The organism is Arthrobacter sp. STN4, from assembly GCF_024539665.1.
In the GTDB taxonomy this organism is placed as follows: Bacteria; Actinomycetota; Actinomycetes; order Actinomycetales; family Micrococcaceae; genus Specibacter.
Genome location: NZ_JAKZGX010000004.1, coordinates 172,013 through 216,733 on the forward strand (window position 1 = coordinate 172,013; position 44,721 = coordinate 216,733).

The 44,721-nt window shown below is 67.8% G+C and carries 45 protein-coding genes, 3 tRNA genes and 1 pseudogene (1 of these 49 running past the window's edge); 37 read left to right on the forward strand and 12 right to left on the reverse strand.

The genetic code is table 11. The features are described from left to right. The 3 genes from MMF96_RS05225 to MMF96_RS05235 form a co-directional block, all read right to left on the reverse strand. Window positions 1-458: the 5' portion of an ABC transporter ATP-binding protein gene (locus tag MMF96_RS05225; RefSeq protein WP_256882788.1), read on the reverse strand. 331 nt of this gene lie to the left of the window's left edge; 458 of the gene's 789 nt are visible here — the first part of the coding sequence; it begins with the start codon at window positions 456-458; the stop codon falls past the left edge of the window. Window positions 459-576: 118 nt separating this feature from the next. Further along, window positions 577-957 carry a VOC family protein gene (locus MMF96_RS05230; protein WP_256882789.1) on the reverse strand — a complete coding sequence of 127 codons (381 nt, stop codon included), beginning with the start codon at window positions 955-957 and terminating at the stop codon, window positions 577-579. 62 nt (window positions 958-1,019) lie between these two features. Next, complete coding sequence (locus tag MMF96_RS05235) at window positions 1,020-1,403, reverse strand: hypothetical protein (protein ID WP_309145217.1); 384 nt, start codon at window positions 1,401-1,403, stop codon at window positions 1,020-1,022. Between the two features lie 225 nt (window positions 1,404-1,628). On the opposite strand from MMF96_RS05235, the gene dnaG reads away from it, so the two are divergent. The 3 genes from dnaG to MMF96_RS05250 all read left to right on the forward strand — a co-directional run bounded on the left by dnaG (window position 1,629) and on the right by MMF96_RS05250 (window position 3,986). Further along, window positions 1,629-3,662 carry a DNA primase gene (gene dnaG / locus MMF96_RS05240; RefSeq protein WP_256882790.1) on the forward strand — a complete coding sequence of 678 codons (2,034 nt, stop codon included), beginning with the start codon at window positions 1,629-1,631 and terminating at the stop codon, window positions 3,660-3,662. A 66-nt stretch (window positions 3,663-3,728) separates the two neighbouring features. Further along, window positions 3,729-3,804, forward strand: a tRNA-Asn gene (locus tag MMF96_RS05245). Window positions 3,805-3,913: 109 nt separating this feature from the next. Further along, window positions 3,914-3,986 (forward strand) — tRNA-Asn (locus tag MMF96_RS05250). 110 nt (window positions 3,987-4,096) lie between these two features. Here the strand turns inward: MMF96_RS05250 and MMF96_RS05255 are convergent. Beyond that, complete coding sequence (locus tag MMF96_RS05255; RefSeq protein WP_256882791.1) at window positions 4,097-5,317, reverse strand: multidrug effflux MFS transporter; 1,221 nt, start codon at window positions 5,315-5,317, stop codon at window positions 4,097-4,099. 331 nt (window positions 5,318-5,648) lie between these two features. Here MMF96_RS05255 and MMF96_RS05260 point away from each other — a divergent pair, with 331 nt between their 5' ends. From MMF96_RS05260 to MMF96_RS05280, 5 genes are all read left to right on the forward strand, one after another. Then, window positions 5,649-6,488 carry a phage holin family protein gene (locus MMF96_RS05260; protein WP_176615623.1) on the forward strand — a complete coding sequence of 280 codons (840 nt, stop codon included), beginning with the start codon at window positions 5,649-5,651 and terminating at the stop codon, window positions 6,486-6,488. Between the two features lie 65 nt (window positions 6,489-6,553). Then, the gene (locus MMF96_RS05265; RefSeq protein ID WP_306295709.1) at window positions 6,554-7,168 is read left to right on the forward strand and encodes a CDP-alcohol phosphatidyltransferase family protein; all 615 of its coding nucleotides are present in this window, start codon (window positions 6,554-6,556) and stop codon (window positions 7,166-7,168) included. Next, complete coding sequence (locus MMF96_RS05270; RefSeq protein ID WP_176615625.1) at window positions 7,165-8,052, forward strand: DMT family transporter; 888 nt, start codon at window positions 7,165-7,167, stop codon at window positions 8,050-8,052. The genes MMF96_RS05265 and MMF96_RS05270 overlap by 4 nt, the downstream gene beginning before the upstream one ends. Before the next feature lie 146 nt (window positions 8,053-8,198). Beyond that, window positions 8,199-9,404 carry a glycosyltransferase gene (locus MMF96_RS05275; RefSeq protein ID WP_256882793.1) on the forward strand — a complete coding sequence of 402 codons (1,206 nt, stop codon included), beginning with the start codon at window positions 8,199-8,201 and terminating at the stop codon, window positions 9,402-9,404. A gap of 82 nt (window positions 9,405-9,486) precedes the next feature. Beyond that, window positions 9,487-9,563 (forward strand) — tRNA-Ile (locus tag MMF96_RS05280). Between the two features lie 118 nt (window positions 9,564-9,681). Here the strand turns inward: MMF96_RS05280 and MMF96_RS05285 are convergent. Further along, window positions 9,682-10,281, reverse strand: coding sequence for a M23 family metallopeptidase (locus MMF96_RS05285; RefSeq protein WP_256882794.1), 600 nt, complete (start codon window positions 10,279-10,281; stop codon window positions 9,682-9,684). A 350-nt stretch (window positions 10,282-10,631) separates the two neighbouring features. Between MMF96_RS05285 and rpsB the strand changes: the two genes are divergently transcribed. From rpsB to MMF96_RS05315, 6 genes are all read left to right on the forward strand, one after another. Next, window positions 10,632-11,555, forward strand: coding sequence for a 30S ribosomal protein S2 (gene rpsB / locus MMF96_RS05290; protein WP_176615645.1), 924 nt, complete (start codon window positions 10,632-10,634; stop codon window positions 11,553-11,555). 108 nt (window positions 11,556-11,663) lie between these two features. Next, complete coding sequence (tsf, locus tag MMF96_RS05295) at window positions 11,664-12,491, forward strand: translation elongation factor Ts (RefSeq protein WP_176615646.1); 828 nt, start codon at window positions 11,664-11,666, stop codon at window positions 12,489-12,491. A 228-nt stretch (window positions 12,492-12,719) separates the two neighbouring features. After that, the gene (gene pyrH, locus MMF96_RS05300; protein WP_176615647.1) at window positions 12,720-13,481 is read left to right on the forward strand and encodes a UMP kinase; all 762 of its coding nucleotides are present in this window, start codon (window positions 12,720-12,722) and stop codon (window positions 13,479-13,481) included. A 137-nt stretch (window positions 13,482-13,618) separates the two neighbouring features. After that, a complete protein-coding gene (gene frr, locus MMF96_RS05305; protein ID WP_176615648.1) occupies window positions 13,619-14,176 on the forward strand; it encodes a ribosome recycling factor in 558 nt (185 codons plus the stop codon). A gap of 131 nt (window positions 14,177-14,307) precedes the next feature. After that, a complete protein-coding gene (locus MMF96_RS05310; RefSeq protein WP_256882795.1) occupies window positions 14,308-15,450 on the forward strand; it encodes a phosphatidate cytidylyltransferase in 1,143 nt (380 codons plus the stop codon). Window positions 15,451-15,517: 67 nt separating this feature from the next. Beyond that, window positions 15,518-16,117 carry a DivIVA domain-containing protein gene (locus MMF96_RS05315; protein ID WP_371130821.1) on the forward strand — a complete coding sequence of 200 codons (600 nt, stop codon included), beginning with the start codon at window positions 15,518-15,520 and terminating at the stop codon, window positions 16,115-16,117. On the opposite strand, the gene MMF96_RS05320 is transcribed toward MMF96_RS05315, so the two are convergent. The 3 genes from MMF96_RS05320 to MMF96_RS05330 are packed head-to-tail and all read right to left on the reverse strand — an operon-like array spanning window position 16,114 to window position 18,217. Continuing rightward, window positions 16,114-17,457 carry a cation acetate symporter gene (locus MMF96_RS05320; protein ID WP_256882797.1) on the reverse strand — a complete coding sequence of 448 codons (1,344 nt, stop codon included), beginning with the start codon at window positions 17,455-17,457 and terminating at the stop codon, window positions 16,114-16,116. The genes MMF96_RS05315 and MMF96_RS05320 overlap by 4 nt on opposite strands. Then, a complete protein-coding gene (locus MMF96_RS05325) occupies window positions 17,454-17,873 on the reverse strand; it encodes a hypothetical protein (protein WP_256882798.1) in 420 nt (139 codons plus the stop codon). Before MMF96_RS05325 ends, MMF96_RS05320 begins: the two co-directional genes overlap by 4 nt. After that, window positions 17,870-18,217 (reverse strand): LytTR family DNA-binding domain-containing protein, encoded by a 348-nt coding sequence (locus MMF96_RS05330; protein WP_306295710.1) that lies wholly within the window; start codon window positions 18,215-18,217, stop codon window positions 17,870-17,872. The genes MMF96_RS05325 and MMF96_RS05330 overlap by 4 nt, the downstream gene beginning before the upstream one ends. Between MMF96_RS05330 and MMF96_RS05335 the strand changes: the two are divergent. Further along, a pseudogene (locus tag MMF96_RS05335) lies at window positions 18,099-18,347 on the forward strand (cation acetate symporter); the annotation flags it as partial. The gene MMF96_RS05330 and the pseudogene MMF96_RS05335 overlap by 119 nt on opposite strands. Window positions 18,348-18,753: 406 nt before the next feature. On the opposite strand, the gene MMF96_RS05340 reads toward MMF96_RS05335, so the two are convergent. Next, on the reverse strand, window positions 18,754-19,224 hold the full coding sequence (locus tag MMF96_RS05340; protein ID WP_176615652.1) for an Lrp/AsnC family transcriptional regulator: 471 nt from the start codon (window positions 19,222-19,224) through the stop codon (window positions 18,754-18,756). Window positions 19,225-19,432: 208 nt separating this feature from the next. On the opposite strand from MMF96_RS05340, the gene pdhA reads away from it, so the two are divergent. The 4 genes from pdhA to MMF96_RS05360 all read left to right on the forward strand — a co-directional run bounded on the left by pdhA (window position 19,433) and on the right by MMF96_RS05360 (window position 23,495). Continuing rightward, the gene (pdhA, locus tag MMF96_RS05345) at window positions 19,433-20,593 is read left to right on the forward strand and encodes a pyruvate dehydrogenase (acetyl-transferring) E1 component subunit alpha (protein WP_176615653.1); all 1,161 of its coding nucleotides are present in this window, start codon (window positions 19,433-19,435) and stop codon (window positions 20,591-20,593) included. Continuing rightward, on the forward strand, window positions 20,590-21,600 hold the full coding sequence (locus MMF96_RS05350) for an alpha-ketoacid dehydrogenase subunit beta (RefSeq protein WP_176615654.1): 1,011 nt from the start codon (window positions 20,590-20,592) through the stop codon (window positions 21,598-21,600). Before pdhA ends, MMF96_RS05350 begins: the two co-directional genes overlap by 4 nt. A 2-nt stretch (window positions 21,601-21,602) precedes the next feature. Further along, complete coding sequence (locus tag MMF96_RS05355) at window positions 21,603-22,994, forward strand: dihydrolipoamide acetyltransferase family protein (RefSeq protein ID WP_176615655.1); 1,392 nt, start codon at window positions 21,603-21,605, stop codon at window positions 22,992-22,994. Between the two features lie 132 nt (window positions 22,995-23,126). Beyond that, window positions 23,127-23,495 (forward strand): SPW repeat protein, encoded by a 369-nt coding sequence (locus tag MMF96_RS05360; protein ID WP_176615656.1) that lies wholly within the window; start codon window positions 23,127-23,129, stop codon window positions 23,493-23,495. 117 nt (window positions 23,496-23,612) lie between these two features. Here MMF96_RS05360 and MMF96_RS05365 read toward each other — a convergent pair whose 3' ends face one another. Further along, entirely contained in the window at window positions 23,613-24,215 is a 603-nt protein-coding gene (locus tag MMF96_RS05365) for a TetR/AcrR family transcriptional regulator (RefSeq protein WP_176615657.1), read from the reverse strand. A gap of 136 nt (window positions 24,216-24,351) precedes the next feature. On the opposite strand from MMF96_RS05365, the gene MMF96_RS05370 reads away from it, so the two are divergent. The 7 genes from MMF96_RS05370 to MMF96_RS05400 all read left to right on the forward strand — a co-directional run bounded on the left by MMF96_RS05370 (window position 24,352) and on the right by MMF96_RS05400 (window position 32,105). Then, a complete protein-coding gene (locus MMF96_RS05370; RefSeq protein WP_176615658.1) occupies window positions 24,352-25,959 on the forward strand; it encodes a carboxyl transferase domain-containing protein in 1,608 nt (535 codons plus the stop codon). A gap of 7 nt (window positions 25,960-25,966) precedes the next feature. Further along, a complete protein-coding gene (locus tag MMF96_RS05375; RefSeq protein ID WP_256882799.1) occupies window positions 25,967-28,081 on the forward strand; it encodes a biotin carboxylase N-terminal domain-containing protein in 2,115 nt (704 codons plus the stop codon). A gap of 1 nt (window position 28,082) precedes the next feature. Next, window positions 28,083-29,246, forward strand: a complete 1,164-nt coding sequence (locus tag MMF96_RS05380) for an acyl-CoA dehydrogenase family protein (RefSeq protein ID WP_256882800.1) — start codon at window positions 28,083-28,085, stop codon at window positions 29,244-29,246. Window positions 29,247-29,319: 73 nt separating this feature from the next. After that, a complete protein-coding gene (locus tag MMF96_RS05385) occupies window positions 29,320-30,138 on the forward strand; it encodes a CoA transferase subunit A (RefSeq protein ID WP_256882801.1) in 819 nt (272 codons plus the stop codon). A gap of 2 nt (window positions 30,139-30,140) precedes the next feature. Beyond that, window positions 30,141-30,794: a CoA transferase subunit B gene (locus MMF96_RS05390; protein WP_176615662.1), complete on the forward strand. Its 654-nt coding sequence runs from the start codon at window positions 30,141-30,143 to the stop codon at window positions 30,792-30,794. Continuing rightward, window positions 30,791-31,270, forward strand: coding sequence for a MaoC family dehydratase (locus MMF96_RS05395; protein WP_176615663.1), 480 nt, complete (start codon window positions 30,791-30,793; stop codon window positions 31,268-31,270). Before MMF96_RS05390 ends, MMF96_RS05395 begins: the two co-directional genes overlap by 4 nt. 37 nt (window positions 31,271-31,307) lie before the next feature. Further along, a complete protein-coding gene (locus MMF96_RS05400) occupies window positions 31,308-32,105 on the forward strand; it encodes a CoA ester lyase (protein ID WP_256882802.1) in 798 nt (265 codons plus the stop codon). A gap of 153 nt (window positions 32,106-32,258) precedes the next feature. Here MMF96_RS05400 and MMF96_RS05405 read toward each other — a convergent pair whose 3' ends face one another. Then, window positions 32,259-32,834: an NADPH-dependent FMN reductase gene (locus MMF96_RS05405; RefSeq protein WP_256882803.1), complete on the reverse strand. Its 576-nt coding sequence runs from the start codon at window positions 32,832-32,834 to the stop codon at window positions 32,259-32,261. Window positions 32,835-32,960: 126 nt separating this feature from the next. On the opposite strand from MMF96_RS05405, the gene MMF96_RS05410 reads away from it, so the two are divergent. From MMF96_RS05410 to MMF96_RS05420, 3 genes are all read left to right on the forward strand, one after another. Then, window positions 32,961-33,449 (forward strand): MarR family winged helix-turn-helix transcriptional regulator, encoded by a 489-nt coding sequence (locus tag MMF96_RS05410; protein ID WP_256882804.1) that lies wholly within the window; start codon window positions 32,961-32,963, stop codon window positions 33,447-33,449. Between the two features lie 163 nt (window positions 33,450-33,612). Beyond that, complete coding sequence (gene dxr / locus MMF96_RS05415) at window positions 33,613-34,851, forward strand: 1-deoxy-D-xylulose-5-phosphate reductoisomerase (protein WP_256882805.1); 1,239 nt, start codon at window positions 33,613-33,615, stop codon at window positions 34,849-34,851. Between the two features lie 59 nt (window positions 34,852-34,910). After that, a complete protein-coding gene (locus MMF96_RS05420) occupies window positions 34,911-36,242 on the forward strand; it encodes a site-2 protease family protein (protein WP_256882821.1) in 1,332 nt (443 codons plus the stop codon). A gap of 45 nt (window positions 36,243-36,287) precedes the next feature. Here the strand turns inward: MMF96_RS05420 and MMF96_RS05425 are convergent, their stop codons facing one another. After that, window positions 36,288-37,595 carry an alpha-hydroxy acid oxidase gene (locus MMF96_RS05425; protein ID WP_306295727.1) on the reverse strand — a complete coding sequence of 436 codons (1,308 nt, stop codon included), beginning with the start codon at window positions 37,593-37,595 and terminating at the stop codon, window positions 36,288-36,290. A gap of 179 nt (window positions 37,596-37,774) precedes the next feature. Here MMF96_RS05425 and MMF96_RS05430 point away from each other — a divergent pair, with 179 nt between their 5' ends. The 8 genes from MMF96_RS05430 (at window position 37,775) to MMF96_RS05465 (ending at window position 44,474) form a co-directional block, all read left to right on the forward strand. Then, the gene (locus MMF96_RS05430) at window positions 37,775-38,371 is read left to right on the forward strand and encodes a helix-turn-helix domain-containing protein (RefSeq protein WP_176615669.1); all 597 of its coding nucleotides are present in this window, start codon (window positions 37,775-37,777) and stop codon (window positions 38,369-38,371) included. A 97-nt stretch (window positions 38,372-38,468) separates the two neighbouring features. Next, the gene (locus MMF96_RS05435) at window positions 38,469-38,885 is read left to right on the forward strand and encodes a hypothetical protein (RefSeq protein WP_176615670.1); all 417 of its coding nucleotides are present in this window, start codon (window positions 38,469-38,471) and stop codon (window positions 38,883-38,885) included. A gap of 10 nt (window positions 38,886-38,895) precedes the next feature. Further along, window positions 38,896-39,189, forward strand: coding sequence for a YciI family protein (locus MMF96_RS05440; protein WP_176615671.1), 294 nt, complete (start codon window positions 38,896-38,898; stop codon window positions 39,187-39,189). A 117-nt stretch (window positions 39,190-39,306) separates the two neighbouring features. Beyond that, window positions 39,307-40,470 carry a flavodoxin-dependent (E)-4-hydroxy-3-methylbut-2-enyl-diphosphate synthase gene (gene ispG / locus MMF96_RS05445; protein ID WP_176615672.1) on the forward strand — a complete coding sequence of 388 codons (1,164 nt, stop codon included), beginning with the start codon at window positions 39,307-39,309 and terminating at the stop codon, window positions 40,468-40,470. Continuing rightward, window positions 40,424-41,320, forward strand: coding sequence for a DUF4081 domain-containing GNAT family N-acetyltransferase (locus MMF96_RS05450; protein WP_256882806.1), 897 nt, complete (start codon window positions 40,424-40,426; stop codon window positions 41,318-41,320). The genes ispG and MMF96_RS05450 overlap by 47 nt, the downstream gene beginning before the upstream one ends. A gap of 46 nt (window positions 41,321-41,366) precedes the next feature. Then, window positions 41,367-41,846: a DUF998 domain-containing protein gene (locus MMF96_RS05455; protein ID WP_256882807.1), complete on the forward strand. Its 480-nt coding sequence runs from the start codon at window positions 41,367-41,369 to the stop codon at window positions 41,844-41,846. 60 nt (window positions 41,847-41,906) lie between these two features. Then, entirely contained in the window at window positions 41,907-43,934 is a 2,028-nt protein-coding gene (locus MMF96_RS05460) for an FAD-dependent oxidoreductase (RefSeq protein ID WP_256882808.1), read from the forward strand. Between the two features lie 9 nt (window positions 43,935-43,943). Continuing rightward, window positions 43,944-44,474 carry a PadR family transcriptional regulator gene (locus tag MMF96_RS05465; protein ID WP_256882809.1) on the forward strand — a complete coding sequence of 177 codons (531 nt, stop codon included), beginning with the start codon at window positions 43,944-43,946 and terminating at the stop codon, window positions 44,472-44,474. Window positions 44,475-44,721: the final 247 nt, after the last annotated feature.

Below are 44,721 nucleotides of genomic sequence, written 5' to 3' on the forward strand. Positions count from 1 at the left end.
AAGAGGGCCAGGCGTTGCTGCTGGCCGCCGGAGAGCTGCTTGAACCGCCGCCCCAGTTCCCCGCCAAGCCCGATCTGCTTGAGGGCGGTGCGCAGCTGGTCCCGGTCGAGCCGCGCACCGTAGAGACCCGCATAGAGCCTGACGATTTGTTCAATGCCCAGCTCGGCCTGAAAGCTGGAGGTTTGCAGCTGCACGCCCAGGCGGGCCTTCGCCTCGAGCGGGTGCTCCGAGACGTCGAGGCCGTCCACCAGCAGAAACCCCGAGCGTGGCCGTAGCAGGCCCTCGATGGCGCTCAGGGTGCTGGTCTTCCCCGCGCCGTTGGGGCCCAGCAGGCCGAAGATCTCGCCCGGGCGGATGTCAAAATTGATACCGGCGACGGCGGTGCGGGCACCGTAGGCGACCTCCAATTGGTCCACCTGCAGGACGGGAAGCGTGGCAGGTACATCCCCCTCGGACATGCCGCACATCCTTTCCACGCTGCGGGGCCGGGCGCCTGCGCATTAGTGCCAACGCTAAGAGCGGTTGCTGGGGATCTCCTGTGGATTCGGCGTTCGTTTTCTGTGGCCGCCGGGGCCGTCAGTCCGTCCCGATGGGGGCGGCCCAGCCGGGGCGTGGAACCAGGCAAAAGGGGTGCCCGGCGGGGTCGGCGAACACCGTGGAGCCGGGGCCGCCCAGCTGCGATGCGCCCAGGGCGAGGACGCGCGGGCGGGCGGCAGCGACGTCGTCGACCATCACGTCCAGGTGCATTTGCTGCGGGTGGGCGGGGTCCGGCCAGCGGGGCGGCACATGGCCGGGGGCGAGCTGGAACGCGAGTCCGGAGCTGTGGCTGTTCCCGGCGACGACCACAAAGCCCGGTGAACAGTACGTGACGGGCTGTCCGAGCAGCGCAGCATAAAAACCGGCCAGCGCGTAGGGGTCGGGGCAGTCGATGACAAGGTGGTGCAGGCGCCCGATCATAGGGCCGAGGCTACCACTGCCGCGGCGGCACCACCACAGGCCTGTCACCACAGGCGCTGCGATTACATGCCGGCGGAGTAGCTGCCCAGGGCTGCGGTGAAATTGGCCAGCTGTTCGGGGCTGGCGAAGGAGAACACCATGCCGACGACGGCGGCCAACACGGCTGCCAGGCCCACGGTGGCGGCGCAGACGGCGGCGATGAGCTTGGCGTCGTCGTCAAGGCGGCCGGGCATGTGCAGCTCCGGGTCGATCAGGTTGGGGGCGCTGTCAAAGGTTCCGTCGGACAGCCGTGCCACCACCCGGGCGTTGGCGCGGTCCAGGCGCATCGAGGAAATGGCGCTGCCGTGGCGGGCCAGCAGGATGTCCGAACCGACGCTGCGGCGCACGGACGCAAACATGCCTTGGTGGCTGGCGTGACGGACGTTGCTGCGCACGGACTGAAACACTGTGGAGGCTCCCTTGGAAATGGTGTGGGGTGGTTTTCCCGGCCGGCGGCCCGGAAGTCCACGCCATTGGGGGTAGTTAAATTCTATCGGCGCCAAGGGGCGTCCAGGCCTGAAACGGCGGTGATTCCAGCCACCAGGGCGTGCGTTTCCGGTCACTGGCGGGCGATCCCCACAGCGGCCGGCCACCCGGGGCCGGGGGCGGACAAACTCACGTAAACTGGCCGGGTGGCTGGGTTGATCAAGCGGGAAGACATAGATGAGGTGCGCACGCGCACCGACCTGAAGGAAGTCGTCGACGCCTACGTCACCCTGAAGTCGGCCGGCATCGGCTCCTTCAAGGGCCTGTGCCCGTTCCATGACGAGCGCAGCCCCTCCTTCCACGTGCGCCCGCAGATGGGGTACTTCCACTGCTTCGGCTGCCAGGAGAGCGGCGACGTCATCTCCTTCATCCAAAAAATGGACCACATCCCCTTTTCGGAAGCCGTGGAAAAGCTGGCCGGGCGCATCGGCTACGAACTCCATTACGAGGACGGCGGCACCGGCCCGCGTCGCGAGGAGGTGGGGCGCAGGCAGCGGCTCCTGGACGCCCACAAGATTGCCGGGGAGTTCTTCCGGGCACAGCTTCTCACGCCCGCGGCGGCCGCGGGACGGGCGTTCCTGGCCGAGCGCGGCTTTGAACGCAGCGCTGCGGACCGGTTCGGCGTCGGCTTCGCCCCGCAGGGCTGGGACTCCCTGCTGAAGCACCTTTCGGGAAAGGGATTCACCCAGGAGGAACTGAAGCTCACCGGCATGTTCTCCGAGGGCCAGCGGGGCATTTACGACCGCTTCCGCGGCCGCCTCATCTGGCCCATCCGGGACATTGCCGGGGACACGGTGGGCTTCGGCGCCCGCAAGCTGTTCGACGACGACCAGGGCCCCAAGTACCTGAACACCCCTGAAACCACCCTGTACAAGAAATCGCAGGTCCTCTACGGGATCGACCTGGCCAAGAAGAACATTGCCTCAAAGCGCCAGCTGGTGGTCGTGGAAGGCTACACGGACGTCATGGCCTGCCACCTGGCCGGGGTGGACACGGCGGTGGCCACCTGCGGCACCGCCTTCGGCGCCGACCACATCAAGGTGGCCCGCCGCCTGCTCTCCGACGACGGCACGGGCGGGGAGGTGGTGTTCACCTTCGACGGCGACGCCGCCGGGCAGAAGGCCGCCTTGAAGGCCTTCGACGAGGACCAGCGCTTCATCGCCCAGACGTACGTGGCCGTGGAACCCACCGGGGCCGACCCCTGCGAGCTGCGCCAGCGCCGCGGCGACGAGGCCGTCCACTCCCTGATCCGCTCCCGCCGCCCCTTGTTTGAATTCGCCATCCGCTCCACCCTGGCCAAGTTTGACCTCAGCACGGTGGAGGGGCGCGTCAGCGGGCTGCGGGCCTCCGCGCCGGTGGTGGCGGGAATCCGCGACGGCTCCACCCGGATCGGCTACAGCCAGGAACTGGCCGGCTGGCTGGGCATCGCCGACCCCAACGAAGTCCTGCGTGCCGTCAAGGGCGCCGAGAAGCGCGCCCATGCCGGCGCTGCCCGGCCCGGCGCACCTGGCAGCCCGCGGCCGGTTGCCGGGCAGGCGCCCGCCCCACGTGCCCCGTACGACGCCGGCCCCGCCGCCTCCCAGCGCCAGGCCGGGAACGGCGCCCCCTCCCGCGGGGCACACGCCCAGGGGCAGTATGCGCACGGCGGGCAGCCTGCCGCTGGCCGGACCGGCGTCGCACCGGCCGAGGAGCCGGCCCAACCGAGGTTCCCCCGTCCGGACCCGCGCGACCCCCAGGCCCGCATGGAGCGGGAGGCGCTGGAGGTGGTGCTCCAGCACCCGGGGCTGCTGACGGCAGGCAATTGGCAGCATTTTGCCGCCACGGAATTCCAGGTTTCCGCATACCAGGCCATCCATGCCGGGATTGCCGCTGCGGGGGAATCGCTGGCAGCCTCGTCCCAGTGGCTGGAAGCCGTGCGGGCCAACGTGCCGGGGGAGCTGGGGAACCTCGTTGCCGAGCTGGCCATGAGCCCGCTGCCCACGAAGGCTGACGAGTCCCTGGAACGGTATTGCCGCGCGATGCTGCGCCGGCTTTTCGAAGGGCAGATCACCAAGCTGAAGCAGGAGCGGCTCGGCGCCCTGCAGCGCATGGATCCGGCCGTGGATCCGGAGGGGTACCAGCTGCTCCAGCGCGAGCTCATGGAGCTGGAAATGGCGCGCCGGTCCCTGCGCGGCGATTGACCCGGCCGGCGCGGGCGCGCCGATTTCGCAACGGCGCCGGCCTTTGTTATTGTTGTTCCTGCGCGATCCTCTGTAGCTCAATTGGCAGAGCATTCGACTGTTAATCGAAGGGTTACTGGTTCAAGTCCAGTCAGAGGAGCCAATCCCATTCAGGGATTTCCGGAAGCCAAACCGGACACACGCGCAGCAGGCAAAAAACAAGGGGTGCATTTCATTTATGCAATGTGCCGATTGGGATATTCCTGCTTCATTCCTCCGTAGCTCAATTGGCAGAGCATTCGACTGTTAATCGAAGGGTTACTGGTTCAAGTCCAGTCGGAGGAGCAAGGCAAAAGATTGGCCCCACACCCCTTGAGGGTGCGGGGCCAATTTTATTTTTGCCCGGCCCAACAGTGCCTGGCCTTACAGCGGCTGGGCCTTACAGCGGCTGGGCCTTAAAGGGCCGGGACCGTGCGCGGCCGGACAATGATCCACAGGGCGGCCATGGCCAGCAGGATCGCGCTGCCCATGATGACGGCCATGGGCGTTGCGGTGCGCACGCCCACCAGGCCCACCACGGGGGTGATCAACCCCGCGAAACCGAAGGTGACCGCTCCCAGCAGGGAGGCCGCTGTTCCCGCCTGGCGGCCGTTGCGGGCCAGGCCCAGCACCTGCACGGATGGAAACATGAAGCCGGTGGCCGCAATGAAGAACCAGAGCGGCACGATCACACCCCACAGGCCAAGGTGCAGCTGGTCAAACACCACCATGGCGGCGGCTGCCACCACCTGGGCCACGGTGGCCCCGGCAATGACCCACTGCGGGCCGGCGCGGCGCATGAGCCGCGCCGCAGTCTGCACGCCGGCCACCACGCCCAGCGAGTTGGCCGCAAAGAGGAAGCCGTACTGCTGCGGGGAAAACCCGTAGCTGGCCTGGAACAGGAACGTCGACGCCGAGAGGTAGGTGAACAGGGCGGCGAAATTCAGCCCGCCCACGAACAGGGTGCCCACAAAGATCCGGTCGCTGAACACGGCCTTGTAGCGGTCGGTGACACGGACGCCGTCGGACCTGCGCAGGTCACGCGGCCGGGTCTCAACGATGAAGACGAAGGCGGCCACCACCACCAGGGCGCCGTAGCCGGCCAGGAACCAGAAGATGCCGGGCCAGTCCATGATGCCCAGCAGCTGGGAACCGATGACAGGGGCAAAAATGGGCGCCATGCCGTTGACCAGCGACATGTAGGAGAGCATCCGGACCAGGCGGTAGCCGCCGAACAGGTCGCGGATCATGGCCATGGCCACCACGCCGCCGCCTGCCGCGCCGATGCCCTGCAGGGCGCGGAAGACCCCCAGCATGGTGATGTCGGTGGACAGGGCCGCGCCGACCGAAGCGGCAACGTGCAAGGCCGTGGCCAGGATCAGCGGCATCCGTCGGCCGAACTTGTCGCTGAAGGGGCCCACGATCAGCTGGCCGGCGGCAAAGCCGATGGTGGTGGCCGTCAGTGTCAGCTGCACGGCTGCGGCACTGACGTTGAGTTCGCGGCCGATCCCGGGGAAGGCCGGCAGGTACAGGTCAATCGTGAACGGGCCCAGGGCGGTGAGCAGGCCCAGCACCAGGACGTAGATGAGTTTTTGCCGGCGGGACAGGCTGTCGCCGGGGTGGGTAATCGGGGTCAAGAACGAAGGATCCTTGCTGGCTGGAAGAAACGCGGGAAAGGAGGTGCGGGAGCCTGCCATGGCAATATCGCAAAAAAGACGACTGCCTGCCCATGCTATGCGCAAATTGTGCAGGGCCGGAATGAAGTGTGGAACAAATGTCCCCATGTCACAAAAGGCCACGACACGCTGGGGGCAACACCGTTGCTGCGGCAGCTATTCCCCGAAGGGTGGAATCTTTGCCGCCCATGGATGGTAATTTTGTGTTTACGGCAGCGCCGCATCACATGGGCGCAACAAGATTCCGCCGTCCGTGCGAACGGGCGCGGAAGTAAATATTGGAGGCGGTCTCATGGCAGTGGCACAGCAGGCAGTGCACACGGGCTCGAAAGACCTAAAGGTGGTCGCAGGTCCAAATCTCGTGGAGGCGGTCAAGACGACCGCCCGGCTCGTGCCACGCCAGGTCAACGATGAAATTGAACTGGCCAAACTTGAGCTGGGGAACAAAAAGTCCCGCCTGGGCGGCATCGCGGTGTTCGCCGTACTGGCCCTGGTGTTCCTGGCACTGCTCGTCATTGCCCTGGTGGTTGCCGCCGTTGCCGGACTCGGCACGGTCCTGCCGTTGTGGCTCTCGGCGCTGGTCATCAGTGCAGCCTTCCTCGTTTTGACGGCCATTGCGGCCCTCGTCGCCTACGGGAAATTCAAGGCCCTGCTGCCGCTGCTGCCCGAAAATGCCTGGCGCGGGATCCGCCACGACCTGGGCATTGCCAAGGAGGGCCGCACCTTTGATGCCAGCACCCTCGAGCACAAGACGTTGAGCAAGGCGGAGAAGAAGGCCAGGAAGGCGGCGAAGGAGGCGGCCAAGGAGAAGGCCGGCGCCGAGCAGGCGGCCAAGGCAGCCGAGCATGGTCCCAAGGCAAGCCAGGACGAGCTGATCAAACGCACCGAGGTGCGCCGCGAACACCTTGGGCTGCTGCGGGAGGAACTGCTGGAGCAGGCGGACGTGAAGAAGCAGGCCGCCCATTACGTGGACCTTGCCAAGGGGCGGGCCGCCGAATCTGCCCGGGCGGCCGCCACCGGCGCCCTGTCGCACGGGCTGGAAACTGCCAAAACGCGATGGAAACCACTCGCTGTCTTCGCCGTGTCGGCTGCCGCCTGCGTCGTGTTCCTGCGAAAGTTGTTCAAGAAGTGAATTCCTTGGACGTGCCGCCGGACAGCGGGGGGCGGTTCCATTAGCTGCGGGGAGGAATGACAAGCATGCCGGCCGGATCGAACACGCCTGCGGGCAATCCGGGCGCCATTGTCACCGTTCCCAACGTCATTACCGTGGTCAGGTTCCTGGGCACGCCACTGTTCGTGTGGCTGGTCCTGGGTCCGCGCGAGTACGGCTGGGGTGTCTTTGTGCTGGCGATGATGGGCTGCACCGACTGGATTGACGGCTACGTGGCGCGCAAGCTCAACCAGGTGACCAGGCTCGGCCGCATCATGGACCCGCTTGCGGACCGGGTGGCGCTCGTGGCGGTGACCATCACACTGGTCATAGCCGGGGTGCTGCCGCTGTGGCTGCTGGTCCTGCTGCTCATCCCCGACGTCATCCTGCTGGCGGCCACGCTGTATTACTTCCGCGGCGACGCCGGCCTGAAGGTGACACTGCTGGGCAAGTCCCGGACGGCGGCGCTGATGATCGGCACGCCGATGCTGCTGCTGGCCAGGGCGCTGGACTCCGAATCCACCGCCATCCTGGCCTGGGTGTTCCTGGGCTCGGCGATGGTCATGCACGTCATTGCCTTTGGCCAATATTTCCGCGCACTGCTCGCCCGGCACCGCGCAATCCACCTGCCCGCGCAGCCTCCCCGGGCCGGGCACGCATGATGTGGCTGGCGGTCGCGTGCGCCGTGGTGGCAGCGTTCTTCCTGGCGTTCGGGGCGCAGCGCCAGGGCAGCGCCGTGCAAAGCAACACCGGCGGCCTGGCACTTGGCAGCACCGGGTTCCTGCGCCTGCTCCGCAACCCGCGCTGGGTGTTTGGGCTGCTGCTGCTGGGCGCCGGAATGGCGCTGAACGTGGTGGCACTGACCCTGGGGACCCTGACCGTCATCCAGCCCATCGGCGCCATCGCGCTGGTCATCACCACCATCGTCAATTCCCGGGACCAGGGCATCAGGCTCAACCGCGCCACGGTGGTGGCCATCAGCGCCTGCGTGACCGGCAGCGCCTTGTTTGTGCTCCTGGCCGTCAATGTGGTCCGGGAAAACACCCATGTGGACAGCTCAGAGGAACTCACGGTGGTGATGCTCCTGGCCATCGTCGTTGTGATCTTCGGCGGCGCGCTGGTCATGTTCAGGCACCGGCTGAAGGCATTTTTCTACATCCTCGGTGCCGGTGTGCTGTTCGGCTTTGTCGCGGTGCTGACCCGCATCATCTCCCGGCAGGTCTTTGACCCCAACGGCCTCTTTTTGCTCAACGTCCAGTGGTATTCCATCATCGCCATTGCCGCGGCCGGCGGCCTGGGCAGCTGGTTCGTCCAAAGCGCCTACGCGAGCGGCCCGCCGGACCTCGTCATTGCCGGGCTGACAGTGGTTGACCCGATGGTCGGCATCGGCATTGGCATCACCATCCTGGGTGAACTGCGTCCCGACGTGCCGCCCGTGGTTGCCATATCCATGGCCGGGGCAGCTTTGGTTGCTATCGTTGGGGTGGTCGCCTTGTCGCGGCACCATCCCGACGTGGTGCAACGCCGGGCGGATGCCAAGAGGTAGCAGCGGCAGCGGCTTCCTCCCGGGGCCGCACCAGCGGGACCCGTCCTTTTTGTACAGCACGACGGCGTTGGGAACCCCTTGCGGTTTCCTTGCGTTGGGGCGCCGGCACGGTCCGGCGGCCAACCAATCCACCAGGAGTTTTATCCGTGACATCCACATCGGAGAACAGCGGCCAGAAGCCGCTGACGATCTTGATTGCCGCCGACACCTATCCGCCGCACATCAACGGCGCGGCCCAATTCTGCTTCCGCCTGGCCACCGGCATGACGGCACGCGGCCACGACGTCCATGTCATGACGTTCCGCCCCGATGGCGGGCCCATGTATACGGAAAAGCGGGAAGAGGCAACGGTGCACCGCCTGCGCTCGCGTCCGGTCCCCACGCACGAATACTTCCGGGTCTGCCTGCCCTGGGAAATCAAGAAGGACATCACCGCGCTGTTCGACGTCATCAACCCCGACGTGGTGCACGTCCAAAGCCACTACATGATCGGCGAGCATGTGGTGTACGAGGCGGAGCGCCGAGGCATCCGCATTGTGGCCACCAACCACTTCATGCCCGAAAACCTCAATCCGTTCCTGCCCTTCCCGCAGTGGTTCAAGAACATTGTGGGTCGTGTTTCCTGGCGCGACATGGGCAAGGTCATGAGCCGGGCCGACGTCGTCACCACGCCCACGCCGCTGGCCGCGAAGGCCATGCACGAGCACGCCTTCCTGCGGAAGGTCCTGCCGCTGTCCAACGGGATTGAGGCCGGCAACTATGAACTGGCACCGGGGGAGGTCCTGGGGCCGAAGCCGTACCCGGTCGTGGCCTTTGTAGGCCGGCTGGCCGAGGAAAAGCACATCGACGTGCTCATCGATGCCATCGCCAAAACGCCCGCGGACCTCGACCTCCACCTGGTGGTGGTGGGCGGCGGCGAGGTGAAGACGGCCTTGAAGGCCCAGGCCGAACGCTTGGGATTGTCCAGCCGCGTGAAGTTCACGGGCCTGATCAGCGACAAGGAACTGCGTGACGTCTACCTGGCGGCGGACCTGTTCGTCATGCCGGGCACGGCCGAGCTGCAGTCGCTGGTGACGCTCGAGGCGATGAGCGCGTCCACTCCGGTGGTGCTGGCCAATGCCATGGCACTGCCGCACCTGGTGGAGGACGGGGTCAACGGATTCCTGTTCAAGCCCAACGACAGCGATGACCTGGCCGCGAAGATCACCACCATCATGCAGCTCTCCCCGGAAGGCCGGGCCGCGATGGGGGCGGCCAGCCACTCGATGGTGGCCCGCCACGGCCTGCAAAAGACGCTGGACACCTTCGAGGACATCTACCGTGGCGGCAGCTACGAGGATCACGCACTTTAGGGCCGGACGCATTAGTATTGCAGGAGTGCTTTCCCGTGCACGGCCTTCCTTTGGAAGGCCGGTCGTGGAGGGCGCGCTGCGAGGGGCCATAGCTCAGCTGGTTAGAGCGCGGGACTCATAATCCTAAGGTCCTCGGTTCAAGTCCGAGTGGCCCTACCAAAAAGATCCCCGGAACCGTCATGGTTCCGGGGATCTTTTGCGCATCCGCTCCGAAGGGCCGGGATCTCCACCAGCCGCTGGGCCGTGCCGTGGCATGTCTCGAACCCCCACGACTGGCTCACCCGCCGGACACCGGCAACAGGACCGAAGGGCGCAGGTCGAGGATAAATTGCAGCGGGTTGAGATAGGTGTCCCCGCGGCGCACGCCCCAATGCAGGCAGCTGTCCTCCCCGGGCGGACCGGCGTCGCAGTGCGTGATCCCGGACAGGGTCCCCACCGGCTGGCCGCGGGCCACGGTTTCGCCCTTGCGCAACGTTGATTTGACGGGTTCAAAGCTCAGCCTGAGCCCGTCCGCCGTGGTGATGGTCAGCACCGGGCGGTCCACCACTGTCCCGGCGAAGGACACCACCCCCGCGGTCGGTGCGCGGACGGCGGCGCCCTGGGCGGCCAGCAGGTCCACCCCGCGATGGCCGGCCAGCCAAGGCTGGTCCGGCGGGTCGAAGCCGTGCACCAGCCGGAGCCTGCCCGCCAGCGGCCACGCCCAGCCGACGGAGGCAGGCAGGGGACGGGCCGCCGTCGTGCGTGGGGACAAGGCGGCCGGGGGAGCCGCCGCAGCCGCACTGCCTCCCGCCGAAGCTGCCGAAAGCGGCAGCAGGGCGGCCAGCAGCAGCGCCGCCCATGCCGGGCGCCACCGCCTGGAACCAAGGATGCCTCTCATGCCTTCCAGCATGGCGGCTTCCCGCCGGACCGGCAGCGGCATCCTGCCTCAATGGGGACAAGGCACCAGTCCTGCCCACCTGTGGAGGGGGCAGTCGTGGTCGGGCCGCCCGTCAGCCCTGTAGTAACATAGTGGGAGCAGTGCGCTCTTTTGTGCGCTGACTACGCGCACCCCACCCTGACGAGGTGCCCACGGGAAACCTGGGCCCTGCCGACGGATTGCGCCCATACGGTCCGCCTCGCGGCGGGACATGGAAGCGCAATAGGGTGCCAGGAGCAAAACCATGGGCGGGACCCTCCGCCGCAGGTTGAAAGCTAAAGAACCGTAAATAAACAAGAAGGAGCGCCGGCATGCCCGTCGTAACCATGCGCCAGCTGCTTGACAGCGGCGTCCACTTTGGACACCAGACCCGTCGTTGGAACCCGAAGATGAAGCGATTCATCCTCACGGAGCGCAACGGCATCTACATCATCGACCTGCAGCAGTCACTGTCCTTCATTGACCGTGCCTACGAGTTCGTCAAGGCCACCGTTGCCCACGGCGGCACCGTCCTGTTCGTCGGCACGAAGAAGCAGGCGCAGGAAGCCATCGCCGAGCAGGCCACCCGCGTGGGCCAGCCCTACGTGAACCAGCGCTGGCTCGGTGGCATGCTCACCAACTTCCAGACGGTTTCCAAGCGCATCTCGCGCATGAAGGAACTCGAAGAGATCAACTTCGACGACGTTGCCTCCTCCGGCCACACCAAGAAGGAGCTCCTGCTCCTCAAGCGTGAGCTGACCAAGCTGCAGACCAACCTCGGCGGCATCCGCAACCTCGGCAAGGCCCCGTCCCTGCTCTGGGTTGTCGACACCCCCAAGGAACACCTCGCCATCGACGAGGCCCACAAGCTGAACATCCCCGTTGTGGCCATCCTGGACTCCAACTGCAACCCGGACGACGTCGACTTCCCGATCCCGGGCAACGACGACGCCATCCGCTCCGTGAACCTGCTGACCCGCGTGATCGCCGACGCCGTCGCCGAGGGCCTGATCGCCCGCAACGCCAAGGCCACGGGCAACCAGGAAGCCCCGGCCGAGCCGCTGGCCGAGTGGGAGCGCGAACTCCTCGAAGGCGAGCAGGCTGCCGCAGGCGAAGCCAAGGCCATCTCCGCCGAAGAGGCTGCCGAGGTCATCACCGGCACGGAAGCCGAGAAGGCTGCCGAGACGCTGCTGGCTGACTCCCCGGCCAAGGACGCCGCTGAGGTCCTCTCCGGCGAAACCAGCGAAGACAAGTAACTCCTTAGCCTGCCGGAACGCCCCTGGGTGTTCCGGCAGTGCTGTGCCCGCCCGGCGCGGGCCCTAAAACAACTGCCAACCGCGACAACACGAAACAGGAGTTTCAATATGGCGAACTACACCGCCGCAGATATCAAGGCCCTGCGCGAGCGCACCGGCGCTGGCATGATGGACGTCAAGAAGGCCCTCGACGAGGCCAACGGCGACGCCGAGAAGGCCATGGAGCTCATTCGCATCAAGGGCCTCAAGGGCGCCACGAAGCGCGAAGGGCGCTCCACCGCCGAAGGCCTCGTGGCCGCCAAGGTAGAAAACGGCGTCGGCGTCATGGTGGAAGTCAACTGCGAGACCGACTTCGTTGCCAAGTCCGCCCCGTTCATCGAGTTCTCCAACAAGGTCCTGGAAGCCGCCCTGGCTTCCGGCGCCACCGACGTTGAGGCCCTGCTGGCTGCCGAGGTTGACGGCAAGCCGCTGTCCGGGCTGGTCATCGAAGCAGGTGCCCTGCTGGGTGAGAAGGTTGCCATCCGCCGTGTTGCCCGCGTTGAAGGTGCCACGGTTGACGCCTACCTGCACAAGACCTCCAAGGACCTGCCCGCACAGGTTGGCGTGCTCTTCGCCGTCGACGGTGACAACCAGGAAGTTGCACACGACGTAGCTGTGCACATTGCCGCCATGTCCCCGAGGTTCCTGACCCGCGAAGAAGTTGCTGCAGACGTTGTTGACAACGAACGCCGCATTGCCACGGAAACCGCACAGGCCGAAGGCAAGCCCGAAGCCGCCATGACGAAGATCGTTGAAGGCCGCCTGACCGGCTTCTTCAAGGAGATCGTCCTGGTGGACCAGTCTTTCGCCAAGGACGCCAAGAAGAGCGTCGGCACCGTCCTGAACGAAGCCGGCGTGAAGGCAACCGCCTTTGCCCGCTTCCGCGTCGGAGCCTAAGTCACCCTTACCGGCTGACGTAACGCGCCGGCCGGTGTGACACAGGAAAGGGGCAGCCGCTTGGGGCGGCTGCCCCTTTCCTGTGCCCGGCGTCGGTTAGGATCTTAGGGGCACCCCTCCGGGCGGCACACTTCAACGACACCACCCCACCGACTCAACTGCACTGACATATCTGCATTGCGGAACCTTGACCGAATGACACACGGAATGGTTCCCACGGAAGGCACAATGACAACGAACACCCCCGGCTCCACGCAGGACATTGCCCACAACCCGTCAGGAACACCCAAGCGGCGCCGCGTGCTGTTGAAGCTCTCCGGCGAGGTCTTCGGCGCGGGAAAGCTAGGCGTTGACCCGGACACCATCCGGGACATCGCAAAGCAGATCGCCAGCACCGTGGACCGGGTGGAAGTGGCCGTTGTGGTCGGCGGGGGCAACTTCTTCCGCGGCGCCGAGCTTTCCCAGTCCGGCATGGACCGCTCCCGCGCCGACTACATGGGCATGCTCGGCACCGTCATGAACTGCCTGGCCCTGCAGGACTTCCTGGAGCAGGCCGGCGTGGACACCCGCGTCCAAAGCGCCATCACCATGGGGCAGGTGGCCGAGGCGTACATTCCGCGGCGCGCCATCCGGCACATGGAAAAGAGCCGCGTGGTCATCTTCGGCGCCGGCGCGGGCCTGCCCTACTTCTCCACCGACACCGTCGCCGCCCAGCGCGCCCTGGAAGTCCACGCCGACGTGGTCCTCATGGCCAAGAACGGCGTGGACGGCGTCTACACGGCCGACCCGAAGAAGGACCCCGACGCCGTCAAGCTGGAGCACCTCAGCTACGACGAGGCCATGGCCCGGGACATCCGCGTCATGGACCAGACGGCCTTCAGCCTGTGCAAGGACAACAACGTCACCATGCTGGTCTTTGGCATGGAGGGCGAAGGCAACGTGGCCCGCGCCATCCTGGGCGAAAAACTGGGCACACTCGTCACGCCATAGTACGACGGCGGGGCGCCCCGCCATGGGCCGGCGCACGGGCCCGGCAGCCCGCCGGCCCACGGTAGGATGGACTCAGGATTGCCGCGTGCCCCGGCCGCGGAGCAGTTGGGATTTTCAAAAAGTTGAGGGAGACAGACGTGATCGAAGAAACTTTGCTTGAGGCCGAGGACAAGATGGACAAGGCCATTGAGGTAGCCAAAGAGGACTTCGCCGCCGTCCGCACGGGCCGTGCCAACCCCGCCCTCTTCAACAAGGTGTTGGTGGAATACTACGGTGCACCCACCCCGCTGCAGCAGCTGGCCTCCTTTGCGGTGCCGGAGGCACGCACCCTGCTCATCACCCCCTTTGACAAAAGCGCCCTGCACGAGATCGAGCGGGCCCTGAGCTCCTCCGAGGTGGGCGCCAACCCCTCGAACGACGGCAACGTGATCCGTGTGGTCATGCCGGAACTGACACAGGAACGGCGCCGCGAATACGTCAAGCTGGTCCGCACCAAGGGCGAGGAAGCGAAGGTTTCCGTCCGCAACATCCGCCGCAAGGCCAAGGAGACCTTGGACAAGCTGGTCAAGGACGGCGACGCCGGTGAGGACGAAGGCTCACGCGCCGAAAAGGAACTCGACGCCCTGACCAAGGCGCACACGGACAACATCGACGAGCTGCTCAAGCGCAAGGAAGTCGAGCTTCTCGAGGTCTAATGACGGACCCCAAGCCTGCGCCGTCCGGCTCTCCCGGGGAGGAACCGGACGCCCCGCCCCCGGGGGCAAGCCCCCCGCCGGGCGCGGACGCATACCAGTTTCCGACCCGGAAGGCGCGGCGCATTGCGGAAATGACAGGCGTCATTCCCGTCGTCGTGCCCGGAAGGCCGGCGCCGGAAAAGGGTGCTGCCAAAAAACCGGCGCCGCACAGGACAAGGGCTGAAAAGCGGGCAGCTGAAGCGGCTGCGACCGCCGAAAAGGCCGCTTCCCCGGACACGGCAGGGGTTGCCAAGGCCGCTTCCGGCCGTCCGGCGAAAAGTGCCGGGCCGCCCGCCGTTCCCGTCCCGCCGGGCCCCATCGCACCCGTGCCTGCCTCCGTGGCAGCCCCCAAACCGTTGCGTGCGGCCAAGGCGCCGCGCACGCCCAAGGCCGGACGCGACCTTCCCGCCGCCGTCGGGGTGGGCCTGACACTGCTGGTGCTGGTCCTCGGCAGCCTCCTGTTCTTCCCGCTGGCGTTTGTGGTGGTGGCCACCGTGTTCGTGGCAGTGGGCGTGTGGGAGGTCTCGCGGGCCATCGCCACCCGCGGCATCAGGCTGCCCCTGACACCCGTATTCGTCGGGACGGTGGCCATGCCGGCGTCGGCCTACTTTGCCGGCTCGGAGGGCCTCCTGTTTGCCCTCGTGGCCAGTGCGGGGGCCACGCTCCTGTGGCGTTCGCTGGACCCGGAACCGGGCGCCGTGAAGAGCATCCTCGCCGGCGTTTTCGTCCTGATGTGGATCCCGTTCATGCTCAGCTTTGTCCTGCTGATGATGCAGGACCTCCGCCCGCCCACCCTCGGGCTGACCCTCGATTTCAACACCATGAACCCGGGCGTCATCGAAGTGGTCATCATGTTGTTCCTGGTGGTCGCCAATGACACCTTCGGCTACCTGGTGGGCGTGCTGTTCGGCAAGCACCCCATGGCCCCTAAAATCAGTCCCAAGAAGTCCTGGGAGGGGTTTGCCGGGTCCATGGGGGGTGCCATGCTCGTGGCCATCCCGGCGACGGTATTTTTCCTGGATGTGCACTGGTGGGTGGGATTCGTCCTGGCCGTTGGTATGGTCTTTGCAGGCACCGGCGGCGACTTTGCCGAGTCCATGGTCAAGCGGGAGCTTGGCATCAAGGACATGAGCAACCTGCTGCCCGGGCATGGCGGCGTCATGGACAGGCTGGATTCCATCCTGTTCGCGGCACCCGTTGCCTACGCCACCTTTAGCCTTCTAGGCCAGCTCTGATGCGCCCCCGTCGGGGGCGTCCAGGGCGGATTTTCGTCCCAGCAAGCACCACACCCGAGGAATGACAGTGACCGTGGAAGACAAGACTCGCACCAACTCCAAGTTCAAGCTGGTTGGTCCCAAGGAGATCGGGTACAACGTCAAGCAGGTTGACGTGTTCCTGGACCGTGCCCGGGCCTACTTCCTCAACGCCGACTCGAACGGCCTGGCCATCACGAGCCAGGACGTCCGCACGGCATCCTTCGATCCCGCCCGCGGCGGCTACAACGCCCAGGCCGTCGACGCGGCCATGGACCGGATTGAGGACGAATTTGTGCTCCGCGAGAAGGAGCTGCTCATCAAGGGCAAGGGTGAAAAGGCGTGGATGCTCGAAATCGGCAAAACCGCGTCCCTGCTGCGCGGCCGGCTGCACCGGCCCGACGGCGAGCGGTTCCGCCGCCCCACCAGGAAAAACGTCCAAAGCTACAACACTGCCGACGTCGACCTGCTGTGCCGCGAGCTCCTGACCTACATCGAGGACAACGGCGAGCTCAGCGTGGACGTGGTGCGCCGGGCGGTGTTTGCCCCGGCGAAGGGGGCCGAAGGCTACGAGGAAAGCCAGGTGGACGCCTTCCTGGACCGCGTCGTGGAGCTGATGGCCGCCATCGACATTCCCTCGGACAGCTAGGGGCGGTCCGGACCGGACGCCGGCCCCGGCATGGCGTGCGGGCGCTCGGGCACATGCAGCTTCGACATGAACCGGGCCATGCCGGGGTTTAGGCGGCCCGGGGTGGCCAGCGACACCGCCACCATGGTGAGGAAGGCGGCCGGAACCGTCCAGGCCGCCGGTTGCACCATGACGGTGCGCCACGGAGAATCCTGTGCCAGCTGCGCGCCCACCAGCATGGAAGCCCCGCACAGCACCGCGCCGGCTGCCATGCCGGCCATGGCACCGGCGTCGGTCAGCCCGCGCCACCAGATGCCCAGCAGCAGCAGCGGGCACACGGTGGACGCCGTGAACGCAAACACGAGCCCCACGCTGCCGGCCAGCGCCAGCGAATCCGTGCCCAGGGCCACGCCCAGGGGCACCACCGCGGCAGCCACGGCAGCGATCCGGAAGCCTCGCACGTTCCCGCCCAGCAGGTCCTGGCTGATGACGCCGGCCAGGGACACCACCAGCCCCGAAGTGGTGGACAGGAACGCCGCAAAGGCGCCAGCCACGACCAGGGCTGAAAGGATGTCCCCGCCCGGCCCGCCAACCAACCTGCCCGGAAGCAGGAGCACGGCCGCGTCCGGGATGCCGCGTGCCGCCAGCTGCGGCAGGAACACCCGGCCCAGCACCCCATAGATGGTGGGGAAGAGGTAAAAGAGGGACAGCAGCCCCAGCACGATCAGGGTGGTCCGCCGCGCCGCCGCGCCGTCGGGGTTGGTGTAAAACCGGACCAGGACGTGGGGCAGCCCCAGGGTCCCGAAAAGCAGTGCCACCATCAGGGACAGCGTCCCGTAGGTGCCGGTGCCGCCCGTGACCACCGTCAGGCAGACAACGGCGACGACGGCCCCCGCACCCACCCAAGACGGCAGTCCCGTGGTGGTCCGGATCGTCAGTGCGGCACCGTGAAGCTGCGGGACAATGTAAAACCAGCCCACAAGCACCACCAGGACGCTGGTAAGGTGGCGGGCCCGGGCGGACCCCAGGCGCGCTTCCGCGAAGTCGGGGATCGTGTAGGCGCCGGACCGCAGCAGGGGAGCGGCAACGAAGAACAGCAGCATGAGGTAGCCGGCGGTGTGGCCGATGGGAAACCACAGCGCATCAATGCCGGAGACGATGACCAGACCGGCAATGCCCAGGAAGCTGGCCGCCGAGAGGTATTCGCCGCCAATGGCTGAAGCGTTCCACCACGGCCGAACGGTCCGGGACGCCACATAAAAGTCACTCGTGGTCCGTGAGATCCGCAGCCCGTAGAAGCCGATCAATGCCGTGACGACGGAGACGGCGGTCAGGGCCGTGTAGCCGATGGCCGGGTTCACTTGCAGTCCACCAGGTCGCGGTACCTGTCCTCGTTGCGCGTGGCCGCGCGCACATACAGCCATGCGCTGGCGCCGATGATGGGGTACACGCCCGCGCCCAGCATGAGCCACGGGGCGGGAATGCCCAGGATCCGCCACTCGGCAAAGGCCGGAACCCACCGGACCGCCATCCAGCAGATCAGCAGTGCCGCCACAAAGCCCGCCGTCACCACCAGGGCCAGCCGCAGCTGGGACCTGATGAGGGACCGCACCATGACCTCGCCCACCGCCGACTGCTCGGCGACCTCCTGCGAGACGGTGGTGCTGCCGATGACGAGGCGGTCCTTGCTGCGCGGGGCCGTGACGCGCACCCGGCCGGGGGCTGGAGGTGCCGGCGGGGGAGCGGGCGGGCGGCCTGGGACGCCGTCGTCGTTCATGGTGCCGGCCGGACACGGGTGGCCTGCAGGTGTTCGCGGACAGCCGGCAGGTGGCGCCGGCTCACCGGCAGCTCGGCGTTTCCGACGGAGACCGTGGGCTTGGCCGAGCCGAGCCTCAGGGCGGTGGCGCACGGCATGCAGACCAGGTACGAGCGGTGGATGCGCAGGAAGCCGGCGCCCTGCCAGCGCTGTTCCAGATCCGACAGCGGGACGCGGACCAGATAGCTGGCCTCGGCCATCCTGCTGATCGCGTTCTCCCCGGTGGTTTCCGGCAGTGAAAGGGCCATGATCCCCGGCGCCGGCTTCGACTGGTTCCCGCTGGCCAACCCCGGGCTCATCTCCATCCCGCTCGCGTTCTTCCTGGGCTGGCTGGGGACCGTCCTGGACAAGAACAAGGAGAATCCAGCCATCCAGGCCGAGATGGCTGTCCGCTCCCTGACCGGCATTGGCGCCGAGAAGGCCGTGGAGCACTAGAGGCCACGTTTCCGACACCAAATCCGCGCCGGGCCGCGGAGTCCGCCGTTGCCCCGGTCCGCTTATGCGCCGGACCGGGGCCGGGTTTGGCGCAGCTTGTCCACTGGCGCCAAACCAACGGCGGGTCCGGCGCATAAGAAAAGAGGCCGGAGCTTATGCGCGCAACCCACGGCGGGTCCGGCGCAGAATTGTTGCCGGCGGTCCATCCGGGTTGGGATCGCAGGGCCGACTGTGGCCCGGGCCCGCACGGTTCACTTATGCGCCGGACCGGGGCCGGGTTTGGCGCAGATTGTCCACTGGCGCCAAACCCACGGCGGGTCCGGCGCATAAGAAAAGAGGCCGGAGCTTATGCGCGCAACCCACGGCGGGTCCGGCGCATAACGGAAGTGGTCGGCGGCCGGCCGCTCTACTTGTCCACGACCCGCTCCAGCAGCGGCCCGAGGCGGAACGGGACCAGCTCATTCATGGCCAGCGAGGTTTCCGTGCGCTCCACCCCGTCACAGGCGAGGATCTTCCCGTTGATGCGGAACAGGTCCTCGGCTCCGGTGGAGACCACGCGCGCCAGGATGTCGGCGCGGCCGCTGAGCCCGTGTGCCTCCACCACCTCCGGGATGCCGGCCAGCGACGCGGCCAGTTCAGCCAGTTTTTGCTGCTGGACGTGGATGGAGATGAACGCCGTCAGGGGGTAGCCCAGGGTGGCCGCGCTGATGCGGTGGTCAAAGCCCAGGAACGCCTTGCGCTTCTCCAGCGACGCCATTCTCGCCTGCACCGTATTGCGTGAAAGCCCCAGCTGCTGGGCCAGCGCCACCACGGTCTGCCGCGGGTCCTCCACGAGGGCCAGGAGAATGCGGGCGTCGGTGTCATCCAAGGTATGCATAGTGCGCAGATTAGCACGGTCAAGGCGCACCATATAGGGCAGAATGTTCAATTTATCCAAGGGACATTGCGCCAGCTGCATGCTGTGAGTAGTGTCACAACTAAGGGTTGCAATGACGCGCCCTGCCGTGCGCAACAAACCCTTGCACGCGGCCTGGGGGCCTGCATCCACAAGATGCGCCGGCCCGATGCCAGGGCCCCGCCCCGGCATGAAGCTAAGGAGGCGAACTGCCGTGCTGGAAGCATCAGCCAACTCCGGTGCATCACCGCAAACCGGGATCCACCAACTCATTGCCGCAGACGGCACCAGCGTTGCCGACGGGGAACTGGACCCCTTTGTGGCCGACGTCGACGACGCCCAGCTTGTCCGGCTTTACTCGGACATGGTGGCCATCCGTCGCATCGACGTCGAGGCGACAGCCCTCCAGCGCCAAGGCCAGCTGGCCCTGTGGCCGCCCATGCTGGGGCAGGAAGCCTCCCAGGTCGGCTCGCTCCGGGCCCTGGGCGGGGACGACTTCATTTTCCCCACCTACCGCGAAAACGGCGTGGCCTACCTCCGCGGCGCGGATTTGGCCGGGATCATGAGCACGTGGCGGGGCAGCGCCAACACCGGCTGGGACCCCTACAAGTTCAACATGGCCACCCCGCAAATCATCATCGGATCCCAGACGCTCCACGCCACCGGATACGCCATGGGCCTGGTCCTCGACGGCAAGGAAACCCTCTCCATCGCCTACCTGGGCGACGGCGCCACCAGCCAGGGCGACGTCCATGAGTCCATGGTCTTCGCCGCCAGCTTCCAGGCACCGGTCATCTTCTTCTGCCAGAACAACCACTGGGCCATCTCCGAACCGGTCGGCCTGCAGGCCCACGTGCCCATCGCCGGCCGGGCCCCGGGCTACGGGATCCCCAGCCTGCGCGTGGACGGCAACGACGTCCTCGCGGTCCTGGCTGCCACCCGCTGGGCCGCCGCCCGGGCCCGCAGCGGCGGCGGGCCCAGCTTCATCGAGGCCGTGACCTACCGCATGGGGGCCCATACGACGGCGGACGACCCCACCCGCTACCGGGGCGTCACCGAACTGGAGGAATGGGGCGCCAAGGACCCCATCGCCAGGGTCAAGGCCCTGCTGCAGGGCCGCGGGAAGCTCGACGACGACGCCGAGGCCGCGGTGGCACGGCGCGCCGACGCCGTGGCCGCGGAACTACGCGAAGGCACCATCAACCTGCCCGACCCGGCTCCGCTGAGCGTCTTCGACAACGTCTACACCACCGAACACGCCATCCTGGACCGCCAGCGCGACCACTACGAACGCTACCTGGCCGGTTTCGCACCCACGGATGGCACCACCCTGGAAGGGAGCCGGTCATGAGCAGGCTGACACTGACACAGGCCATCAACGCCGGCCTGCGCAAGGCCATGGAGGACGACCCCAAGGTGGTCCTGATGGGCGAGGACATCGGCACCCTGGGCGGGGTGTTCCGTGTGACCGACGGGCTGATGAAAGACTTCGGTTCACACCGGGTCATTGACACGCCCCTGGCCGAATCCGCCATCATCGGCACCGCCGTGGGCCTGGCCTACCGCGGCTTCCGGCCCGTCTGTGAGATCCAGTTCGACGGCTTCATCTACCCGGGCTTTGACCAGATTGTCTCCCAGGTTGCCAAGCTCCACATGCGCACGCACGGGCAGGTCCGCATGCCGCTGACGATCCGGGTCCCGTTTGGCGGAGGCATCGGATCCCCGGAACACCACTCCGAATCGCCGGAAGCCTACTTTGTGCACACCTCCGGGCTGCGCGTCATCAGCGCCTCCAACCCGCAGGACGCCTACACCCTTCTGCGCCAGGCCATCGCGTGCGATGACCCGGTGATGTTCTTTGAACCCAAGCGCCGCTACCACGCCAAGGGCGAGGTGGACCTGGACGCGGACCTCACCCGCGCCCCCGCCATGGGCGCCTCCCGCGTGGTGCACGCCGGAACCGACGTGACCCTGGTGACCTACGGCCCCCTCGTCGCCACCGCCCTCGACGCGGCCAAGGCAGCGGCCGACGACGGCATCTCCCTTGAGGTGGTCGACCTGCGTTCGCTCTCGCCCCTGGACTACGGCCCCATTGAGGAATCCGTGCGCCGCACCGGCCGCGTCGTGATCACCCATGAGGCGTCGGAGACCCTGGGCCTGGGCGCCGAGGTGGCCGCCGGCATCACCGAGCGGTGCTTCAACTATCTGGAGGCCGCCCCCGTGCGCGTCACGGGCTTCGACATCCCCTACCCGCCGTCCAAGCTGGAAAAGCACCACCTGCCCGACCTTGACCGCATGCTCGACGGCGTTGACCGCGCCCTGGGGCGCCCCAACTCCCTTTCGGGGCTGGAAGGATGACCATGATTACCGAATTCAGGCTGCCGGACCTGGGCGAAGGCCTCACGGAATCGGAGATCGTCAGCTGGCATGTGGCGGTGGGTGACAGGGTGGAACTGAACCAGGTCATCGGCGAAGTGGAGACCGCCAAGGCCGTCGTGGAACTTCCCTCGCCCTACGCCGGGACGGTCACCGCCATCACGCACGAGCCCGGGACCACCGTGGAGGTGGGGGAGGTCATCATCGCCTTTGAGGTGCCCGGCCAGGGGCAGGATGCACCCGCCGCGGACCAGCCGGCCGACGAGGCGCCCGCCAAGCGCGTGCCGACCCTGGTGGGCTACGGCGCCGAACCCGAATCCTCGAAGCGTCCCGTGCGGCGGACCCGGCAATTTGCCCCGGCCGGAGCCGCAGCGCCCGCCGCAGCGCCCACCGGGGTTCCGGCCGCAGCCCCGGCCGGCGCGCCCGCCGTGGCAGTGGCCGACGCCCAGGCGCGCGTGCAGGCGGACCGCCCCCGGTCCACGCCTCCCGTGCGAAAGCTGGCCCGCGACATGGGGATCGACCTGGCCGCGCTGACTGGCTCCGGGGACCACGGGCTGATCACCCGCCAGGACGTCGTCACCTTTGCCGGGGGACAGGAAAAGGGCGCCGAGGGCGCCGCGGAAGCACCGGCGTCGACCACGGGAACTGCGGCAGCCCGGGACCGGACGGACACGTCCCGCGAGGTGCGCACCCCCATCAAGGGCGTGCGGAAGTTCACGGCGGCCGCCATGGTCCAAAGTGCGTTCACGGCACCCCACGTGACGGAATTCCTGACGGTTGATGTCACCGCCGGCATGGAGTTCCTGGCGAAACTGCGGGCGGCACGGGAGTTCGCGGACGTCAAGCTCACGCCGCTGACGCTGGCGGCCCGGGCCGTGTGCCTGGGGATTGCGCGGCAGCCGTCGCTGAACTCGCACTGGGACGGCGCCGCGAATGAGATAGTCACCAAGAACTATGTCAACCTCGGCATTGCCGCAGCAACACCCAGGGGACTGGTGGTGCCCAACATCAAGGACGCACAGCAGCTGGGCCTGCACGGGCTGGCCGCGGCGCTCGGGGAACTGGCCGCCACCGCCCGCGCCGGGAAGACACAGCCGGCGGACCTGGCCGGCGGCACATTCTCCATCACCAACATCGGCGTTTTCGGCATTGACGCCGGCACACCCATCCTGAACCCGGGCGAGGCCGGGATCCTGGCGCTGGGCGCCGTGCGGAACACGCCCTGGGAATACCAGGGGACCGTTGCGCTGCGGCAGGTCATGACGCTGAGCCTTTCCTTCGACCACCGGCTGGTGGACGGGGAACAGGGCTCGCGTTTCCTGGCCGACGTGGGTGCCGTCATGTCCGATCCCGCCATGGCGCTGGCCCTGTGCTGAGCCGCCCGTGCTGAAAACTGCGGCTTTTCTGCAATCTTGGGCCTCTGGAATAGCCGCAGCAGCAGACGTATTATGTGTAGTGACCCCCACTTTGGGAGCCAACTGAAGGGAAACCTAAGGAGGTTGGTATCGATGAAGAAGTGGAACCGCTGGCAAGACTATGTTGCCGTGATTGCAGGCCTTTACGCCGCGTTGTCAACAATCTGGACGACGCAGCAGGGCAGTTCCATGGTCCTGATGATCGGCTTCGGCGTACTGCTGATCCTGGCAGGCGTCTGGAACCTCATGAGCCCCGGTACACCGGTAGGCGAATGGGTTCGAATGGTGATTGCCGCCTTGCTGTTCATTTCTCCCTGGATCGGCGGGTACTCCGGCCACATGGGAGCGGCATGGACGTCCTGGATTACAGGCGGCGTGGCCCTGATCGTTGGCGCGCTCGCAATACAACCAAGCATGCGCCAACACACCGTTGGGCATGACCACGGCCTGCCGGCCCATTAATTCCATTAGTGCCAAGCCAGAAGGCGCCGGAACCCCCGGCGCCTTCTGGGTGCCCGGGCCGCTTGCGCAGGCACGGCGTGCCCGGGCCGCTTGCACGGGAAACGCGGGCCGGCCGGCTCAGGCCCCGGCCAGCCCGCTCCACGCCATGGCCTCCAGCACCGCCCGGGCGGCGGGGACGCCGGGGCGCCGCCCGGACAGCCGGACACTGTGCGGGGTGGAGTTGATCAGGCCGAACACGGCATGGGCCTGCAGGCGCCGCATGTCGGCTGCCCGGTCAGGGTACAGCCGGCCCAGCACCTCCACCCAAAGTTCCACGTAGGCCCGCTGCAGGGTGCGCACCTGGCGCTGGTCGCCGGCGCTGAGGCTGTCAAAGTCCCGGTCCTGGACGCGGATGACATCGGGCTGGGACAGGGCAAAGTCCACGTGGAAGGCGATGAGCCCGCGGAGGGCGGCGCCGTCACCGTGCCCGGCCGCCAGGACGGTCCGCCCGCCGGCCAGCAGGTCCTCGCTGACCCCCACCAGCAGCGCCCCGAGCAGGGCCTGCTTGCCGCTGAAATGGCGGTACACGGCCGGTCCGCTCACACCGGCGGCCGCGCCGAGGTCCTCGATGGACACGCCGTTGAAGCCGCGGCGGGCAAAAAGCGCGGCGGCGGAATCAAGGAGCACGGTGCGGCGGTTGGCCTTGGCCTGCCTGCGGGTGGTGGCTGGGGACTCGCTCATGTTTTCCTTGTGCTGGACTTCACGGAATTCTCCGACTAACCTGAAACTCAGTTAATAACCATTAACTTAGCACGTGGATTCCGGACGAGGTAGGGCGCCCCTGCGGTGCCCCGGACGGGGAACGGATTTTTGGTCAATGGAGACTTTGCAAAGCCGCGTCGAACCGGGCGCCGACGCCTTTGAACGCAACGGCAGTGCCCAGCGCGAACTGGCCGCCGAACTGCGCGAACGGCTGCGCACCACGGCACTGGGCGGGCCGGCGAAATCCCGGGAACGCCACCTGGCCCGCGGGAAGCTGCTGCCCCGCGACCGGGTGGACCGGCTGCTTGACGACGGCAGCCCCTTCCTGGAAATCTCGCCCCTGGCGGCCAACGGGATGTACGACGGCGCATCCCCGGGCGCCGGGGTCATCGCCGGCATCGGCCTGGTGGCGGGCCGCCACGTCATGGTGGTTTCCAACGACGCCACCGTCAAGGGCGGCACCTACTACCCGATGACGGTCAAGAAGCACCTGCGCGCGCAGGAGATCGCCCTGGAAAACAAGCTGCCGTGCATCTACCTGGTGGATTCCGGCGGCGCGTTCCTGCCCCGGCAGGATGAGGTGTTCCCGGACCGCGAGCACTTTGGCCGGATCTTCTTCAACCAGGCGCAGATGTCCGCCCGGAAGATCCCGCAGATCGCCGCCGTCATGGGCTCCTGCACGGCCGGCGGCGCCTACGTGCCGGCCATGAGCGACGAGACGGTGATCGTGCGCAACCAAGGCACCATCTTCCTGGGCGGCCCGCCGCTGGTGAAGGCCGCCATCGGGGAAATTGTCACGGCGGAGGAACTCGGCGGCGGCGACGTCCACGCGCGCATCTCCGGCGTGGTGGACCACCTGGCCGAAAACGACGAACACGCCCTGGCCATGGTGCGCGACATCGTCGCCACGCTGCCGCCCAACCCCGCACCGGCGTGGGACCTGCAGCCGCCGGAGGCGCCCGCCGTCGACCCGGGCGAACTCTACGGCGCCGTCCCCACGGACCTGAACACCCCGTATGACATCCGCGAGGTCATCGCCCGGATCGTGGACGGCAGCCGCTTCCACGAATTCAAGAAAAACTACGGCACCACGCTGGTCACCGGGTTCGCCCGGCTGCACGGCCATCCGGTGGGCCTCGTGGCGAACAACGGCGTGCTGTTCAGTGAATCGGCCCTGAAGGGCGCGCACTTCATCGAACTGTGCGACCAGCGCGGCATCCCGCTCATTTTCCTGCAAAACCTCAACGGCTTCATGGTGGGCAAGGACTACGAACAGGGCGGCATCGCCAAGCACGGCGCCAAGATGGTCACGGCCGTCGCCACCGCCCGCGTGCCCAAGCTGACGGTGATCGTGGGCGGCTCGTTCGGCGCCGGCAACTACTCCATGTGCGGGCGGGCCTACTCGCCGCGCTTCCTGTGGATGTGGCCGGCCGCGCGGATCTCCGTCATGGGCGGCAACCAGGCGTCCGCCGTGCTCGCCACGGTCAAGCGGGACGCGCACGAACGCCGCGGCGAGGAGTGGTCCGCCGCGGACGAGGAAGCGTTCAAGGCGCCCATCAAGGCCCAGTACGAGGACCAGGGCAGCCCGTACTACTCCACCGCCCGGCTCTGGGACGACGGCGTCATCGACCCGGCGGACACGCGCACCGTGCTGGGCCTGGCCCTGGACGTCTGCGCCCGGACCCCGTTGCCGGACACCTCCTTCGGCCTCTTTAGAATGTGAGCCACGCATGACCAGTCCCTTTGACAGTTCGAAGTTCTCCACCGTCCTGGTGGCCAACCGCGGTGAAATCGCCTGCCGCGTCATCCGCACGCTGCGCACCCTGGGCCTGCGTTCGGTGGCCGTCTATTCCGAGGCCGACGCCGGGGCCCGCCACGTGCGCGAGGCCGACACCGCCGTCTGCCTGGGCCCGGCGGCCGCGTCCGAAAGCTACCTGAACATCGACGCCGTGCTGGCCGCCTGCCGCGCGTCCGGCGCGCAGGCCGTCCACCCCGGCTACGGCTTCCTGTCCGAGAACGTCGCCTTTGCCCGGGCCCTCGCGGACGCCGGCATCACGTTCATCGGACCCAACATCAAGGCCCTGGACGTCATGGGGGACAAGATCCGCTCCAAAAACCATGTGGCCGCCGCCGGGGTGCCCGTGGTTCCCGGCATCTCCGAGCCCGGCCTCACGGACGCGGACCTCATCGCAGCGGCCGCGGGCATCGGCTTTCCCGTCCTCATCAAGCCCTCCGCCGGCGGCGGCGGCAAGGGCATGCACGCCGTGTGGGCGCCGGCGGAACTGCCCGCCACCCTGGCCACGGCCCGGCGCGTGGCCGCCGGCTCCTTCGGCGACGACACCCTGTTCCTGGAACGGCTCGTCTCCACGCCCCGGCACATCGAGGTGCAGGTCCTCGGCGACGGCTTCGGCAACGTCATCCACCTGGGCGAACGCGAATGCTCGCTGCAGCGCCGCCACCAAAAAGTCATCGAGGAGGCGCCCTCGCCGCTGCTGGACTCCCTGCCCGACGGCGCAGCCGTCCGCGAACGCATCGGCGCCGCGGCGTGCGCGGCTGCCGCCAGCGTGGACTACACCGGCGCCGGCACCGTGGAGTTCCTGGTCTCCAATGACAACCCGGACGAGTTCTTCTTCATGGAGATGAACACCCGCCTGCAGGTGGAACACCCCGTGACGGAAATGGTGGTGCGTGCCAACGGGCAGCCGCTGGACCTGGTCGAATGGCAGCTGCGCATCGCGGCGGGGGAAAAGCTCACCGTGGCCCAGTCCGACGTCGAACTTCTCGGCCATGCCGTGGAGGCGCGGGTCTATGCCGAAAACCCGGCGCAGGGCTTCCTGCCCTCGGCCGGCACCGTGGCGTTGCTGGATGAATCCATCGCCGGGCGCGACGGCGTCCGCGTGGACAGCTCGCTTTTGCCGGGCCTGGAAATTTCCGCGAACTACGACCCGATGCTGGCCAAGGTCATTGCGGCCGGCGCCGGCCGGGAGCAAGCCCTGGCCCGGCTGGACGCGGCCCTGGGCGACTACGTGGTGCTGGGCGTGCCCACCAACATCGAATACCTGCGCCTGCTCCTGGCTGATCCCGACGTGCAGGCCGGCCGGCTCGACACCAACCTGATCGAACGCAAGCTGCCCGCCATGGAGTTCCGCACCCTTGGTGCCGCCGACTACGCCGCAGCCGCCCTCTGGTCGCGGAGCCGGGGCGTCGGGCGGGGCCTCGGGTCCGGCGGGCCGGGGCCCGGGGTGGCCGCGGGCAGCCCCTGGGGCCGCACCGACGGCTGGCGGCTGGGGGACCCTGCACCATGGCGGGTCGCCTGCGCCGGGCCGGGCCGCACCGGCGTCGTGACGGTCAGCGGCACGGAAGGGTCCGGCGTCGTACACGTCACCGGGCCGGGCGGGGACGACGGGCCCGGGCACCGGGCCGGGCTGGCCCACGCACAGGAGGGCAGGCTGGAACTGCCCTGGGACGGGGAGCGGCGGCACTACCAGGCCGTGTTCCAGGACGGCGCCGTGGTCCTGGGCAGCGGCGGGTGGAGCGCCCGCGTGCCCGTCCTCAGCCGCGGGGAAGCCACGGCACGGATGCTCGCCGGGATCGAGCAGGAGGACCAGGCGGCCAGTCCCGAGGTCCGCAGCCCCATGCCCGGCACCGTCACCTCCGTCAACGTCTCCACCGGGGAGCCCGTCGAGGCCGGCACCGTGCTGCTCGCCGTGGAGGCCATGAAAATGGAACACCAGCTCACCGCCGCCGTGGCCGGGATCGCGCACATCAGCGTCGGCGTCGGCAGCCTCGTCAAGGCGGACCAAGTGGTCGCCACCATCCAAACAGCAACACCCGAAGGGGAATGACGTGCCCAATTTTGAACTCAGCGACGACTACCAGGACTTGAGCGACACCGTCCGGGACTTTGCCGACAATGTGGTGGCCCCCGTGTCCGCCCGGCACGACGAGGAACACAGCTTCCCGTACGAGCTGGTCAGGCAGATGGGCGGGATGGGGCTCTTCGGGCTGCCGTTCCCGGAGGAGTACGGCGGCATGGGAGGGGACTACTTCGCCCTGTCCCTGGCCTTGGAGCAGCTGGGCCGGGTGGACCAGTCGGTCGCCATCACGCTGGAGGCCGGCGTCTCACTCGGCGCCATGCCCATCCACCGCTTCGGCACCGAGGCGCAAAAGCAGCAGTGGCTGCCGGTCCTGGCCTCCGGGGAGGCGCTGGCCGGCTTTGGCCTGACCGAGCCCGACGCCGGATCGGACGCCGGGGGCACCACCACCCGGGCGAGGCTGGAGGGCGGCGAGTGGATCCTGGACGGCCACAAGCAGTTCATCACCAACTCCGGCACGGACATCACCAGGTTCGTCACGATGACCGCCGTGACCGGCACCTCCGAACGCAAGGACGGCTCCGTCAAGAAGGAGATCTCCACCATCGTGGTGCCCAACGGCACGCCCGGCTTCACGGTGGAAAGGCCGTACAACAAGGTGGGCTGGAACGCCTCCGACACCCACCCGCTGACCCTTGCGGACGTCCACGTGCCGGAGGAGAACCTGATCGGCGTGCGCGGCCGCGGCTACGCCAACTTCCTCTCCATCCTGGATGAGGGCCGCATCGCCATCGCCGCACTGGCGACGGGCGCGGCACAGGGCTGCGTGGACGAGGCGGTCAGGTACGCCAAGGAACGCACGGCCTTCGGCCACAACATCGGCCGCTACCAGGGCATCTCCTTCAAGATTGCCCGCATGCAGACCCGTGCGCACACCGCCCGGCTCGCCTATTACGACGCCGCGGCCCGCATGCTGGCCGGCAAGCCGTTCAAGACGGAGGCGGCCATCGCTAAGATGGTCGCAAGCGAGGCGGCCATGGACAACGCCCGCGACGCAACACAGGTGTTTGGCGGCTACGGCTTCATCAACGAGTTCACCGTGGCCCGCCACTACCGCGATTCAAAGATCCTGGAGATGGGGGAGGGAACCACTGAAGTCCAGCTCATGCTCATAGCCCGCGACCTCGGCCTGTAGCCCGGAACAAGGTGCCGGTCCGGCACCCGCCACGGCTCAGGCCGGGACCGACGAAGAATGAAAGGTACTTGCGATGATCAACAAAGTGGTTGCATCCGCTGCCGCCGCCGTCCATGACATCCACCACGGCGCGTCACTGGCCGTCGGCGGCTTTGGTCTGTGCGGCATTCCGGTGGCCCTGATCCAGGCCGTGCACGACGCCGGCACCTCGGAGCTGGAAACCATCTCCAACAACTGCGGCGTGGACGACTGGGGGCTCGGCGTGCTGCTCAGCGACGGGCGCATCCGGCGCACCATCTCCTCCTATGTGGGGGAGAACAAGGAATTTGCCCGCCAGTTCCTGGCCGGTGAGCTTGAGGTGGAGCTGACCCCGCAGGGCACCCTGGCCGAGAAGCTGCGCGCGGGAGGCGCCGGGATCCCGGCGTTTTACACGGCAGCCGGGGTGGGCACCCAGGTCTCCGAGGGCGGCCTGCCCCGGAAGTACGACGGCGCCGGGGGAGTGGCGATTGCCTCCGAACCCAAGGAGGTGCGCACCTTTGGGGGCGCCGACTTTGTGCTGGAGGAGTCCCTGACCCCCGACTTTGCCCTGGTCCACGCCCTCAAGGGCGACCGCCACGGCAACCTGGTCTTCCACGCGACCGCCATGAACTTCAACCCGCTATGCGCCATGGCCGGAAAGATCACGATCGCCGAGGTGGAGGAACTGGTGGAACCCGGTGAACTGGACCCCGGGCAGGTCCACGTCCCCGGCATCTTTGTCCAGCGCGTGGTCCACGTTCCGGCCGGCTCCCCGGGCAGCGAAAAGCGCATCGAAAAGCGCACGGTGCAGCCGGATCCGCCGGCCGGACCTGTCGAGACCCAGGTTGCCGACACCCAGGCGAAGGAGGCATGACCATGGCACTGACACGCAACGAACTGGCCGCCCGGGTGGCGCGGGAACTGCACAACGGACAGTATGTGAACCTCGGCATCGGCATGCCCACCCTGATCCCCAACTTCATCCCGGACGGGGTGGAGGTGGTGCTTCACTCGGAAAACGGGATCCTCGGCACCGGCCCGTACCCGGTGGATGCGGACGTGGACCCGGACCTGATCAACGCCGGCAAGGAAACCGTCACCGTCAACAAGGGCGCGGCGTTCTTTGACTCGGCCCTGTCCTTTGGCATGGTGCGCGGCGGCCACGTGGACGTGGCCGTGCTCGGTGCCATGCAGGTGGCCCAAAACGGCGACCTCGCCAACTGGATGATCCCCGGGAAAATGGTCAAGGGCATGGGCGGCGCCATGGACCTGGTGTTCGGCGCCAAGAAGCTGATCATCATGATGGAGCACACGGACAAGGCCGGGAACCCGAAGATCCTGCAAAACTGCACCCTCCCGCTGACGGGCAGGGGCTGCGTGGACCTGATCGTCACCGACCTGGCCGTCATCGAGGTGACCCCGGACGGGCTGGTCCTGAAGGAACTGGCACCCGGCGTCACCGTGGAGGAGATCGTGGCCGCCACCGGCGCCCCGCTGAACCTTGAGATGCACGACCTGGACAACGTATGAGCGGCGGACCCGTGGTCACCCAGAGGGGGCTCTACTACGAGGAGCTGGAGCCCGGCGTCGTCTATGAACACCGGCCGGGGCGCACCATGACCGAGACGGACAACGTCCTGTTCACCACCATGACCATGAACACGCAGTCGCTGCACCTTGACGCTGCCTGGAGCGCCACGCAGCCGTTTGGGCAGCGCCTCATGAATTCCATGTTCACCCTGGCCACCATGGTGGGGCAGTCCGTGGCGCAGCTGACCCAGGGCACCATCGTGGCGCAGCTGGGCATGGACGGGATTTCCTTCCCCCACCCGCTGTTCCACGGCGACACCCTGTACACGGAAACTGTGGTGACCGAAAAACGGCTCTCGTCCTCACGCCCGGGCCAGGGCATCGTGACGATGGCCCACACCGGCCGCAACCAGGATGGCGTTGTGGTGGGCAGGGCCAGCCGCACCGCACTGTTCTGGCTCAAGCCCACCGATTAAGGAGCACACCATCAGCCAACCGCACGCAGCCTTCACGATGGGCCCGGCACTCCTGTTTGCCCCGGCCGACCGGCCCGAACGCTACGCCAAGGCGGCGGACCGTTCGGACGCCGTCATCCTGGACCTGGAAGACGCCGTGGCACCCGGGGCCAAGGCAGCGGCCCGCGGGCACCTCGTGGACACCCCGCTGGAGCCGGATGCCACCATGGTGCGCATCAACGCGCTGGGCACACCCGAGAGCGGACTGGACCTCGCCGCGCTGGCCTGCACCCGCTACCGCACCGTCATGGTCGCCAAGGCCGAGGACCCGGACGCCGTGGCCGCGCTCGCCGGCTTCCACGTCGTGGCCCTGTGCGAGACGGCGGCAGGCATTATGGCCGCGCCCGAGCTGGCCAGGCTGCCCAACGTTGTCGCCCTCATGTGGGGGGCGGAGGACCTCGTGGCCTCCCTGGGCGGCACGTCCAGCCGCTTCGCCGACGGCCGCTACCGGGCCGTGGCAATGCAGGCGCGCTCGCAGCTGCTGCTGGCCGCCGGGGCCGCCGGCAAGGTGGCGGTCGACTCCATCTATGCGGACATCCCCGACCTGGCCGGGCTGGGCGCGGAGGCCGAGGACGCCGTGGCCAGCGGCTTCGGTGCCAAGGCCTGCATCCACCCCGGCCAGGTGCCGGTGGTCCGTGCCGCCTACCGGCCCACCGATGCGGACGTTGCGGCGGCCCGGGAACTCCTGGCCGCGGCGGAAGCTGCCGGCACAGGCGTGTTTGCCTTCAACGGCAAGATGGTGGACGGCCCCATCCTGCTGCACGCCAGGCAAACCCTCCGCCGCGCCACCCTCTAACAACGCCCGGTTGCAATCGGGGGTGTTTTGCCCAACGCCCGGTTGCAAACGGGGCGTTTTCCGGTGACGCTCCCGCACTGCGGTGCGGAAGCGTTTTCGGATTTGATGCCATTCGTGCGGGAGCGTTTGTGGGCGTCGTACTTTTTGGTTGGGCTAGACGGCGGCGAGGGACTCTTCGCGCACGCTCTTCATGGCGTGGGTCCACGGGACCAGCTGGTCGAGCATGGGGGCCAGCGAGGCGGCCTGCTGCTCGGTGGGCTTGAAGGTGGAGAAGTTCTCAAAGTCGGCGAACAGCGAGAACATGCCGGTCTTCTGCACGTGGGCCACCTGCAGCTCGGACAGGATGCCGCGCAGGTGCTCGGCGGCGCGGGTGCCAAAGGCCGAGCCGTAGCCGACGATGCCGGCAGCCTTGTTGTTGAACTCGACGTTCAGGTAGGAGAGGGCGTTGGCCAGCGCCGGCTGGACCGAGTGGTTGTATTCGCCGGCGATGAAGACGTAGCCGTCAAATTCGGCAATCTTGGCGGCCCAGGCCTTGGTGTGGTCGTTCTGGTAGTTCTGGTAGCCGGCGGGGTAGGCCTCGTCCAGGATGGGGAGGTTGAAATCGGCAATGTCCACGATTTCGTAGTCGGCGTCGCCGCGCTCCTGGGCCTGGGCCAGGACCCACTGGGCCACGCCGATGTTGTTGCGTCCGGGGCGGGTGGATCCGGTGACGATGGCGATCTTGGACATGTGCGGTGCTCCTTGAAATCGAGGTCCGCCACCCGGGTAGGTGACGTGTCAACTAAAACTTGATGTTTCCATCCTGCACTGCGATACTTGACGTGTCAACTAATTAGGCGAAATGTGGGGTAGGTCATGACGGGGCAGGGAGGCGCGGCGGGCGGAACCCGCTGGCTAAGCACCGAGGAGCAGCACCTGTGGCTGGAGCTGCGCGAGTTCCTTTCCGGCATGCCCCGGGTCATCGACCGCCAGCTCAGCCGCGACTCCGACGTCTCCGGCGGCGAATACGCGGTGCTGGCAGCCATTTCCGAGGCGCCGGCGGAAGGTGTGCGTTCCGGTGACCTGGCCGCGATCCTGTCATGGGAAAAGTCACGCGTGTCCCACCTGCTGCGCCGCATGGAGTCCAAGGGGCTGGTGGTGCGCTGCGCGGCAAGTGCCGACGGCCGCGGGCAGGAAATTTCCCTGACGGAGACCGGGTGGGCTGCCGTCCGTGCTGCCGCGTCGGGCCACGTGGGCCTGGTCCGCGAAACCGTCTTCGACCCCCTGGCCCCCGCCGAGCTCGCGCAGCTGCGGGCCTCGCTGCAAAAAATCCGTGCCGCCGCGGTGGACAAGGGCCTCTGGTAGCCGACAGGCCGGGTACGAGGCCAGGGCGAGCGGTGGGTGGGGCCACGTCTGCGAGGGGCCCCGGCCGAGGTACGAGGCCAGGGCAAGCGGTGGGTGGGGCCACGCCTGCGAGGGGCCCCGGCCGAGGTACGAGGCCAGGGGGCATGTGGGGAATACTGGAAGCATGCAGCAGCGAAAAGTGATCATCCTCGGTTCCACCGGTTCCATCGGCACCCAGGCCCTGGACGTCGTCGAACAGGCTGCACTGCCGGATGGCACGCCGCGCTTCACGGTGACCGCGCTCAGCGCCGGCGGCGGGAACCTGGAACTGCTGGCCGCGCAGGCCGTCCGGACGCGCGCCCTGGCCGTCGGCATTGCCGCGGACGACGCCGGCCCCCTCCGTGCGCTGATCACCTCCCATGCCGCTGCGGCCGGGGCGGCGGGCTATGCCCCCGAGATCGTGGCCGGCCCCGGTGCCTCCACCACCATCGCGGCCTGGGGTGCCGGCGGGCCGGACGCCGCGGACGTGGTCCTGAACGGCATCACCGGGTCCATCGGCCTTGCCCCCACGCTGGCGGCGCTGGGCACGCAGGCCATCCTGGCGCTGGCCAACAAGGAATCGCTCATCGTGGGCGGGCGGCTGGTCAAGGATGCAGCCTCGCCCGGCCAGCTGGTGCCGGTGGATTCCGAGCATTCAGCCCTCGCCCAGGCGCTGCGTTCCGGGACGCCCGGGGAAGTGGACAGGCTCGTGGTCACCGCCTCGGGCGGGCCGTTCCGAGGGCGGTCCCGGGCCGAGCTGGCGGACGTCACGCCGGAACAGGCGCTCAGGCACCCCACCTGGGACATGGGCCCCATGGTCACCACCAACTCGGCGACGCTGGTCAACAAGGGCCTGGAGGTCATCGAGGCGCACCTGCTCTTTGACGTGCCGCTGGACCGCATTGACGCCGTGGTGCATCCGCAGTCGGTGGTCCATTCCATGGTCCAGTTCACGGACGGCTCCACGATTGCCCAGGCGTCGCCGCCGGACATGCGCCTGCCGATCGCCCTGGGCCTTGGCTGGCCGGACCGCGTCCCGGGCGCCGCGCAGCCGTGCGACTGGACGAAGGCTGCCACCTGGACGTTCGAACCGCTGGACAACGCGGCGTTTCCCGCCGTCGAGCTGGCCAAGGAGGCTGCGCGGCGGGGGAGCACCTGCCCAGCCGTCTACAACGCGGCCAACGAGGAGGCCGTGCACGCGTTCCACGCCGGACGGATAGGATTCCTGGATATCGTGGACACCATTGCGCAAGTTCTCAGCGAACATGCACCCGTTTCGGAGCTGACGCTCGAGTCCGTGCTGGAAGCTGAAGAGTGGGCCAGGCGGCGCACCAACGGGCTGCTGGGCGCCAAGGGTGCCGGGACAGCGGACGGAAGGGGCTGAACAGTGCTTGCCGGCAGCAGGCCGGATGACATGCCCGTAGGACCAAAGCCAGGAAGTTCATTGTGACCGTATTGCTATTCATTGGCGGCGTGCTCTTCGTCGCAATCGGCGTGGTGGTCTCCATCGCGCTGCACGAGGTGGGACACCTGCTGCCCGCCAAGCTCTTCAATGTCCGCGTGACCCGCTACATGATCGGTTTTGGCCCCACCCTCTGGTCACGGAAGAAGGGCGAGACCGAGTACGGCTTCAAGGCCATCCCGGCCGGCGGTTATGTGGCCATGATCGGCATGTACCCGCCCAATCCGGTGGACGGCAGCGTCCGCCCTTCCAGCACCGGCATGTTCCAGACCATGGCCACCGAGGCCCGCAGCATGGCCCACGAGGAGGTGGGGCCGGAGGACAAAAACCGCGTGTTCTACGCCCTGCCCGTGTGGAAAAAAATCGTCATCATGCTCGGCGGGCCCACCATGAACCTGCTGATCGGCATCGTCCTGACCGGCGTGCTGCTCATGGGCTTTGGCTCGCCCCAGCCCACCACCACGCTGTCCCAGGTCAGCGCCTGCCAGGTCGCCTATGGTGCACCCGAACCGACCGACATGGCCAAGTGCACCAAGACGCCGGCCGCCGCCGCCGGCCTGCTGCCCGGCGACACGATCAAGACCTTTGACGGCAGGGTGGTCACCGACTGGGCTGCCCTGACGGAATGGATCCGGGCCGACGCGGGCAAGACGGTGGAAATGTCCTACCAGCGCGGTGACAGGACCATCACCACCACCGTCACGCCCGTGCGCACCGCCCGGCCCGTTCTGGATGCCAACGGCAACGCCAAGGTCGACGCCGGCGGCAGGGCCGTCACGGTGGAGGCCGGATTCATCGGCATGGGGCCCACTTCCGTACTTGTGCCCGAATCCGCCGCCGCCGTGCTGCCGGCGGTCGGGAACAACGTCGCCCAGATTGGCGGCGTCGTCTTCCACCTGCCGCAAAAGCTGGTGGGGGTGGCCCAGGCCGCGTTCAGCTCCCAGCCCCGGGACCCCAACGGCCCCATGTCCGTGGTGGGCGTGGGCCGCGCGGCCGGCGAGGTGGCTTCCATGCAGCAGGTCCCGCTCAGCGCCCGGGTTGGCACGCTGGTGGGCCTGATGGCCGGCGTGAACCTGGCCTTGTTTGTCTTCAACCTGATCCCGCTGCTGCCGCTCGACGGCGGGCACGTCCTGGGGGCGCTGTATGAGGGTGCCCGGCGGACCATAGCGAAGGCCTTGCGGAAGAAGGATCCCGGCGCGTTCGACATTGCCCGGATGCTGCCCGTGACGTATGTTGCCGCGGGGCTGCTGCTGGTCATGGGGGCGCTGCTGATCTACGCGGACATCGTCAAGCCGGTGAACCTGTTCGGCTGAAGCATGCACTGGCGCGGAAGCCTGCCCGGACAGGGCGGCCTTCCACTAGCCGGGGAGGTGGACGTGGTCCGGGGTCAGCCCGGCGACCGAGCTGACGCCCAGCAGCGCCATGGTGCGGCGCATGTCCGTCGCCAGGATCTCCAAGGCCCTGTCCACGCCCGCCCGGCCGCCGGCCATGAGGCCGTAGAGGTAGGCGCGGCCAACCAAGGTGAAGTCCGCCCCCAAGGCCAGCCCGGCGACGATGTCCGCCCCGCTCATGATGCCGGTGTCCAGGATGACGGCGGCATCGCTCCTGTCTGCCGCAAGAGCGGCCTTGACCTCCGGCAGCAGGCGGAGGGGAATCGGTGCCCGGTCCAGCTGGCGGCCGCCGTGGTTGGAGAGGACGATGCCGTCCGCCCCGTGGTCCACCACCTTGCGTGCGTCCGCCACGGTTTGGATGCCCTTGACCACCAGCCTGCCCTTCCAGGTTTCGCGCAGCCAATCAAGGTCCGCAAACGTCAAGGTGGGGTCAAACATGGAGTTGATCAGCTCCGCAACCGTCCCGGTGTAGCGCGAGAGCGAGGCAAACACGAGCGGCTCGTGGGTGAGGAAATTAAACCACCAGGCGGGGCGGTAGGACGCATCCAGCACCGTCTTGAGGGTCAGTGCGGGCGGGATGGTCATGCCGTTGCGGACGTCGCGGAGACGTGCCCCCGCGACGGCGGTGTCCACGGTGACCATCAGCGTGTCGCTGCCGGCCGCGGCCGCACGTTCAATCAGCTCCATGGAACGGTCGCGGTCGGTCCACAGGTAGAGCTGGAACCAGTTGCGACCGTGCGGTGCTGCGCCGGCCACGTCTTCGATGGACGCCGTGCCCATGGTGGAGAGCGTGAAGGGGATTCCGGCGGCCTGCGCCGCCCGGGAACCGGCATACTCGCCCTCGGATTGCATCATCCGGGTAAACCCCGTCGGCGCAATCCCCACAGGGAGGCTCGATTCCCGGCCCAGAATGCTGGTATGCAGGTCAATGTTCGACACGTCACGCAGGATCCCGGGACGGAATTCGATGTCCTGGAAGGCCTGGCGGGCCCACCGCAGCGTGATTTCCGCTTCGGCGGCGCCGTCCGTGTAGTCAAACGGCGCCTGCGGGGTGCGCCTTTTGGCCATGTCCCGAAGATCCCATATGGTGCTGGCGCGGCGGAGCCTCGCCGCGTTGCTGAATTCCGGTTTCTTGAACTGCATGAGGGGCGCCAGGTCCGAGTACTTCGGGAAGCGGCGCCTGAGTGCGGCCGGAAGGGTGGTGGGAGGCGGAACTGCCGCCCCCTGCCGTGCGGCGCCTCCTGGCGTGTTCCCGTGATTGCTGGTGTGCTGCATTGCATCCTCCACGATAGGGACCTTGGGGAAGGTGTGGTCCAACCGCAGGATACCCGACGGCCGCACGCTCCCCGGGAATCGCGCGTCGGCGGCGTCCCGCGTTGCCCGCCCGCCAGGGAGACGACACGTTTCACCTAAAATTGGTTGATTACTTCAAATCAACCGATTACGATTTAGTAATGTTTGTCATGACGATCGACCAGCGCGGCAGCCGGAAGGGGACCGACCTGGTGCCAGAGGCCTTGGCCGCACTCCGGGACATTCCCGTGGTCCTGCCCTTTGAACGCACCGTGGGCGATGAGATCCAGGGCGTGCTTGAGGATCCCCGCTCCGTGGTGGATGCCGCCCTGCGGGCCCTGCGCACCGGGCAGTGGTACGTGGGCATTGGAATCGGCGCCGTGGACGTACCGTTGCCGGACAGCCCGCGCGCCGGCTCCGGTGCCGCCTTTGTGCTGGCACGGCAGGCCGTGGACAGGGCCAAGAAGACGGGGGAACGCGTGCCGCTGGCCGTCCAGCCGGCTGCGGCGGGCGGCCACGCCGCGGCCGCCGAGGCCGTCCTGGTGCTCGTGGGCGGGCTGGTCCGACGGCGCACGGGTGCCGAATGGCGGGTCCTGGACGCGCTCGGCCGGCCCGAAAACCGCCGCCAGATTGATGTGGCGCGGGCGGTCGGCATCAGCCCCCAGGCAGTCAGCAAGGCCATCCTGCGCTCCGGCTGGCAGGAAGAGCAGGGCGGGCGTGCCGCCGCCGAACTGCTGCTGGCCCACTCCGACACCTGACCCGGCTGCGGCCGCCAAACACCCTGCCGTTTCCCCGGCATGCCCGCCCGGCATTGTCGGTCCGGCTGGCTACGCTGGGAGGCTAGGAGGAGGACGGATGACATTTTTGTGGATTGCACTCACCGTGGTGCTGGCCGCCGTGGGCGGCTGGCCGGTGACCGCTGGCATCCTGCGGTTGGCCTCGTCGCGCACCGTGCGTTCGGCCGATGCCCGTGAAATCCCGGCCGGCCGTCACGACGCCGGGGCTGCCCCCGACGGCGAGCCCGAGGCCCGCGGCGCAGGGGTCCTGCGAGGGGGGCTGTTGATCGGCGTGTTGGAGCGGGCCGCCGTCGTGCTGGCCATCCTGGCGGGCCAGCCTGTGGCCATCGCCTACGTGGTCGCCATCAAGGGCCTGGGCCGGTATCCGGAACTGAAGCAGGCACCGGCGGCCAGCGAGCGGTTCATCATCGGAACGCTGGCATCCATGCTGTGGGCCGCAGCGGTGGCCACCGTCGCCAAAGTCCTCCTGCTATAAGGTGGAAAGCATGACGATCTTTGCTGTTGAGTACATTTATGGCCCCGAAGCCGAGGAGGCCCGCACGGAGCACCGCCCCAAGCACCGCGAATGGCTGGCGGCGCAGGCCGAGGCGGAAGTGGTGCTGGCCTCAGGGCCGTACGCCGACGGCGCCGGCGCGCTGCTGATCTTCAATGCCGCCGATGAACCCAGCCTCCACGAAATCCTCAAGCAGGACCCCATGAGCGCCGGCGGCGGCGTCACGGGCCTGAAGGTCTCCGAGTGGAAGCCGGTCATCGGCCAGCTGAGCGAGTATTTGCCGTAGGCGCTGCGCCGGCGCCAACACGCCTACAATTTAGAACAGAAGATGCGTGAACCTTTTCGCGGGGCCTGAAACCAGGCGCCGCGGTCGCATCGGCTGAAAAACTTCAAGGAGCATATTTTGACCTCGGTCAGCCTCGGAATGCCGCCATTGCCACCACCAGTCCTGGCCCCCCGCCGTAAAACCCGGCAGATCCGGGTCGGCTCCGTTGGCGTCGGCTCGGATTTCCCCGTCAGCGTGCAGTCCATGACCACCACCAAGACCACGGACATCAACGCCACGCTGCAGCAGATTGCCGAGCTCACCGCCGCCGGCTGTGACATTGTGCGCGTCGCCTGCCCGTCCCAGGACGATGCCGAGGCGCTGCCCATCATCGCCAAGAAATCGCAGATCCCGGTCATCGCGGACATCCATTTCCAACCCAAGTACGTCTTCGCCGCCATTGAGGCCGGCTGTGCCGCCGTCCGCGTGAATCCCGGCAACATCCGCAAGTTCGACGACCAGGTCAAGGAAATCGCCCAGGCCGCCAAGGACCACGGCACCTCCATCCGCATCGGCGTCAACGCCGGTTCGCTGGAGCCCTCCATCATGAAGAAGTACGGCAAGGCCACCCCGGAGGCGCTCGTCGAGTCCGCCGTCTGGGAGGCCTCCCTCTTTGAGGAGCACGGCTTCCAGGACTTCAAGATCTCCGTCAAGCACAACGACCCGGTGGTCATGGTTGCCGCCTATGAGATGCTCGCCGAGAGGGGCGACTGGCCGCTGCACCTGGGGGTCACCGAGGCGGGGCCCGCATTCCAGGGCACCATCAAGTCCGCCGTCGCCTTCGGTGCCCTGCTCTCCAAGGGCATCGGCGACACCATCCGCGTGTCCCTTTCCGCCCCGCCGGTGGAGGAAATCAAGGTTGGCAACCAGATCCTGCAGTCGCTGAACCTGCGCCCGCGCAAGCTGGAAATTGTCTCCTGCCCGTCCTGCGGCCGCGCCCAGGTGGACGTGTACAAGCTGGCCGAGGAGGTCACCGCCGGCCTGGAAGGCATGGAAGTGCCGCTGCGCGTGGCCGTCATGGGGTGCGTTGTCAACGGCCCGGGCGAGGCACGCGAGGCCGACCTAGGCGTGGCCTCGGGCAACGGCAAGGGCCAGATCTTCGTCAAGGGCAAGGTCATCAAGACGGTGCCCGAGGACCAGATTGTGGAAACCTTGATTGAAGAAGCCATGAGAATTGCCGATGAGATGGAGTCCGATGCCGACAATCCGCTCCCGGGTGGTCCCGTGGTTAGCGTCTCCTAGAGGCGCCGGCCGGGACCCCGTGCGCGTCCTGGTCCACGAGGACACTGCCGCACTCCGGGCACTCGTGGCGCGCGACCCCGTGGCCAACGTTTTTATCGATTCGTTGCTCTCCACGGGTGGCAGCGCCGTGCCCGCGCAGCGCGGTGCCGTGATCCTGGGCTTTTTTGACCCCGACGGCGGGGCGCTGGCTGCCGCCTGCTGGGTGGGTTCCAATGTGGTCCCCATTGGCGTCGAGGCCGGCCATGCCGTGCACTTTGGCCGTTGGATTGCCACCCACTGGCAGCCGCACGCCTCCATCTTTGGCCCGTCCGTGGCTGTCCTGGGCATCATGGAGGCCCTCTCCGCCGCCGGCGTCAATGCCCAGGCCGTCCGCGCCGACCAGCCGCTGCTGGTCCTCGAAGGGGCCCCGCGGCTGGAGCCCAACCCGGCCCTGGCACACAGCACAAGCGGCCGCTTCGACGAGGTGCTGGCCGCGGCCGCGGCGATGTTTGAGGAAGAAGTGGGCTACTCGCCGTTCCTGGGCGGGGAGGAAAATTACCGCCGGCGCGTGGCCTGGCTGATCGACCACGGCCATTCCTTTAGCCACTGCGAACCCGGCGGGGAAGTGGTTTTCAAGGCAGACCTCGGCGCCGTCACCGCCAGCGTCACCCAGGTACAGGGCGTCTGGATGAACCCGCGCTACCGCGGCCTGGGGTTGGGCGCCGGGTACATGGCCGCCGTCGTGCAGTATGCCCAGCGGCTGGCGCCGGTGACCAGCCTGTACGTCAATGACTTCAACCACCGCGCCCGGGCCGTGTATGAAAAAGTCGGTTTCGAGCAGGTCGGCACCTTCGCCACGGTGCTGTTCTAGCCACGGACCCAGGGACGGGAACACGACGGCCGCCGGACGGAATGCGATGCGCCGGGACGCGCCTGCCCGGACGTGGGCGCGGCTGACGCTGGCCGGAGCCGTCGCTTACCTCATCATGGATGTCATCGCACAGGCCCTGCCGCCGCACTACGACCCGATCCGGCAGGCTAAAAGCGACCTCGGCGTGGGCCCGTTCGGGTGGGTCATGGATGCCAACTTCATCCTGCGCGGCCTGCTGACGGGCTGCGCCCTCCTCGCCCTGCGCAGGGGCATGCCCCGCTCCGCCGGGGGAACTGCCGGGCTGGCCCTGGTGGCCTTCGTCTGTGCGGCCGCCGGCATCTTGGCGCTCTCCCGTGCGGCACCGTTTCCGGGCGCGCTGCCGGCGGCCTGGGCCGCAGTGGTGGCGCTGATCCTGCTGGTTCCGGCCCAGCGGGCCGAGGCGGGCGGACTCGTGGAGCGCGTCTTCCTCCTGCTCGTGCTGCTCTGGCTGGTGCTGGCCGCCCGGGCCGCCACGCGTGGACCCTGACTGCGGCCCCCGGCATTGTGCGCTACGATTATGCAACTTGTTGCGCAAAGGAGGGCATCCATGCCTGCTGGTCCCTACCCACATCTCTTCACGCCGCTGGACCTGGGCTTCACCACGCTGCCCAACCGGGTGCTGATGGGTTCCATGCACCTCGGACTCGAGGAGGTCCCCGGCGGCTTCGCCCGGATGGCCGCGTTCTACGCGGAACGGGCGCGCGGGGGTGTGGCGCTGATGGTCACCGGGGGTATTTCCCCCAACGACGCCGGCCGTCCCATGGAGGGCGGCGCCAAGCTCAGCACGCCAGAGGAGGCCGAAAGCCACAAGCTGGTGACGGCGGCAGTCCATGCCGAAGGCGGCAGGATTGCCCTGCAGCTGCTCCACTTTGGCCGTTACTCCACACACCCGGGCCTGGTGGCGCCCAGCCCGGTGCCGGCGCCCATCAGCCCGCTGACACCCCACCCGCTCAGCGAGGATGAGGTGGAGCAGACCATCGAGGACTTTGCCACCGCGGCCAAGCTCGCCCAGGGCGCGGGCTACGACGGCGTGGAAATCATGGGCTCCGAGGGCTACCTCATCAACGAATTCATCGCCCAACGCACCAACCACCGGACGGACAAGTGGGGCGGCAGCTACGAAAACCGGATGCGCTTCCCGGTGGAGATTGTCCGCCGCACCCGCGAACGCGTCGGGGAGGATTTCATCATCATTTACCGGCTGTCCATGCTGGACCTCGTGGAGGGCGGCTCCACGCTGGCGGAGGTCATCCAACTGGCACGGGCGGTCGAGCGGGCCGGCGCCACGCTCATCAACACCGGGATCGGCTGGCACGAGGCCCGCATCCCCACCATTGCCACCTCCGTGCCGCGGGCGGGCTTCGCCTGGGTCACGAAGAAACTCATGGGCCAGGTGGGCATTCCGCTGATCACCACCAACCGGATCAACACCCCGGAGGTGGCCGAGGGCCTGCTGGCGGACGGCCATGCGGACATGGTCTCCATGGCCCGCCCCTTCCTGGCGGACCCCTTCTTTGTCCGCAAGGCGGAAGGCGGCCGCGGCAACGAGATCAACAGCTGCATCGCCTGCAACCAGGCCTGCCTGGACCACACCTTCACCGGCAGGAGCGCCTCCTGCCTGGTCAACCCGCGCGCCGGCCACGAAACGGAGCTGGTGATCGAGGCCGCCGGCGCGCCCAAGCGGCTGGCGGTGGTCGGGGCGGGGCCGGCGGGGCTCGCCTTTGCCGTCACGGCGGCCGAACGCGGGCACCAGGTGGTGCTGTTCGAGGCCGCCGGGGAGATCGGCGGGCAGTTCAACATCGCCAAGCAGATCCCTGGCAAGGAGGAGTTCCACGAGACCATCCGCTACTTCAGCCGCCAGATCCAGCTGCGCGGCATCGAGCTGCGGCTCAACACGCACGCCACGGCGGAAGCCCTGCTGCAGGAAGACTTTGACGAAGTCATCCTCTCCACCGGCGTGCTCCCGCGCATCCCGCAGATCGCCGGCGTCGACCACCCCAGCGTGCTCAGCTACCTGGACGTGCTGCGCGACAAGAAGCCCGTGGGCACCAACGTGGCCATCCTGGGGGCGGGCGGCATCGGCTTCGACACGGCCGAATACCTCACCGCCACCGGCACCAGCGCCACCCTGGTCCCGGAAAAGTTCTACCGCGAGTGGGGGATCGACCCCGACTACGCCGGAGCCGGCGGCATCGCCGTACCCGAACGCCCCCGCCCGGACCGCAGGGTGGGCCTGTTCCAGCGCAAGGCCGCCAAGGTGGGCGCCGGCCTGGGCAAGAGCACCGGCTGGATCCACCGCACCGAACTGCGAGCCAGGGGCGTCCAGATGGTCCCCGGCGTCGAATACCAAAAAATTGACGACGCCGGACTTCACCTGAGCGTCAACGGCACCGACACCGTGCTCGCCGTGGACAACGTCATCCTGTGCACCGGCCAGGAACCCCGGCGCGAACTGCAGGGCGCGCTGGAAGCCGGGGGCGCCACGGTCCATCTCATCGGGGGAGCGGACGTGGCGGTAGAACTGGACGCCAAGCGGGCCATCGACCAGGGCACCCGCCTCGCCGCGCGGATCTAGCGGGCCCGGATGTCACTGCCGCACGCGATCCTGACCTCGCTGCTGGAACGGCCGTGCACGGGCGCCGAGCTGGCCCGGCGTTTCGACAAGTCGTTGGGCCACTTCTGGCAGGCCACGCACCAGCAGATCTACCGGGAGCTGGGGAAGCTGGAGGCCGACGGGCTGATAGCGGCCCGCGGGCTTGCCACGGCGCGCGGGAGCCAGCGGCACTTTGACGTGCTCCCGCACGGCCGCGCCGAGCTGGAACGCTGGACCCTCGTGGCGGCCGATCCCCGGCCCATCCGCGATGCGCTGCTGGTGCGGCTCCGGGCGGCGGCCGTGCTGGGCACGGTGGACGTGGGTGCGGAAATGCGCCGGCACCGGCAGCTGCACAGGGACTCCCTGGAGCGCTACCTGGCCATCGAGGCCCGCGACTTTCCGCCCGGCGTCCCCCTGGACCGGGGCGGCGGCCTGCAGCGGGCGGTGCTGAGGGCGGGCATCGCCTTCGAGGAGTCCTGGCTGGGCTGGTGTGAGGAAACCCTAGCAACTGGGTCGCAGTAGTTGCAGGGGAAGGCCTGTTCCGGGGGCCGAATCCTGCAACTACTGCGACCCAGCGTGTGGGCGGCTGCGCCGCGCCAGTGGGTGTCGAAAATTCGTGCGTTTCCGTGGTGCCGCGGGTACCGTGGTGCCTCATGTCAAGATGCTCGCGAAATGCTTCCCGCGTGCCTCAGCTAAAGTGCTCGTCAAATCATCATGCTGCGTGGTGGGTTTGGGAGTAGGTCTTGGCCGCGGCCATCCGGATGAGTTG

Excerpts from the sequence above, each read along its gene's own strand:
- MMF96_RS05230 (WP_256882789.1), bottom strand. The coding sequence starts at position 957 with ATGATCGGGCGCCTGCACCACCTTGTCATCGACTGCCCCGACCCCTAC.
- MMF96_RS05260 (WP_176615623.1), top strand. The coding sequence starts at position 5,649 with ATGGCAGTGGCACAGCAGGCAGTGCACACGGGCTCGAAAGACCTAAAG.
- MMF96_RS05265 (WP_306295709.1), top strand. The coding sequence starts at position 6,554 with ATGCCGGCCGGATCGAACACGCCTGCGGGCAATCCGGGCGCCATTGTC.
- MMF96_RS05270 (WP_176615625.1), top strand. The coding sequence starts at position 7,165 with ATGATGTGGCTGGCGGTCGCGTGCGCCGTGGTGGCAGCGTTCTTCCTG.
- MMF96_RS05285 (WP_256882794.1), bottom strand. The coding sequence starts at position 10,281 with ATGAGAGGCATCCTTGGTTCCAGGCGGTGGCGCCCGGCATGGGCGGCG.
- rpsB (WP_176615645.1), top strand. The coding sequence starts at position 10,632 with ATGCCCGTCGTAACCATGCGCCAGCTGCTTGACAGCGGCGTCCACTTT.
- tsf (WP_176615646.1), top strand. The coding sequence starts at position 11,664 with ATGGCGAACTACACCGCCGCAGATATCAAGGCCCTGCGCGAGCGCACC.
- pyrH (WP_176615647.1), top strand. The coding sequence starts at position 12,720 with ATGACAACGAACACCCCCGGCTCCACGCAGGACATTGCCCACAACCCG.
- MMF96_RS05310 (WP_256882795.1), top strand. The coding sequence starts at position 14,308 with ATGACAGGCGTCATTCCCGTCGTCGTGCCCGGAAGGCCGGCGCCGGAA.
- MMF96_RS05325 (WP_256882798.1), bottom strand. The coding sequence starts at position 17,873 with ATGAACGACGACGGCGTCCCAGGCCGCCCGCCCGCTCCCCCGCCGGCA.
- MMF96_RS05330 (WP_306295710.1), bottom strand. The coding sequence starts at position 18,217 with ATGGAGATGAGCCCGGGGTTGGCCAGCGGGAACCAGTCGAAGCCGGCG.
- MMF96_RS05340 (WP_176615652.1), bottom strand. The coding sequence starts at position 19,224 with ATGCATACCTTGGATGACACCGACGCCCGCATTCTCCTGGCCCTCGTG.
- pdhA (WP_176615653.1), top strand. The coding sequence starts at position 19,433 with ATGAAGCTAAGGAGGCGAACTGCCGTGCTGGAAGCATCAGCCAACTCC.
- MMF96_RS05350 (WP_176615654.1), top strand. The coding sequence starts at position 20,590 with ATGAGCAGGCTGACACTGACACAGGCCATCAACGCCGGCCTGCGCAAG.
- MMF96_RS05355 (WP_176615655.1), top strand. The coding sequence starts at position 21,603 with ATGATTACCGAATTCAGGCTGCCGGACCTGGGCGAAGGCCTCACGGAA.
- MMF96_RS05360 (WP_176615656.1), top strand. The coding sequence starts at position 23,127 with ATGAAGAAGTGGAACCGCTGGCAAGACTATGTTGCCGTGATTGCAGGC.
- MMF96_RS05365 (WP_176615657.1), bottom strand. The coding sequence starts at position 24,215 with ATGAGCGAGTCCCCAGCCACCACCCGCAGGCAGGCCAAGGCCAACCGC.
- MMF96_RS05370 (WP_176615658.1), top strand. The coding sequence starts at position 24,352 with ATGGAGACTTTGCAAAGCCGCGTCGAACCGGGCGCCGACGCCTTTGAA.
- MMF96_RS05375 (WP_256882799.1), top strand. The coding sequence starts at position 25,967 with ATGACCAGTCCCTTTGACAGTTCGAAGTTCTCCACCGTCCTGGTGGCC.
- MMF96_RS05385 (WP_256882801.1), top strand. The coding sequence starts at position 29,320 with ATGATCAACAAAGTGGTTGCATCCGCTGCCGCCGCCGTCCATGACATC.
- MMF96_RS05390 (WP_176615662.1), top strand. The coding sequence starts at position 30,141 with ATGGCACTGACACGCAACGAACTGGCCGCCCGGGTGGCGCGGGAACTG.
- MMF96_RS05395 (WP_176615663.1), top strand. The coding sequence starts at position 30,791 with ATGAGCGGCGGACCCGTGGTCACCCAGAGGGGGCTCTACTACGAGGAG.
- MMF96_RS05400 (WP_256882802.1), top strand. The coding sequence starts at position 31,308 with ATGGGCCCGGCACTCCTGTTTGCCCCGGCCGACCGGCCCGAACGCTAC.
- MMF96_RS05405 (WP_256882803.1), bottom strand. The coding sequence starts at position 32,834 with ATGTCCAAGATCGCCATCGTCACCGGATCCACCCGCCCCGGACGCAAC.
- MMF96_RS05410 (WP_256882804.1), top strand. The coding sequence starts at position 32,961 with ATGACGGGGCAGGGAGGCGCGGCGGGCGGAACCCGCTGGCTAAGCACC.
- dxr (WP_256882805.1), top strand. The coding sequence starts at position 33,613 with ATGCAGCAGCGAAAAGTGATCATCCTCGGTTCCACCGGTTCCATCGGC.
- MMF96_RS05425 (WP_306295727.1), bottom strand. The coding sequence starts at position 37,595 with ATGCAGCACACCAGCAATCACGGGAACACGCCAGGAGGCGCCGCACGG.
- MMF96_RS05430 (WP_176615669.1), top strand. The coding sequence starts at position 37,775 with ATGTTTGTCATGACGATCGACCAGCGCGGCAGCCGGAAGGGGACCGAC.
- MMF96_RS05435 (WP_176615670.1), top strand. The coding sequence starts at position 38,469 with ATGACATTTTTGTGGATTGCACTCACCGTGGTGCTGGCCGCCGTGGGC.
- MMF96_RS05440 (WP_176615671.1), top strand. The coding sequence starts at position 38,896 with ATGACGATCTTTGCTGTTGAGTACATTTATGGCCCCGAAGCCGAGGAG.
- MMF96_RS05450 (WP_256882806.1), top strand. The coding sequence starts at position 40,424 with ATGCCGACAATCCGCTCCCGGGTGGTCCCGTGGTTAGCGTCTCCTAGA.
- MMF96_RS05455 (WP_256882807.1), top strand. The coding sequence starts at position 41,367 with ATGCGCCGGGACGCGCCTGCCCGGACGTGGGCGCGGCTGACGCTGGCC.
- MMF96_RS05460 (WP_256882808.1), top strand. The coding sequence starts at position 41,907 with ATGCCTGCTGGTCCCTACCCACATCTCTTCACGCCGCTGGACCTGGGC.
- MMF96_RS05465 (WP_256882809.1), top strand. The coding sequence starts at position 43,944 with ATGTCACTGCCGCACGCGATCCTGACCTCGCTGCTGGAACGGCCGTGC.